Annotated in this window: 46 protein-coding genes and 1 tRNA gene; 29 read left to right on the top strand and 18 right to left on the bottom strand. The window is 53.2% G+C overall.

Features of this window, described 5'->3' with window-relative positions:
- Positions 1–161: 161 nt before the first annotated feature.
- From xylA to NNO04_RS12170, 3 genes are all read left to right on the top strand, one after another.
- Complete coding sequence (xylA, locus tag NNO04_RS12180) at positions 162–1,484, top strand: xylose isomerase (RefSeq protein ID WP_271444864.1); 1,323 nt, start codon at positions 162–164, stop codon at positions 1,482–1,484.
- 74 nt (positions 1,485–1,558) lie between these two features.
- Positions 1,559–3,013 (top strand): xylulokinase, encoded by a 1,455-nt coding sequence (gene xylB / locus NNO04_RS12175; protein ID WP_271444863.1) that lies wholly within the window; start codon positions 1,559–1,561, stop codon positions 3,011–3,013.
- A gap of 174 nt (positions 3,014–3,187) precedes the next feature.
- Positions 3,188–3,541, top strand: coding sequence for a hypothetical protein (locus NNO04_RS12170; protein ID WP_271444862.1), 354 nt, complete (start codon positions 3,188–3,190; stop codon positions 3,539–3,541).
- A 24-nt stretch (positions 3,542–3,565) separates the two neighbouring features.
- On the opposite strand, the gene NNO04_RS12165 is transcribed toward NNO04_RS12170, so the two are convergent.
- Positions 3,566–4,561: an acyltransferase gene (locus tag NNO04_RS12165; RefSeq protein ID WP_271444861.1), complete on the bottom strand. Its 996-nt coding sequence runs from the start codon at positions 4,559–4,561 to the stop codon at positions 3,566–3,568.
- 178 nt (positions 4,562–4,739) lie between these two features.
- Here NNO04_RS12165 and NNO04_RS12160 point away from each other — a divergent pair, with 178 nt between their 5' ends.
- From NNO04_RS12160 to glyS, 3 genes are all read left to right on the top strand, one after another.
- Positions 4,740–5,042, top strand: coding sequence for a YsaB family lipoprotein (locus tag NNO04_RS12160; RefSeq protein ID WP_271444860.1), 303 nt, complete (start codon positions 4,740–4,742; stop codon positions 5,040–5,042).
- 95 nt (positions 5,043–5,137) lie between these two features.
- Positions 5,138–6,049: a glycine--tRNA ligase subunit alpha gene (gene glyQ / locus NNO04_RS12155; protein ID WP_006817708.1), complete on the top strand. Its 912-nt coding sequence runs from the start codon at positions 5,138–5,140 to the stop codon at positions 6,047–6,049.
- Between the two features lie 9 nt (positions 6,050–6,058).
- Entirely contained in the window at positions 6,059–8,128 is a 2,070-nt protein-coding gene (glyS, locus tag NNO04_RS12150) for a glycine--tRNA ligase subunit beta (RefSeq protein ID WP_271444859.1), read from the top strand.
- 57 nt (positions 8,129–8,185) lie between these two features.
- Here the strand turns inward: glyS and cueP are convergent, their stop codons facing one another.
- The 3 genes from cueP to NNO04_RS12135 form a co-directional block, all read right to left on the bottom strand.
- The gene (cueP, locus tag NNO04_RS12145) at positions 8,186–8,725 is read right to left on the bottom strand and encodes a copper-binding periplasmic metallochaperone CueP (protein ID WP_271444858.1); all 540 of its coding nucleotides are present in this window, start codon (positions 8,723–8,725) and stop codon (positions 8,186–8,188) included.
- Between the two features lie 165 nt (positions 8,726–8,890).
- Positions 8,891–9,103, bottom strand: a complete 213-nt coding sequence (gene cspE, locus NNO04_RS12140) for a transcription antiterminator/RNA stability regulator CspE (protein ID WP_000014594.1) — start codon at positions 9,101–9,103, stop codon at positions 8,891–8,893.
- A gap of 277 nt (positions 9,104–9,380) precedes the next feature.
- On the bottom strand, positions 9,381–9,671 hold the full coding sequence (locus NNO04_RS12135) for an HTH-type transcriptional regulator (protein ID WP_271444857.1): 291 nt from the start codon (positions 9,669–9,671) through the stop codon (positions 9,381–9,383).
- 425 nt (positions 9,672–10,096) lie between these two features.
- Between NNO04_RS12135 and NNO04_RS12130 the strand changes: the two genes are divergently transcribed.
- On the top strand, positions 10,097–10,807 hold the full coding sequence (locus tag NNO04_RS12130; RefSeq protein ID WP_271444856.1) for a DUF3053 domain-containing protein: 711 nt from the start codon (positions 10,097–10,099) through the stop codon (positions 10,805–10,807).
- Positions 10,808–10,880: 73 nt separating this feature from the next.
- Here the strand turns inward: NNO04_RS12130 and ghrB are convergent, their stop codons facing one another.
- From ghrB to NNO04_RS12100, 6 genes are all read right to left on the bottom strand, one after another.
- Positions 10,881–11,861 carry a glyoxylate/hydroxypyruvate reductase GhrB gene (gene ghrB / locus NNO04_RS12125; RefSeq protein WP_271444855.1) on the bottom strand — a complete coding sequence of 327 codons (981 nt, stop codon included), beginning with the start codon at positions 11,859–11,861 and terminating at the stop codon, positions 10,881–10,883.
- Between the two features lie 22 nt (positions 11,862–11,883).
- Positions 11,884–13,164, bottom strand: coding sequence for an MFS transporter (locus NNO04_RS12120; protein ID WP_271444854.1), 1,281 nt, complete (start codon positions 13,162–13,164; stop codon positions 11,884–11,886).
- A 65-nt stretch (positions 13,165–13,229) separates the two neighbouring features.
- Entirely contained in the window at positions 13,230–14,168 is a 939-nt protein-coding gene (locus NNO04_RS12115) for a sugar kinase (protein ID WP_271444853.1), read from the bottom strand.
- A gap of 3 nt (positions 14,169–14,171) precedes the next feature.
- Entirely contained in the window at positions 14,172–14,921 is a 750-nt protein-coding gene (locus tag NNO04_RS12110) for a sugar phosphate isomerase/epimerase family protein (RefSeq protein WP_271444852.1), read from the bottom strand.
- A 100-nt stretch (positions 14,922–15,021) separates the two neighbouring features.
- Complete coding sequence (locus NNO04_RS12105; RefSeq protein WP_271444851.1) at positions 15,022–16,038, bottom strand: LacI family DNA-binding transcriptional regulator; 1,017 nt, start codon at positions 16,036–16,038, stop codon at positions 15,022–15,024.
- A gap of 183 nt (positions 16,039–16,221) precedes the next feature.
- A complete protein-coding gene (locus NNO04_RS12100; RefSeq protein ID WP_162382626.1) occupies positions 16,222–16,884 on the bottom strand; it encodes an OmpA family lipoprotein in 663 nt (220 codons plus the stop codon).
- Between the two features lie 157 nt (positions 16,885–17,041).
- Between NNO04_RS12100 and NNO04_RS12095 the strand changes: the two genes are divergently transcribed.
- Positions 17,042–19,375: a molybdopterin guanine dinucleotide-containing S/N-oxide reductase gene (locus NNO04_RS12095; protein WP_271444850.1), complete on the top strand. Its 2,334-nt coding sequence runs from the start codon at positions 17,042–17,044 to the stop codon at positions 19,373–19,375.
- Here NNO04_RS12095 and NNO04_RS12090 read toward each other — a convergent pair.
- Positions 19,344–19,784 carry an N-acetyltransferase gene (locus NNO04_RS12090; RefSeq protein ID WP_271444849.1) on the bottom strand — a complete coding sequence of 147 codons (441 nt, stop codon included), beginning with the start codon at positions 19,782–19,784 and terminating at the stop codon, positions 19,344–19,346. The genes NNO04_RS12095 and NNO04_RS12090 overlap by 32 nt on opposite strands.
- Entirely contained in the window at positions 19,762–20,343 is a 582-nt protein-coding gene (gene tag / locus NNO04_RS12085; RefSeq protein ID WP_271444848.1) for a DNA-3-methyladenine glycosylase I, read from the bottom strand. The genes NNO04_RS12090 and tag overlap by 23 nt, the downstream gene beginning before the upstream one ends.
- Before the next feature lie 156 nt (positions 20,344–20,499).
- Between tag and NNO04_RS12080 the strand changes: the two genes are divergently transcribed.
- The 10 genes from NNO04_RS12080 to NNO04_RS12035 all read left to right on the top strand — a co-directional run bounded on the left by NNO04_RS12080 (position 20,500) and on the right by NNO04_RS12035 (position 32,630).
- On the top strand, positions 20,500–21,204 hold the full coding sequence (locus NNO04_RS12080) for an autotransporter outer membrane beta-barrel domain-containing protein (RefSeq protein WP_271444847.1): 705 nt from the start codon (positions 20,500–20,502) through the stop codon (positions 21,202–21,204).
- Between the two features lie 252 nt (positions 21,205–21,456).
- Positions 21,457–22,659, top strand: a complete 1,203-nt coding sequence (locus NNO04_RS12075; protein ID WP_271444846.1) for an L-lactate MFS transporter — start codon at positions 21,457–21,459, stop codon at positions 22,657–22,659.
- Between the two features lie 276 nt (positions 22,660–22,935).
- Entirely contained in the window at positions 22,936–24,627 is a 1,692-nt protein-coding gene (gene eptB / locus NNO04_RS12070; protein ID WP_271444845.1) for a kdo(2)-lipid A phosphoethanolamine 7''-transferase, read from the top strand.
- Positions 24,628–24,718: 91 nt separating this feature from the next.
- Positions 24,719–24,795 (top strand) — tRNA-Pro (locus tag NNO04_RS12065).
- A 744-nt stretch (positions 24,796–25,539) separates the two neighbouring features.
- Entirely contained in the window at positions 25,540–27,147 is a 1,608-nt protein-coding gene (dppA, locus tag NNO04_RS12060) for a dipeptide ABC transporter periplasmic-binding protein DppA (RefSeq protein WP_271444844.1), read from the top strand.
- A gap of 161 nt (positions 27,148–27,308) precedes the next feature.
- Positions 27,309–28,328 (top strand): dipeptide ABC transporter permease DppB, encoded by a 1,020-nt coding sequence (dppB, locus tag NNO04_RS12055; protein ID WP_271444843.1) that lies wholly within the window; start codon positions 27,309–27,311, stop codon positions 28,326–28,328.
- A gap of 9 nt (positions 28,329–28,337) precedes the next feature.
- Positions 28,338–29,240: a dipeptide ABC transporter permease DppC gene (dppC, locus tag NNO04_RS12050; RefSeq protein ID WP_271444842.1), complete on the top strand. Its 903-nt coding sequence runs from the start codon at positions 28,338–28,340 to the stop codon at positions 29,238–29,240.
- A 10-nt stretch (positions 29,241–29,250) separates the two neighbouring features.
- Entirely contained in the window at positions 29,251–30,234 is a 984-nt protein-coding gene (gene dppD / locus NNO04_RS12045) for a dipeptide ABC transporter ATP-binding protein (protein WP_271444841.1), read from the top strand.
- Positions 30,231–31,235: a dipeptide ABC transporter ATP-binding subunit DppF gene (gene dppF, locus NNO04_RS12040; protein ID WP_271444840.1), complete on the top strand. Its 1,005-nt coding sequence runs from the start codon at positions 30,231–30,233 to the stop codon at positions 31,233–31,235. The genes dppD and dppF overlap by 4 nt, the downstream gene beginning before the upstream one ends.
- A gap of 180 nt (positions 31,236–31,415) precedes the next feature.
- Positions 31,416–32,630 (top strand): sigma-54 interaction domain-containing protein, encoded by a 1,215-nt coding sequence (locus NNO04_RS12035; protein WP_271444839.1) that lies wholly within the window; start codon positions 31,416–31,418, stop codon positions 32,628–32,630.
- Positions 32,631–32,672: 42 nt separating this feature from the next.
- Here NNO04_RS12035 and NNO04_RS12030 read toward each other — a convergent pair whose 3' ends face one another.
- Both NNO04_RS12030 and megL read right to left on the bottom strand, forming a co-directional pair.
- Positions 32,673–33,971 carry an aromatic amino acid transport family protein gene (locus NNO04_RS12030; RefSeq protein ID WP_271444838.1) on the bottom strand — a complete coding sequence of 433 codons (1,299 nt, stop codon included), beginning with the start codon at positions 33,969–33,971 and terminating at the stop codon, positions 32,673–32,675.
- A 129-nt stretch (positions 33,972–34,100) separates the two neighbouring features.
- Entirely contained in the window at positions 34,101–35,297 is a 1,197-nt protein-coding gene (megL, locus tag NNO04_RS12025) for a methionine gamma-lyase (RefSeq protein WP_271444837.1), read from the bottom strand.
- Positions 35,298–35,732: 435 nt separating this feature from the next.
- Here megL and NNO04_RS12020 point away from each other — a divergent pair, with 435 nt between their 5' ends.
- Positions 35,733–35,840 (top strand): type I toxin-antitoxin system toxin Ldr family protein, encoded by a 108-nt coding sequence (locus tag NNO04_RS12020; RefSeq protein ID WP_192614163.1) that lies wholly within the window; start codon positions 35,733–35,735, stop codon positions 35,838–35,840.
- 83 nt (positions 35,841–35,923) lie between these two features.
- On the opposite strand, the gene bcsG is transcribed toward NNO04_RS12020, so the two are convergent.
- The 3 genes from bcsG to bcsE are packed head-to-tail and all read right to left on the bottom strand — an operon-like array spanning position 35,924 to position 39,347.
- Positions 35,924–37,603, bottom strand: coding sequence for a cellulose biosynthesis protein BcsG (gene bcsG, locus NNO04_RS12015; RefSeq protein ID WP_271444836.1), 1,680 nt, complete (start codon positions 37,601–37,603; stop codon positions 35,924–35,926).
- Positions 37,600–37,791 (bottom strand): cellulose biosynthesis protein BcsF, encoded by a 192-nt coding sequence (gene bcsF, locus NNO04_RS12010; RefSeq protein WP_271444835.1) that lies wholly within the window; start codon positions 37,789–37,791, stop codon positions 37,600–37,602. Before bcsF ends, bcsG begins: the two co-directional genes overlap by 4 nt.
- A complete protein-coding gene (gene bcsE / locus NNO04_RS12005) occupies positions 37,788–39,347 on the bottom strand; it encodes a cellulose biosynthesis c-di-GMP-binding protein BcsE (RefSeq protein ID WP_271444834.1) in 1,560 nt (519 codons plus the stop codon). Before bcsE ends, bcsF begins: the two co-directional genes overlap by 4 nt.
- 290 nt (positions 39,348–39,637) lie before the next feature.
- On the opposite strand from bcsE, the gene bcsR reads away from it, so the two are divergent.
- From bcsR to NNO04_RS11960, 9 genes are all read left to right on the top strand, one after another.
- Positions 39,638–39,826 carry a cellulose biosynthesis protein BcsR gene (gene bcsR, locus NNO04_RS12000; protein ID WP_162382606.1) on the top strand — a complete coding sequence of 63 codons (189 nt, stop codon included), beginning with the start codon at positions 39,638–39,640 and terminating at the stop codon, positions 39,824–39,826.
- An 11-nt stretch (positions 39,827–39,837) separates the two neighbouring features.
- On the top strand, positions 39,838–40,590 hold the full coding sequence (gene bcsQ, locus NNO04_RS11995; protein WP_271444833.1) for a cellulose biosynthesis protein BcsQ: 753 nt from the start codon (positions 39,838–39,840) through the stop codon (positions 40,588–40,590).
- Positions 40,587–43,205 carry a UDP-forming cellulose synthase catalytic subunit gene (bcsA, locus tag NNO04_RS11990; protein WP_271444832.1) on the top strand — a complete coding sequence of 873 codons (2,619 nt, stop codon included), beginning with the start codon at positions 40,587–40,589 and terminating at the stop codon, positions 43,203–43,205. Before bcsQ ends, bcsA begins: the two co-directional genes overlap by 4 nt.
- 10 nt (positions 43,206–43,215) lie before the next feature.
- Positions 43,216–45,567 (top strand): cellulose biosynthesis cyclic di-GMP-binding regulatory protein BcsB, encoded by a 2,352-nt coding sequence (bcsB, locus tag NNO04_RS11985; protein WP_271444831.1) that lies wholly within the window; start codon positions 43,216–43,218, stop codon positions 45,565–45,567.
- A 6-nt stretch (positions 45,568–45,573) separates the two neighbouring features.
- Positions 45,574–46,680: a cellulose synthase complex periplasmic endoglucanase BcsZ gene (bcsZ, locus tag NNO04_RS11980; protein WP_271444830.1), complete on the top strand. Its 1,107-nt coding sequence runs from the start codon at positions 45,574–45,576 to the stop codon at positions 46,678–46,680.
- On the top strand, positions 46,662–50,144 hold the full coding sequence (gene bcsC, locus NNO04_RS11975) for a cellulose synthase complex outer membrane protein BcsC (protein WP_271444829.1): 3,483 nt from the start codon (positions 46,662–46,664) through the stop codon (positions 50,142–50,144). The genes bcsZ and bcsC overlap by 19 nt, the downstream gene beginning before the upstream one ends.
- 81 nt (positions 50,145–50,225) lie before the next feature.
- Positions 50,226–52,214: a biofilm formation regulator HmsP gene (hmsP, locus tag NNO04_RS11970; protein ID WP_271444828.1), complete on the top strand. Its 1,989-nt coding sequence runs from the start codon at positions 50,226–50,228 to the stop codon at positions 52,212–52,214.
- Between the two features lie 175 nt (positions 52,215–52,389).
- Positions 52,390–53,676: a dicarboxylate/amino acid:cation symporter gene (locus tag NNO04_RS11965; RefSeq protein ID WP_271444827.1), complete on the top strand. Its 1,287-nt coding sequence runs from the start codon at positions 52,390–52,392 to the stop codon at positions 53,674–53,676.
- A gap of 222 nt (positions 53,677–53,898) precedes the next feature.
- Positions 53,899–55,395, top strand: coding sequence for a M16 family metallopeptidase (locus NNO04_RS11960; RefSeq protein WP_271444826.1), 1,497 nt, complete (start codon positions 53,899–53,901; stop codon positions 55,393–55,395).
- 72 nt (positions 55,396–55,467) lie between these two features.
- Here NNO04_RS11960 and NNO04_RS11955 read toward each other — a convergent pair whose 3' ends face one another.
- Positions 55,468–56,397, bottom strand: coding sequence for a sugar kinase (locus NNO04_RS11955; RefSeq protein WP_271444825.1), 930 nt, complete (start codon positions 56,395–56,397; stop codon positions 55,468–55,470).
- A 231-nt stretch (positions 56,398–56,628) separates the two neighbouring features.
- Between NNO04_RS11955 and pdeH the strand changes: the two genes are divergently transcribed.
- Positions 56,629–57,396, top strand: coding sequence for a cyclic-guanylate-specific phosphodiesterase (pdeH, locus tag NNO04_RS11950; RefSeq protein ID WP_271444824.1), 768 nt, complete (start codon positions 56,629–56,631; stop codon positions 57,394–57,396).
- Positions 57,397–57,671 lie beyond the last annotated feature (275 nt).

The following is a 57,671-nucleotide window of genomic DNA, read 5'->3' as shown; positions in this document are numbered from 1 at the left end:
AACGTTTTTTTAATTGTTTGGATTTTATTTTGAGAAGTGGCGCACACTTGTGAATTATCTCAATGGCAGTGTGAAATAACATAATTGAGCAATGGTCAGGGAGTGCCCAATATTACGGCATTATCAATCACCTGCCGCATTACCTGATTATGGAGTTCATTATGCAAGCCTATTTTGACCAGCTTGATCGTGTTCGTTATGAAGGCACTAAATCGACTAATCCATTAGCATTTCGTCACTATAATCCGGACGAAATCGTGTTGGGCAAACGCATGGAAGATCATTTGCGTTTTGCGGCGTGCTACTGGCATACCTTCTGTTGGAATGGCGCAGATATGTTTGGCATCGGGTCGTTTAATCGCCCGTGGCAGCAACCTGGCGACGCGATTGAGCTTGCGAAACGCAAGGCTGATGTCGCATTTGAATTCTTCCACAAACTGAACGTGCCGTATTACTGTTTTCATGATGTGGATGTCTCACCTGAAGGCGCTTCATTACAAGAGTACAAAAATAACTTTGCGCAAATGGTTGATGTGTTGGCACAAAAGCAAGACCAGAGCGGCGTGAAGCTGCTATGGGGGACGGCGAACTGCTTTACCAATCCTCGCTACGGCGCGGGCGCAGCCACCAACCCCGATCCGGAAGTCTTTAGCTGGGCGGCTACTCAGGTGGTGACAGCTATGAATGCCACCCATAAATTGGGGGGAGAAAACTACGTACTGTGGGGCGGTCGTGAAGGTTATGAAACCCTGCTGAATACCGACCTGCGGCAGGAGCGCGAGCAAATTGGCCGCTTTATGCAGATGGTGGTTGAGCATAAACACAAAATTGGCTTCCAGGGGACGTTGCTGATCGAACCCAAACCGCAGGAACCCACTAAACACCAGTATGACTATGATGTTGCAACCGTCTACGGCTTCCTCAAACAGTTCGGCCTGGAAAAAGAGATCAAAGTTAACATTGAAGCGAACCATGCAACGCTGGCGGGACACTCTTTCCACCATGAAATTGCCTCTGCTATCGCGCTGGGTATTTTTGGTTCCGTTGACGCCAACCGTGGCGATGCGCAACTGGGTTGGGATACCGATCAGTTCCCGGTCAGCGTGGAAGAAAATGCACTGGTGATGTATGAGATCCTGAAGGCGGGCGGCTTTACCACTGGCGGCCTGAATTTTGACGCCAAAGTGCGTCGCCAGAGCACCGATAAATACGACCTGTTCTACGGCCATATTGGGGCAATGGACACCATGGCGCTGTCGCTGAAAGTCGCGGCGCGTATGCTTGAAGATGGTGAACTGGATAAACGTGTGGCGAAACGCTATGCCGGATGGAATGGCGAGTTGGGTCAGCAAATCCTGAAAGGTCAGTTATCACTCAGTGAGCTGTCGCAGTATGCTGAACAACGTAATCTGGCGCCGGTTCATCAGAGCGGCCATCAGGAGCTACTGGAAAATCTGGTGAATCATTATCTGTTCGACAAGTAACCGGCTTCATTAGCTGCCCGTAAGCCCGGTAAGCGAGAGCGCCGCCGGGCATTTCTTTTAAAGGAATCATCGCTATGTATATCGGGATTGATCTGGGTACCTCCGGCGTGAAGGCCATTCTGGTGAATGAGCAAGGGGAGGTCGTTGCCTCACAAACAGAGGCGCTTACCGTCTCCCGCCCTCATCCATTATGGTCGGAGCAGGATCCTGAACAGTGGTGGCAGGCGACTGACCGTGCGGTAAAAGCGTTGGGTCAGCAGCACACATTGAGCGGTGTGAAAGCCGTGGGTATTGCGGGGCAGATGCATGGCGCCACGTTACTTGATAAGCAACAGAGAGTATTACGTCCGGCGATTTTGTGGAATGACGGTCGCTGCGGCGAAGAGTGCGTATTACTTGAAAAACAGGTGCCTGCATCTCGCGCCATTACCGGCAACCTGATGATGCCCGGTTTTACCGCGCCTAAAGTATTGTGGGTTCAACGTCACGAGCCGGAGGTTTTTCGTCAGGTCGCCAGCGTGTTGCTGCCGAAAGATTATCTGCGTCTGCGGATGACCGGCGAGTTTGCCAGCGATGTGTCTGATGCTGCCGGTACGATGTGGCTGGATGTGGCGAAGCGTGACTGGAGCGACGTCATGCTTGAGGCGTGTGGGCTGACCCGTGAACATATGCCTGCTTTATACGAAGGGAGCGATATCACCGGAACGCTGTTGCCAGAAGTGGCGCAGTCATGGGGGATGTCTGCGGTGCCCGTTGTGGCAGGCGGAGGCGATAACGCAGCCGGTGCCGTTGGCGTCGGGATGATGAATGCCGATCAGGCGATGCTCTCCTTGGGGACCTCCGGCGTGTATTTTGCGGTGAGCGATGGTTTCCTCAGCAGACCCGAAAGCGCAGTACACAGCTTTTGCCACGCATTGCCCGGACGCTGGCATTTAATGTCCGTCATGCTGAGCGCCGCCTCTTGCCTGGACTGGGCGGCAAAATTAACCGGGATGGCAAATGTTCCTGCGCTGATCGCCGCCGCGCAGCAGGCGGACGACAACGTCGAACCTGTCTGGTTCCTGCCCTATCTTTCCGGTGAGCGTACACCACACAACAACCCGCAGGCGAAGGGGGTGTTCTTTGGTTTGACGCATCAGCATGGCCCGGCGGACCTGGCGCGAGCGGTGCTGGAAGGTGTCGGTTACGCGCTGGCCGATGGCATGGATGCGGTACATGCGTGTGGCGTGCAACCCAACAGTATTACGTTGATTGGCGGCGGTGCCCGCAGTGAGTACTGGCGGCAGATGCTCTCTGATATCTGTGGATTGCAATTAGATTATCGCACCGGTGGTGATGTGGGGCCGGCATTAGGGGCGGCACGTCTGGCGCAAATTGCCGTGAATCCCGAAAAACCGTTATCCGGGTTGCTGCCGCAACTCCCGTTGGAACAGGCGCATTATCCGGATGCGCAGCGCCATGCGCGCTATCAACAGCAGCGTGACACTTTCCGCCGTCTCTATCAGCAACTCTTGCCGCTGATGTCTTAATCCGCAACGCCTTCCGGTTCGCGCCGGAAGGAATTCCTGATATCAATTAATTCATTGAATACGCATAGATATTAATATGCATATTTTCTGATTTTTACGGTATGACCATGCCATCGTCTTTCTCACCTCCATTTATTGCCTTAATGTGCATCACCAAAACATAAGGAGCGTGATATGGACGATAACATTGTGCGCAGGAAGCGGGCAGTGGGGTTACTACTGCTGGTCAGTGGGGCGCTGGTCTATCTGGCAGGGTTATGGCCTGTTTGCCAAACGTTGTGTCAAAAAGGCTATTTTTTGGGCGTTATCATCATGATGGGCTTTCCCGTGCTGATTCATTATGAACAAACCGGCAGCGAACGTTTGCTCACTCGCTGCAAGTATTTGTTATTGTTTGGTACGGGAATGCTGTTCGTTGGGCTATGCAATATTGAGTTGTCATCGGTGATGAAAGTGACCTGCCTGTTGGCGGTGGGGGGCTGTCTGTACGGCACGAATATGTACGCGTCATATTGTGAAAGTGAATGATGGCCGAAGCCACCATCCGTCAGCTTAGCTGACCAGTCTGCGCGTATCGACTCGCTGCAATAGCACGGAAAGCAGCAAGCTCCCCGCCAGCGTGATACTGAAAATCCAGACGATATCCAGCGGCGGCCAATGCTTAATTTCAATCCCATTGGTGCGCAACGCATGAATAATGAGCGCGTGGAATCCATAAATACCGAGTGAGTGGCGCGAAATCAGCCCCAGTACCGGAACGGTTTGTTTATTCAGCGTATTCTTGACCAGCGTCAGTAGCGATATCGCGAAAATAAACACTGCTGGTCCGCAATAGACATACCAGGTATCGGCAAAGTTTCCTCGCCAGCGAAGTTCATATAGCGTGCCGCGAGAAATTACCACCACAGCAATAATACAAAGCAACGCGCTTATTACGGTTAGCGCTCTTTTTTGCGTGTCCATCATACCAATGGCCCGGCCGAGCATGCCGTACAGGATGTAATAGAAGGTATCGCCATTGATATATAAATTAATCGGTAGCCACTCAAATCCGCCAATTTTCTGCGTCACGGTATTGGGATTGGCGATGATGCCAATCATTACCATCAGTACCAGCAACATTTTTCCACTGACGTTTTTAACCTGTATCAGCGGTGATACCAGGTAGATGACGGCGATCGCGAAGAAAAACCACAAATGGTAGAACACAGGCTTTTGCAGCAGATTTTTCAGCGAGAGTTCTGCGTTGATAGAGGTAAACAACGCGATATATGCCAGCGCCACGCCGCTGTAGAACAACAGGCAGAGTGCAATACGTAAAAAATGACGGGGCTGGGCGCTACGCTCCCCAAAAAAGAGAAAGCCTGAAATCATAAAGAAAAGCGGAACGCTCACGCGTGAGGCGGAGTTCAGGACATTCGCAAGATCCCAATTTACCGGGCTGATGCTTTGCGCATTCGTGACATACCACGTCGTGGTATGAATCATGACCACCATTAAACACGCAATCCCGCGCAGATTATCTATCCAGTATATTTTGGGCTGCATCAGTGCCTCTGTTTTCGTTCTAAAAAAAGTCTGACTGGTCATTTGCCAGTGTATCTCACTGGAATAATCTGAGTTTATACGCTAAAGCTTGTGATGCGCTGGTGAGATTCGCAAAATGCACTGGCGACGCGAACGTTAATAATAATAAGACAGACCGGCATATAAGGCGGTAATAAAAATGATGATGAAGTTTCTCTTCCCAGCCATGCTGACTCTGGTGCTGGCGGGATGTGCTGGCGAGCAACCGCCAGTGCAAAAAGCACAGAAGCTCAAAGTGAGCCCCTCGAGAACGCTGGATATGGAAGCGTTGTGCAAAGGTCAGGCGGCAAAGCGCTACAACACAGGCCCGCAAAAAATTGATGTTACTGGCTTTGAGCAGTTTCAGGGCAGTTATGAAATGCGCGGCTATACCTTTCGCAAAGAGGGTTTTGTCTGTTCTTTTGATGCGGACGGGCAGTTTTTACACCTTTCCATGCGTTAAGCCCTGCCTTTTTCCCGTTTCGTACTGTATATCTTGCAGTCAGCGGGTATACTGATCCCTTCCTTTAAATCCACACGTATCCAGCACGAAATAATATGCAAAAGTTTGATACCAGGACCTTCCAGGGCTTGATCCTGACCTTACAGGATTACTGGGCTCGCCAGGGCTGCACCATTGTTCAACCATTGGACATGGAAGTCGGCGCGGGGACTTCTCACCCAATGACTTGCCTGCGTGCGCTGGGGCCAGAGCCGATGGCGACTGCCTATGTGCAGCCTTCCCGTCGTCCGACCGATGGCCGCTACGGCGAAAACCCGAACCGTTTACAGCACTACTATCAGTTCCAGGTGGTCATCAAGCCATCTCCGGACAACATTCAGGAGCTGTACCTCGGTTCCCTGAAAGAGCTGGGAATGGACCCGACCATCCACGACATCCGTTTCGTGGAAGATAACTGGGAAAACCCGACGCTGGGTGCCTGGGGTTTGGGCTGGGAAGTGTGGCTGAACGGGATGGAAGTGACCCAGTTCACTTACTTCCAGCAGGTAGGCGGTCTGGAGTGTAAACCGGTGACCGGCGAGATCACTTACGGTCTGGAACGTCTGGCGATGTACATTCAGGGCGTAGACAGCGTTTACGACCTGGTCTGGAGCGACGGCCCGCTGGGTAAAACGACCTACGGCGACGTGTTCCATCAAAACGAAGTGGAACAATCCACTTATAACTTCGAATACGCGGATGTGGACTTCCTGTTCTCCTGCTTCGAGCAGTATGAGAAAGAAGCTCAACAGCTGCTGGCGCTGGAAAACCCACTGCCGCTGCCTGCCTACGAGCGTATTCTGAAAGCCGCTCATAGCTTCAACCTGCTGGATGCGCGTAAAGCCATCTCCGTCACCGAGCGTCAGCGCTACATTCTGCGCATTCGCACCCTGACCAAAGCAGTGGCAGAAGCTTATTATGCTTCCCGTGAAGCCCTTGGCTTCCCGATGTGCAACAAAGACAAGTAAGAGGCGGCCATGTCTGAGAAAACTTTTCTGGTGGAAATCGGCACTGAAGAGCTGCCACCAAAAGCCCTGCGCAGCCTGGCGGAGTCCTTTGCTGCGAACTTTACCGCGGAGCTGGATAATGCCGGCCTCGCACACGGCAACGTTGAGTGGTTTGCTGCTCCGCGTCGCCTGGCGCTGAAAGTCGCGAATCTGGCTGAATCACAGGCAGACCGCGAAGTTGAAAAACGCGGCCCGGCGATCGCCCAGGCGTTCGACGCTGAAGGCCACCCGAGCAAAGCGGCAGAAGGCTGGGCGCGCGGCTGCGGGATCACCGTTGACCAGGCTGAGCGTCTGACCACCGACAAAGGCGAATGGCTGCTCTATCGCGCCCACGTGAAGGGCGAAAGCACCGAAGCGCTGGTGCCGAACATGGTGGCAACCTCGCTGGCGAAACTGCCGATCCCTAAACTGATGCGCTGGGGGGCAAGCGACGTTCACTTCGTGCGTCCGGTACATACCGTAACACTGCTGCTGGGCGATAAAGTCATTCCGGCAACTATCCTGGGCATTCAGTCCGATCGCGTGATTCGCGGCCACCGCTTTATGGGCGAGCCGGAATTCACCCTCGATAACGCCGATCAGTATCCTGAAATTCTGCGTGAGCGCGGCAAAGTCATCGCGGATTACGACGAACGTAAGGCGAAGATTAAAGCGGACGCGGAAGCCGCAGCGCGTAAGATCGGTGGTAACGCTGATCTGAGTGAAAGCCTGCTGGAAGAAGTCACCTCGCTGGTGGAATGGCCGGTTGTCCTGACCGCGAAATTTGAAGAGAAATTCCTCGCGGTGCCGTCTGAAGCGCTGGTACACACCATGAAAGGTGACCAGAAGTACTTCCCTGTTTACGCAAACGACGGCAAACTGCTGCCGAACTTTATCTTCGTCTCCAACATTGAGTCAAAAGATCCGCAGCAGATCATCTCCGGTAACGAGAAAGTGGTGCGTCCACGTCTGGCAGATGCTGAGTTCTTCTTTAACACCGACCGTAAAAAACGTCTGGAAGACAACCTGCCGCGCCTGCAAACCGTGCTGTTCCAACAGCAACTGGGTACGCTGCGTGACAAGACTGATCGTATTCAGGCGCTGGCGGGCTGGATTGCCGGACAGATTGGCGCTGACGTAAACCACGCTACCCGCGCGGGCCTGCTGTCTAAGTGCGACCTGATGACCAACATGGTCTTCGAGTTCACCGATACTCAGGGCGTGATGGGCATGCACTACGCGCGTCATGATGGCGAAGCAGAAGATGTGGCCGTGGCGCTGAACGAGCAGTATCAGCCGCGTTTCGCGGGTGATGAACTGCCGTCAAACCCAGTGGCGTGTGCCGTGGCGATTGCCGACAAGATGGACACCCTGGCGGGTATCTTCGGTATCGGCCAGCATCCGAAAGGCGACAAAGACCCGTTTGCACTGCGTCGTGCTGCACTCGGCGTGCTGCGTATCATCGTTGAGAAGAATTTGTCTCTGGATCTGCAGACCCTCACCGAAGAAGCGGTGCGTCTGTATGGTGACAAACTGACGAATGCCAACGTGGTGGATGACGTTATCGACTTTATGCTGGGCCGTTTCCGCGCCTGGTATCAGGACGAAGGCTACACTGTCGACACTATTCAGGCGGTACTGGCACGTCGCCCAACCCGTCCGGCAGATTTCGATGCGCGTATGAAGGCGGTGTCCCACTTCCGTTCACTGGAAGCGGCATCTGCACTGGCGGCGGCAAACAAGCGTGTTTCTAACATTCTGGCGAAATCCGACGAAACGCTGAACGAGCGTGTGAACGCCGCGACGCTGAAAGAGCCGGAAGAGATCGCGCTGGCCATGCAGGTTGTGGTGCTGCGTGACAAGCTGGAGCCGTTCTTCGCCGAAGGTCGTTACCAGGAAGCACTGGTTGAACTGGCTGAACTGCGTGAGCCGGTCGATGCCTTCTTCGAGAAAGTGATGGTGAACGTCGAGGATAAAGAGCTGCGTATCAACCGTCTCTCTATGCTCGAAAAACTGCGTGAACTGTTCCTGCGCGTTGCGGATATTTCGCTGCTGCAGTAAGCGTTCGCTCTTACGCAAAAAAACCTGCCCTTCGGCAGGTTTTTTTATGCCAAAAGGTTAGCGCAGCGGCAACGAGGTCAGACAGGTTTGGCTGTCATCCATGGTTGTAATGGGATGAACCGCTTTCTTGCCGTTGTAGCTCACTTCAATGGCGCCTTCCATCTTGCGTGGCAGCCACACGCCGACAAAGCCATTCTGATGGCTTTTCATCTCTTTTTGGACGATAACATCACCCTTGTTATCCGTTACTTTCACATTGAATGTCGTGTTCGGCATCTCTCCCCGACAGCCGGAAAGGCTGTGGTTAAAACAGGGGTGCGTTTGCTGTTCATACGGCGCAAAAGAGAGATAGAACTTTTCACCCAGCGGCAATGTGTATGTTTGATCGCCGTCTGATAACTTCAGCTCGGTACTGGTTATGGAAGCAGAGTAAGGCAGTGGACGATTCTGCGGAGACTGATCAATGGTTTCGACGATCTGCTCAACGGATTTACCGGCAAGACCATGCTCTGCAAGGAATGTGGATTCTGACGTTGCGGCGAATGCAGCGCTGCTGGTGAGTAATCCTAGGCATAACAAGAGTGAGGATTTCGGCATAGCTTCAATTCCATGTGAAAAACAGGGATTTCACTATAATCCTTGCCCTAAGGGAAAGGTCAAAGGTTGTGCAGGTAAAGTAATGCAAAGAGAGGGAATGGCAGGATTCAGATAAAAAAAATCCCCGCCGTTTGGCAGGGATCTTCAATTCTGAGCTTTTTAAGCTTACAGGCTGGTTACGTTGCCAGCTGCCGGGCCTTTAGCGCCGCTTTCGATGGTGAAGGAAACTTTCTGACCTTCATCCAGGGATTTGTAACCGTCGTTCTGGATAGCAGAGAAGTGTACGAACACGTCTTTAGAGCCATCGTCAGGAGTGATGAAGCCGAAGCCTTTATCAGCGTTGAACCATTTTACGATACCAGTCATTTTACCGGACATAGTGTATTACCTTTTAAAAAATAAGTTTGCCTTTCGGCGATATGGCGTGCTCTACAGATTTTTTAAGCGTTAAGGAAATGCGCACTACGAGGGGTATCAACGATAACTCTTGAAGGGGACTGCCTTACTAAACTGCTTTAATGGTCTGTACGTCAAACCGTTGAGTGCATTAACTCATGTAATGCATATTGATGCAACTTTTATTTTCTCCTTTTGGAAACTAAGCGGGAAAACGGTCCCGGTACAGGACCGTTAAATGAGGGCGTTCGCCGGTCGCTTACTCCATCAATTGCTTGCTTAATCTCGGGTTCGCCTGGATGAGACGCATCAGTTTTAACTCGGTGGCGGAAGGCTTTACGCGTTTTGACTCCCACTCTTGCACCGTGGCAACTGTCACGCCCAACGCTCTGGCGAACTCATCTGTTTGCAGCCCGCTTCCTCTTCGCAGTTGTTCAAATTCGGTGAAAGGATTGGGCTTATGCGTCAGGGAAATCTTTTGATATTCATCTTTAAAAACAATCTGTTCCAGGCTGCTCAGTAGCTCAAGCATGGGATCTTTGTATTCCATTGATAACTCCTATAAATCACACAGCGGGATCGTGAATTTCATCGAAGCTCATTAAGAATAGTCGGGAAAAATAAGGCGGGGAGAAAAGTGAAGGTTGTTATCCCGAAGTGGATTCGTTTCAGCAAAAGCCTGACACGGATCAGCCGTTTTCTAATGGCCTGATATCGGTCGAGATATGCGCGGATTCAGCAGTATTTGTAAAGATTACGAAATTCTTACTATATCGCGAAGGCGGAGGCGGGGCCTGGTTCCCGACAGCAGGATCAGGCTCTCAGCGTCTCGTTGTATTGCGGCCTTCACTTGTGTAACTTTCCGCTACAAGATTACGTGGAAAGGGTATCTTGCGAGCCTGACCTGGACTATCCTTGTCAGCGTCAGGCACGCGGGTGTCGTTGTGCGCATTTATGGGTGAAAGGAGTATTAAAATGGCGACAGGTAAGTCCTGCTCTCGCTGGTTTGCGCCTGTTGTGGCGTTATTGATGGTAGTTAGCCTGAGCGGGTGTTTTGATAAAGAAGGCGATCAGCGCAAAGCGTTTATCGATTTCCTGCAGAATACTGCAATGCGTAGCGGAGAACGTTTACCGACGCTGACCGCCGATCAGAAAAAACAGTTTGGCCCCTTTGTTTCTGATTACGCCATTCTGTATGGCTTTTCGCAGCAGGTAAATCAGGCGATGGACGCGGGTCTGCGCCCGGTCGTTGATAGCGTCAATGCAATCCGTGTTCCTCAGGATTACTTAACCCAACGTGAACCGCTGCGTCAGGCAAATGGTTCGTTAGGTGTTCTGGCCCAGCAGTTGCAAAACGCAAAATTGCAGGCAGATGCTGCGCATGGCGCGCTGAAACAGGCTGACGATCTGAAACCTGTTTTTGATAAGGTTTACAGCAAAGTTGTTTCCGCCCCGGCAGATGCGTTACAGCCGCTGATCCCAGCCGCGCAAATTTTTACGCAGCAACTGGTACAGGTCGGCGATTTTGTGGCGCAGCAAGAAGCGCAGGTGAGCTTTGTGGCGAACGGCATTCAGTTCCCTACATCTCAACAAGCCAGCCAGTACAACACGCTGATTGGCCCGCTGGCATCCCAGCATCAGGCATTTACTCAGGCCTGGACGGCTGCGGTGAACGCGACCGAATAAACGATCAATGCCCGAAGGGATCGGGCATTGGAACCGTTGATTTGAAAAAGAGGCGAGCGATTCGCCTCTTTTTTTATGACTCACTTGCAACTTGCGGGTTAACGCAATTCTTATCTACCTTGCCTTGCAGCGCATCGATTAAATTGTCCACGGCGCAGGCAGCCATGTTATAGCGCGTTTCATGGGTCGCCGATCCGATGTGTGGCAGCGCCACCACGTTCGACATAGACAGTAACGGTGAGTCTACCGATAACGGTTCTTGCTCAAACACATCCAGACCCGCAGCGTGAATTACGCCGTTTTGCAGGGCGCTGATCAGTGCGTTTTCATCGACAACCGGGCCACGCCCTGCGTTGATGAAAATGGCGGAAGACTTCATTTTGGCAAATTGTTGTGCACCAAACAGATGATGCGTTTCTTCCGTTAGCGGTAGGATCAGGCACACAAAATCAGATTCCTGTAACAGTGTGTCGAGGTCGCAATAGCGCGCGTTAAAACGATCCTCCGCCTCCTGATGGCGGCGGCGCGCGTTATAGAGAACCGGCATGTTAAAGCCGAAATGGGCACGTTGCGCCAGTGCCAGACCAATGCGACCCATACCAACGATCCCCACTGTTTTGTGGTGAACATCGGTACCAAACCAATCTGGTCCAATACTTTTCGTCCATTCGCCCGCCTTCACGCGCTCTGCGACGTCCACCACACGGCGTGCCGTGCTGAGGATCAGCGCCATCACCGTATCGGCAACGGTTTCTGTCAGCACCGTGGGTGTGTGCATCAGCAGTACATTGCGCGCATTCAGGGCATCCACATCAAAATTGTCATAGCCTACTGAAATGGTTGATGTTGCGCGCAATTGCGGCATCTTCTCAAGCAATGTGCTATCGACGACTTCGCTGGAGCCCAGCAGGCCTTCTGCTGTGGCAAAGGCTTTGGCGTGTAGTTCTACCGTCTCTGGGCGCAGGTTCGGCACATGCGTAACGGTGAAGTGTGCTTCCAGGCGATGCAGTAAATCGTCAGGCAACGCTTTGTAGAGAATAATGGACGGCTTCATGCAAATCTCCGTGAGTTAAAATTTACGCGTGGCGTGCGCCAACCGGCAGCGGATGATTATTTTCGGGTTTAACAATTAAAGTTAGCCATACCGAGGTAAAAAGCGCTACCCCCATAAAAACGTAAGAGGCGGAAGGACTGCCGGTTGCGCCATTGAGATAACCAACAAACCACGAACCGAAGAACGACCCCAGCGCCCCCATGCTGTTGATCAGCGCCATTGCGCCACCGGCAACGTTACGTGGCAGCATTTCGGGAATGATGGCGAAGAAAGGACCATACGGCGCGTACATCGCTGCGCCCGCAATCACCAGCAAGGTATAAGAAACCCAGAAATGATTTGCACCTACGGCCCAGGAGCCGATAAAGGCAAAGGCGGCAATCAGCAGCAGCGGCCAGACAAACAGCTTACGGTTCTGTAGTTTATCGGATGCCCAGGAGGCAAGGATCATGGCGGCGGTAGCGGCCAGATATGGCACTGACGAGAGCCAGCCGACTTCCACCATCCCGAGATTAGCGCCGCCGCTGCGGATAATTGACGGTAGCCACAGCACGAAGCCGTAAACCCCAATACTCCAGGTGAAATATTGCATACACAGCAGGATGACATTGCGTGAACGGAAGGCCTCACTGTAGTTACGCACAGCTTTAATGCCCTGTTGCTCTTTTTCCAACTGTGCCTGAAGCGCGGCTTTCTCTGATTCTGTTAACCAGCCCACCTGGGAAGGTTTGTCTTTCACCAGCACCCACCAACAAAACGCCCAAATAACAGCGGGGAAACCTTCAATAATGAACATTTCGCGCCAGCCGAGCGCCTGGATCAGGTAGCCGGAAACCACGGACATCCACAGCACGGTGACCGGATTGCCGAGGATCAGGAAGGTGTTGGCGCGTGAGCGCTCGGATTTGGTAAACCAGTTGCTGATATAAATCAGCATGGCGGGCATGACGGCGGCTTCCACCACACCCAGAATAAAACGAATGGCGGCAAGCATTGGAATATTACTGACCATCCCGGTAAGCGATGCGCATCCACCCCATAAAATGAGGCAGACAAAAATCAGTTTGCGTACGCTGCGACGTTCAGCGTAGACCGCGCCAGGGATCTGGAAAAAGAAATAGCCGAGGAAGAAAAGGGCGCCCAGCAGAGAGGAGATCCCTTTCGTGATACCAAGATCTTCGTTAATCCCTGCGGCGGATGCGAAACTAAAATTCGCACGATCAAGGTACGCCAGGCTGTACGTGATAAACACGATGGGCATGATGTACCACCAACGTTTTGCTGCATTTGTAGAGCTGTTCATAGGCCTGCCTCTTTGGTTCAGGTTCTGACGCCTCTGCGATGTAGGGTGCAGAGAAGGGTCTGGGGTTATTCCCCTAGTTGTTCACGTGTGGGTAATCCTTCGCTGTCGCCCTGAACCTGAATGGCCAGTGCGCCAATCTTATTGCCCCGGGTAACTGCCTGATGCAGTGTGCGTCCTTCCAGCAGAGCGCTGATGACGCCTACCGCAAAGCCATCACCGGCACCCACCGTATCGACAACGTTGTCGACTTTTACCGGGGCAACGCAGCCTTGTTCGCCATCGGCTGTTTTATACCAGGCACCGTCAGCGCCAGTTTTCACCACCACGGCTTTCACGCCGCGGCAAAGGTAGAAATCGGCAATGCCTTCCGGTGTCTGTTCTCCGGTTAAGATCATTCCTTCTTTTAGTCCCGGTAACACCCAGTCCGCCTGGAAAGCGAGATGGTTGAGTTTTTCCACCATCTCCGCCTCGCTGTTCCACAGCACCGGACGCAGGTTCGGGTCAAAAGAGAGTGTTTTGCCTTGGGCTTTCATAGTGCGAGCGGTATGGGCCAACAGCGCGTAGGAGCTCGTGGACAGCGCCGCCGCAACACCGCTTAAATGAAGATGGCGGGCGCTGGAGAAGTACGCGTCGTGATAGTCTTCGGGGCTGAGGTGGCTGGCAGCCGATCCTTTGCGGAAATATTCCACAATGGGATCGGTTCCATTTTCGGTTTTAGATTTGAGCTGAAAACCGGTCGCGTGATGCTCATCAAGGGTGACGCATTGCGCATTGATCCCTTCTTTTTTCAGCGAGTTCAGAATAAAACGGCCAAAACTGTCATTGCCGACGCGACTCACCCAGCCTACGTTTAACCCCAGTCGTGCAAGACCGGTTGCCACGTTAAGCTCGGCACCTGCGACACGTTTAATAAAGCAATCGACGTCCGCCAAATCACCCGGCTGGATCGCGACAAACATGGCCATCGCTTCGCCAATGGTGATGACATCCAGAGCATTTTTCATGCGTTACTCCTTGCGTAACAAATCGACATAGCGGCGGGTCACGGCCGTTAAATCTTGTCCTTGTAGCGGAAACTCAATACCGCGCGGCACATCTGCGGGCAGTGCGCTCAACAGCGCCAGCCAGCGGGGATCGCCCATATCAGGTGCGATGGCGCGAAAACTGTCCCGACAAGGCTCGGCGGCTTTGACATGGATATAGCTAACGGCGGGCGACAGCAGGCGTGCAGCCTCTTCCGGTGAATCGCCCACCCATAACCAGTTACCCATATCGAAGGTGAGCGAGATCGGCAGGTTCAGCGCCTGACATGCCGCGTTAAAGTGTTGCATTGGACGAAGTTGCCCGCAGACGGTTTGGTCGTTTTCCACCACCAGGGCCATCCCGCTGTTTTCCAGCCATTCCTGCAGGCGGCCCAGTTCTTCCTGGCGGGTAAAATGACCCAGTGAAACTTTTAACCACAGTGCTTGCAGGTGTTGAGCTTCGTTGAGCAGGGCGGGCAGCAGGGGATTGAGCGTTCCATCCTCAAGAAACAATGGTTCCGGTGCGGAGTAACAGGCCAGCAGACCAAAAATTTCAATGGCGGAAGCCAGCGTTGGCAGTGCTTTCAGTTCGGTCGGGGTCAACATTTCACGACGGATCTCGACGCCGTCCGCTCCGGCTTCCGCAATCACGGGCAGAATAGCGGCTTGTCCGCCTGCCGCATGAACATGGTCATAACCGTAGGCGGCTGTGACCACCATAATTTTTCTCTGCATGGTAACTCCAAAACTAACGCTCTTTTTAATACGCTAGATGGAACCGGTTCCAAAGAAAAGTTCAGGATTGCGAAATTATGATCGGCATCACGAAGGTTAATTAACGGGCGGTGGAGCCGCGGACGATCAGCTCGCCAGAGAACACTTGCTCGTGGATAGCTCCCGTCCCGCCTTCAATCCGGCGCACCACCTGTTCAACAGCGGCAAAACCAATTTGCCAGGTCGGTTGTTTCAGGGTGGTGATGCCTACGCCTGCCAGCTCCGCCCACTCCAGCTCGTCAAAGCCGAGCAGACCGATGTCGCTGCCCCAGTTAAGGCCAATACGTTTGAGCGATCGGGCCACCTGCAACGTTAGCGCGCCATTGGCAGAGATAACGGCTTTACGCATACCCCGATGCTGCTGATGAAACTGGCGCAGGGTATTATCCAGTTGGCTATTTTCCGCCAACGGTACCTCGGCGTTTTCGGCAACCACGCCGGGATAGCGCGCCAGCGTCGCGTGGAAGGCGCTCAGACGTTCGCGGCGAGTGTTGACCATACCCAACGGTTCGCTGAGGAAGAGCAGCGCTTCAAAGCCCTGTTCTATGAGATGTTCGGTGGCGGTGGTCGCCGCTTGCGTGTTATCCAGTCCCACGACATCACAGGCGAAGTCGGGGATTTTTCGGTCGATGAGCACCATCGGGAGCGCGGATTGTTGCAGACGATTCAGCCCTTCTTCACGCATGCCGACCGCATTAACCACAATCCCTTCCACCTGATAGCTACGCAGAAGGTCAAGATAGTGCAATTCCTGATCCACTTCGTTATTGGTATTGCAGACCAGCGGGGTAAAGCCTTTTTCGCGGCATGCCGCTTCAATGCCGCTCAATACGTTCACAGAATAGGGGTTGGTAATGTCGGCGATGATCAGGCCAATCAGACGGGTACGGCCATGCTTCAGACCTCTGGCCATCAGGCTGGGGCGATAGTCGAGTTCAGCAATTGCTTCTTCAATGCGAGCCAGCAGCGCGTCGGACAGCAGATGCTTTTCGCCATTAAGATAACGCGAAATGCTGGTCTTACCCGTTTTTGCGGCTTTTGCTACGTCGCTGATGGTGGCCCGTGTTGATTTGCTCATCGCTGATTTCCCTGAATTTGGTGACAACACCTTATCGCGAAAATCAATGATGGCAAGTGCTTCATGCCGGATAAGAAGGTAGGCCGGATAAGGCGAAGCCGCCATCCGGCGATGTGCCCGGTGGCGCTGTCGCTTACCGGGCCTACGGGATGGATGCGGCCTGCCTCCATCCGGCAATAAGAATTACTGAATCGGGCTTAAGGTGATTTCGACGCGGCGGTTCTGCGCCTTGCCTTCTGCGGTGCTGTTGCTGGCAATTGGATTTGCCGGACCCATACCGCTGGTGCGGATGCGGTTCGCTTCAACACCCTGGGTGATCAGCGAACTGGCCACAGAGTCTGCGCGCTGTTGCGACAGACGCATGTTCAGATCCTGACTACCGGTGCTGTCGGTATAGCCAATGACGTTGACTGCCGTTTTATTGTACTCTTTCAGTACCATCGCGACGCCTGTCAGGGTATTTGCACCCGCAGGTTTCAGGGTGGCGCTGCTGCTGTCAAAGGTCACGTTGTTTGGCATGTTCAGAATGATGTTATCGCCACTACGCGTCACACTCACGCCTGTTCCTTGCATTTTCTCGCGCAGTTTTGCTTCTTGCGCGTCCATGTAGTAGCCAATACCGCCACCTAATGCAGCTCCCGCCGCTGCGCCAATCAGTGCGCCTTTACCGCGATCTTTCTTGGATGAGGAGAGTGCGCCGACGCCAGCGCCAACCAGCGTACCAATACCTGCGCCAATACCGGCTTTACCCGCTTCGCGCTCACCGGTGTAAGGGTTGGTTGTGCAGCCAGATACCGCCAGGGCGCCGCTCACGATGGCAGCAATCACAAATACACGTTTCTTCATCTTAATTCCTTAATGACTTTTTATTCTTTACCACAGCGACCGTGGCGATTGATTATGACGCGTGAACATGAAGAAAATTCCAGGGAAGACTCTGAAATTTGTAAGTAACATTGAACGTAATAATAAAAAAGCCGCCACACCTGCAGGAGCGCTTCACTTGTCCAACGCATCATCACGCTATTCAGTACTCACCGCTGCTCACTGGGGACCTCTTCTGGTCGAGACGGATGGTAACACCGTCTTTTCGTCCCGTGGAGCGTTACCTACGTCGCATCCTAACTCGCTGCAAACCGTTGTGCACGATCAGGTACACAGTAAAACCCGGGTCCGTTTCCCGATGGTGCGTAAAGGATTCCTCGCCTCGCCAGATTGCCCGCAGGGCGTGCGTGGACAGGATGAATTTGTCCGCGTGAGCTGGGATGAGGCGCTGGATCTGATTCACGCGCAGCACAAACGCATTCGCGAAAACTATGGCCCGGCGTCGATTTTCGCCGGTTCGTACGGTTGGCGCTCGAACGGTGTACTCCACAAAGCGGCGACGTTGTTGCAGCGGTATATGGCGCTTGCTGGCGGGTATACGGGGCACCTGGGCGATTATTCTACCGGCGCGGCGCAGGCCATTATGCCGTATGTGGTCGGTGGAAATGAGGTCTATCAGCAGCAAACCAGTTGGCCGATGGTTCTGGAGCACAGCGATGTGGTGGTGTTGTGGAGCGCTAACCCGCTAAATACGCTAAAAATTGCGTGGAATGCGTCAGATGAGCAGGGCATCGCCTATTTTGATGCGCTGCGTAAAAGCGGTAAGCGACTGATCTGTATCGATCCCATGCGATCGGAAAGTGTCGATTTCTTTGGCGAAAAAATGGAGTGGATCGCCCCGCATATGGGCACGGATGTCGCACTGATGCTGGGTATTGCGCATACGCTGGTCGAAAACGGCTGGCATGATGACGATTTTCTGGCGCGCTGCACGACCGGATATGAGAGGTTCGCTGATTACCTGCTGGGTGTGAGCGACGGTACCGCAAAGACGGCAGAGTGGGCTGCAGAAATTTGTGGCGTATCGGCAGCGAAAATTCGCGAACTGGCAGAAGTTTTTCATCAAAACACCACTATGTTGATGGCCGGATGGGGCATGCAGCGTCAGCAATTTGGCGAGCAAAAACACTGGATGATCGTCACGCTTGCCGCCATGCTTGGGCAGATTGGCACTCCCGGCGGCGGTTTTGGTCTTTCTTATCACTTTGCCAATGGCGGTAATCCGACGCGACGCGCTGCGGTACTGGCCTCCATGCAAGGGAGCCTCAAAGGCGGTACCGATGCGGTGGATAAAATTCCGGTCGCGCGCATCGTGGAAGCGCTCGAGAACCCCGGCGGGTTTTACCAGCATAACGGCATGGACCGTCACTTCCCGGACATCCGCTTTGTCTGGTGGGCGGGCGGGGCGAACTTTACCCATCACCAGGACACGAATCGCCTGATTCAGGCGTGGCAAAAACCGGAATTGGTGGTTATCTCGGAATGTTTCTGGACGGCGGCGGCAAAGCACGCGGATATTGTGTTGCCTGCCACCACCTCCTTTGAACGCAACGATTTAACCATGACCGGGGATTACAGCAACCAGCACCTGGTGCCCATGAAGCAGGTTGTGCCGCCGCGTGATGAAGCACGCAATGATTTTGATGTGTTTGCCGCGCTATGCGAACGCTGGGAAGCGGGCGGCTATGCGCGTTTCACTGAAGGGAAAAGCGAGCTGGAGTGGCTGGAGACGTTTTACAACATTGCCGGGAAACGCGGCGCCAGCCAGCAGGTGACGTTGCCCCCGTTTGCATCGTTCTGGGCGGAGAATTCCCTCATTGAAATGGCGGAACACCCGGCCAATGCGCAGTTTGTTCGCTTCGCCGATTTTCGTCGTGATCCACAGGCTTATCCACTAAAAACAGACAGCGGCAAAATCGAGATCTACTGTCAACGAATTGCCAATTACGGTTATGCCGATTGCCCAGGGCATCCGACGTGGCTGGCGCCAGACGAATGGCACGGCAACGCCGAAGCGGATCAGCTGCAGGTTTTGTCTGCGCATCCAGCGCATCGCTTACACAGCCAGCTCAACTACAGCTCATTGCGCGAGCAGTATGCGGTGGCCGGGCGTGAGCCGATCATCCTGCATCCACGGGATGCTCAGGCGCGGGGAATCGCCAATGGCGACACGGTGCGGGTCTGGAATCAGCGTGGACAAATTCTGGCGGGCGCAGTGGTGACGGAGGGAATTAAGCCTGGCGTTATGTGTATTCACGAGGGTGCGTGGCCAGACCTGGATTATACAGTGGGGGGGATGTGCAAAAACGGCGCGGTAAACGTGTTAACCAAAGATCTCCCCAGCTCGCGGCTGGGGAATGGTTGTGCAGGAAACACCGCACTGGCACGGGTGGAGAAGTACACCGGTCCGGCGTTAACGCTTACGGCGTTTGATCCGCCCGCCAACTCATAATCCAGGTCGGATGCTGGGTATCTTCCTGCCATGCGCTGTCTTCAATACGAAAACCCATCGCATGGTAGAAATTCACGGCAGACTGATTTTTCTGGTAGACCTCCAGACTGAGAACCGGAAAGCGCTGTTGAACGAACTGGACCAGCGCTTTACCGATCCCGCTTCTGATGGCTTCTGGCGCGACAAACAGCGCGCCCAGAAATCTCGCCTCCATGACGCTGACGAAACCTTTCAGAATGCCGTCTTCTTCCCATACCCAGGTTTGCGCAGCAGGCAAATAGACATCCCGCACAATCTGCTCGCTCTCATGCCAGTAGCGCTCCTCAATGAACGGGTGGGCGTAGAGGGTGCTCTTCATCCATAGCGCCAGTAGCGACGCCATATCGTTACTCTGAGATTCGCGAATCATGAGATTCTCCCGGATGGCAAAAACAGCCTGTCACATGGTCATTGACCAGTCCGCACGCCTGCATAAAGGAGTAGCAGATAGTGGTTCCGACAAACTTAAACCCACGTTTTTTTAACGCTTTAGAGAGCGCATCGGACGCGGGGGTAGATGTGGGGATCTCACTCAGCTCAGCGGCGCGCGTTACCTGTGGCGGGTTATCAACAAACGACCAGACAAAATCAGCAAACGGTTCACCGTTCTGCTCCATGGCAAGGTAAGCCCGGGCATTGCCGATAATGGCCTGAATTTTTCCACGATGGCGAATGATGCCAGCATCCTGGAGCAGGCGTTCGACGTCCTCTTCCTGCATGGCCGCTACGCGAACAGGGTCAAACTGATAAAAATTCGCGCGATAGTTCTCACGCTTTTTCAACACGGTTATCCAGGACAATCCGGCCTGTTGTCCTTCCAGGCAGATCATTTCGAACAGTTTTTTACCATTGGTTTCGGGGACGCCCCATTCCTTGTCGTGATAAGCAATGTAAAGGGGATCCTGACTGACCCAGCCGCAACGCTGCATATTCTTCCTCGCTTTTGACTACCGTAAATATTTCATTCGGCTCGCCTTGACGCGCCAGCTAAACAGGCAATATTTAATACAGGGCTACGTTGCCCGATACCCTTCGCACAATGACAATAATATCGCCGAATTCGGCTCTTCTCTGGAGTCGCGTTGATGATTATAAAAAAATGCAGTGGTCGCCGGGCGTTATGCGTGACGGCGAGCGTAATAGTCTGTTCGCTTTACATCAACACAGCTTATGCCTGGCAACAAGAATATATCGTTGATACCGTGTCGGGTCATACGACAGAACGCTATACATGGGATAGCGATCACCAACCAAGTTATAACGATATTCTGGCAGAACGTATTAGTGCTGCTCAGCATTCGCCTGGGCTGGAGGTCAGTCTGGCGGATGAATCTCCGATAGAGTCGACCAGCGGTATGAGCATGGGCTGGAATATTCCCGTCACGGAGCGGGTCACCACAGGGCCAGTTGCCGCCCTGCATTACGACGGTTCGACCACTACGGCGTACAACGAATTTGGCGACAGCGTGTCGACGCAAACGCTGACTGATCCCTTGTGGCACGCCAGTGTCAGTACGCTAGGCTGGCGAGTGAATTCGCAGTTTGGCGACGTGAGGCCCTGGGCGCAAATTAGCTACAACCAGCAATTTGGGGAAAATATCTGGAAAGCGCAATCGGGGTTAAGCCGTATGACAGCCGCAAGCCAGGAGAATAACTGGCTGGATGTGACCGTGGGTGCAGATATGTTACTGAACCCCCATATGGCGGCATATGCAGCGCTCTCGCAGGCGGAAAATAGCGCGAATACCAGTGACTATCTTTATACCATGGGGGTAAGCGCCAGATTTTGATCAATATAGATACGTAATTAAAACAATTTATTTACGTGCTGTATTCAATATTTACACCGTTCTCAGCGATAGTGTGTACTAACTGACTCAAAAAAATCAGCACATCGCTTATTTGTCTCGTCATTCATTCCGCAATCCAGGCATTTCATTCCGTTCTGATGGCATTTCATGCCGTTTTTTCCCTGCATAAAAAGCACTTCGTTATTGTGGTCAGCAGTGAATGACTCCATTTGTTTATGCAGGAAGACGGCCATGAAAAATTCTGATTATCAGCGCACCCGTTGGTTAACGCTTATCGGCACCATCATTACGCAATTTGCGTTAGGTTCTGTTTACACCTGGAGCCTGTTTAATGGCGCACTCTCTGAAAAACTGAATGCGCCTGTCAGCCAGGTTGCGTTTTCATTCGGTCTGCTGAGCCTGGGCCTGGCGATCTCTTCTTCCGTTGCCGGGAAGCTTCAGGAACGCTTCGGCGTGAAACGCGTCACGATGGCGTCCGGGATTATGCTGGGCGTGGGGTTCTTCCTGACCGCCCACTCTGACAACCTGATCATGCTGTGGCTGAGTGCCGGTGTGTTGGTTGGTCTGGCGGATGGCGCAGGGTACCTGTTAACCCTCTCCAACTGCGTGAAGTGGTTCCCGGAGCGTAAAGGTCTGATTTCTGCTTTTGCGATTGGTTCTTATGGTCTGGGCAGCCTGGGCTTCAAATTTATCGATAGCCATCTTCTGGCAAGCGTCGGTCTGGAAAAAACGTTCATGATTTGGGGCGCTATTGCGCTGGTGATGATTGTGTTTGGTGCTACGCTGATGAAAGACGCGCCGAATCAGGAAGTTAAAGCGAAAAATGGCGTAATGGAGAACGACTACACGCTGGCGGAATCCATGCGTAAACCTCAGTACTGGATGCTGGCAGTGATGTTCCTGACGGCGTGCATGAGCGGTTTGTATGTCATTGGTGTGGCGAAAGATATTGCTCAGGGTCTGGTGCATATGGACGTTGCGACGGCGGCAAATGCAGTGACCGTCATCTCTATCGCCAACCTGTCTGGTCGTCTGGTGCTGGGTATCCTGTCTGACAAAATGTCCCGTATCCGGGTGATCACGATCGGTCAGGTCATTTCACTGGTGGGTATGGCGGCCCTGCTTTTCGCCCCGCTGAATGAGGTGACGTTCTTTGCGGCCATCGCCTGTGTTGCTTTCAACTTTGGCGGCACGATCACCGTGTACCCATCGCTGGTCAGCGAGTTCTTCGGCCTGAACAATCTGGCGAAAAACTACGGTGTCATTTACCTTGGCTTTGGTATCGGCAGTATTTGCGGTTCGCTGATTGCGTCCCTGTTCGGTGGGTTCTACATCACCTTCTGCGTTATCTTCGCATTGTTGATTATCTCTCTGGCGCTCTCCACGACGATTCGCCAGCCGAAACAAGAAAGACTCGAAGCGGTGCATGCGTAACTCTCACACCTGATAAACATGTTGAAAAAGGCCAGTGTAATCGCTGGCCTTTTCGTATTTCCTGTCTGTTGTCACTGATAATTTGTGCATTGATTCTTGCATTTTTGTAAATCTATGCTCTGATCACACACTTTGTAGACACTTTTTCCGCTTCTTGTGGTCTACTTAGCCGCGCTTGTAGAATTCCCTTAAACGACTACTTCCGCATGTTCACCTGTCCGGTCTGTTTGACTGTTGCGCAGGAAGTTTTAATCCCGACTCCCAGGGTTTGTTTGCATGAGATACATTAAGTCGATAACGCAGCAAAGGCTCAGTTTCTTGCTCGCGCTATATATCGGTCTGTTTATGAATTGTGCCGTATTTTACCGTCGCTTCGGTAGCTACGCCCAAGAATTTACCGTCTGGAAAGGACTCTCTGCGGCTGTCGAGTTGGCGGGTACTGTTCTCATCACGTTCTTTTTGTTACGCCTTCTCTCGCTGTTTGGCCGACGAGCCTGGCGTGTACTCACCACGTTGATCGTGCTCTTTTCCGCCGGCGCCAGTTATTACATGACCTTCCTGAATGTGGTCATCGGCTACGGCATTGTGGCTTCTGTCATGACCACCGATATTGATTTATCGAAAGAGGTTGTGGGGCTGCATTTCATTTTGTGGTTAGTGGCGGTGAGCATCCTGCCGCTGTTTTTTATCTGGAGCAACCGCTGCCGCTACACGCTACTGCGCCAGTTGCGCACGCCAGGTCTGCGCGTTCGCAGCGTGGCCGTTGTTGTGCTTTCCGGGCTGATGGTCTGGGCGCCAATTCGTTTGCTTGATGTACAGCAGAAGAAAGTTGAGCGGGCGACGGGGGTCGATTTACCCAGCTATGGCGGCGTGGTGGCAAACTCTTACCTGCCCTCCAACTGGCTATCCGCGTTGGGTTTGTACGCCTGGGCGCAGGTGGATGAATCTTCCGATAATAAGTCGTTAATGAACCCAGCCAGGAAATTCACCTATGTTGCGCCAAAAGACATTGATGACACGTATGTGGTGTTCATCATTGGCGAAACGACGCGCTGGGATCACATGGGTATTTTCGGCTATGAGCGAAATACCACGCCGAAGCTGGCTCAGGAGAAAAACCTGGCGGCATTCCGTGGTTACTCATGCGACACCGCGACGAAACTCTCCCTGCGTTGTATGTTCGTGCGTCAGGGTGGGGCGGAAGAAAACCCGCAACGTACGCTGAAAGAGCAGAACGTTTTTGCGGTGCTTAAGCAGTTAGGATTCAGCTCAGATCTGTATGCGATGCAGAGCGAGATGTGGTTCTACAGCAACACGATGGCCGATAATATCGCCTATCGTGAGCAGATTGGCGCCGAGCCGCGCAACCGTGGCAAGACGGTCGATGACATGCTGTTGGTGGAGGAAATGCAGCAGTCATTAAAGCGTAATACTGACGGCAAGCATTTGATTATTCTGCATACCAAAGGGTCGCACTTTAACTACACCCAGCGCTATCCGCGTAGCTATGCGCAATGGACTCCGGAGTGTGTTGGGGTGGATAACGGCTGTACCCGAGCCCAGATGATCAACTCTTACGATAACTCGGTGACTTACGTCGACCATTTTATTACCAGCGTTTTTGACCAGTTGCGCGATAAGAAAGCCATTGTGTTCTACGCTGCGGATCATGGCGAGTCGATAAATGAGCGTGAGCATCTGCACGGTACGCCGCGTAATATGGCGCCGCCAGAGCAGTTCCGCGTACCCATGTTGGTCTGGATGTCTGACAAGTATCTTGAGAATCCGCAACATGCGCAGATGTTTGCTCAACTGAAGCAGGAAGCCGAAATGAAGGTGCCGCGTCGTCATGTTGAACTCTACGACACCATTATGGGTTGCCTCGGTTTTACCTCGCCAGATGGCGGAATTAATGAGAACAGTAACTGGTGCCGTATTCCTGAAGCGGGGAAAGCTGCAGCTAACTAATCGCGCTGCTGACTTTCTCGCCGATTAGAAGACATTTTAATACTAAGGGATTGACGGGCGCGCACCCCAGCAGTAATATGCGCCCCGCATTCGGTGATTGGCGCAGCCTGGTAGCGCACTTCGTTCGGGACGAAGGGGTCGGAGGTTCGAATCCTCTATCACCGACCAAATTCGAAAAGCCTGCTCTTGAGCAGGCTTTTTTGCATCTGTAGGCCTGATAAGCGAAGCGCCATCAGGCAAAAACACCACACCATGCCCGGCATTGCCGGATGGCGGCGCAAGCGCCTTATCCGGCCTACGGGCGAAGCGCCATCAGGCAATTTAGTGCATCGAATCCTACCAGTGACTGATCCGCACTATTGCGGCAAAAATGCGCCCCACTTCTCTCTGTGTGTTAACGATTTTGTGACATATTCCATTGCCTTTTTTGATATTTGTTTGAATCTTTTTTTGCGTTACTTATGGTTGAACCCAGCATTTTCCGCTGTGCGCTTTAACGTTCATGATATTAATCGCTCAGATATGCAGCATCTCGTCAGAAATTTTTCATAATATGCACAAACGTTAACCACCAAATGTTGCTAACTATGAAGAGATTAATTCTGGTGTTGTACGCGTAGCACAAATTTCTCTGCTGAAAATAGTGGTCTGAAGTTTTTTTAATCTTTGTTTGTGAATTCTCACCGTTGCTGTAAATCGCGGTTACCTGTATTGACGTTTTCACATTCTGTTGACAGATTGTAGGGCATGAGGGGCATTTCATGGAGAATCCGCACTGCAACTCAGTCGTTTATGTGAACGGAATCCCCATCCTCTTAACGCCGACCCGGCCGGGTAAAAAACAAAAAAGGCCAGGCGGTGCAGCCCACTGCAAAGGGTAAAACAACAAAACATCACAATTGGAGCAGAAGAATGAGTATTTCCTTGAAGAAGTCAGGGATGCTGAAGCTTGGTCTGAGCCTTGTGGCTATGACTGTCGCAGCAAGTGTACAGGCTAAAACTCTGGTTTATTGTTCAGAAGGTTCTCCTGAAGGGTTCAACCCACAGTTGTTCACCTCTGGTACAACCTATGACGCCAGCTCAGTACCTATCTATAACCGTCTGGTGGAATTTAAAACCGGTACTACCGAAGTCATTCCTGGCCTCGCTGAGAAGTGGGAAATCAGTGAAGACGGTAAAACCTATACTTTCCATTTACGCAAAGGCGTGAAGTGGCAGGACAACAAAGAATTTAAACCGACGCGTGATTTTAATGCAGACGACGTCGTGTTCTCCTTCGATCGCCAGAAAAATGCGCAAAACCCGTACCACAAAGTCTCTGGCGGCAGCTATGAATACTTTGAAGGGATGGGGCTGCCTGACCTGATTAGCGAAGTGAAGAAAGTCGACGACAGCACCGTTCAGTTCGTGCTGACGCGTCCGGAAGCGCCGTTCCTTGCTGACCTGGCAATGGACTTCGCCTCTATTCTTTCCAAAGAATATGCAGACAACATGCTGAAAGCCGGTTCGCCGGAAAAAGTCGACCTGAACCCAATCGGTACCGGTCCGTTCCAGCTGCTGCAGTACCAGAAAGACTCCCGTATTCTCTATAAAGCGTTCCCGGGCTACTGGGGCACCAAGCCGCAGATCGATCGTCTGGTCTTCTCCATTACGCCTGATGCCTCTGTGCGTTACGCCAAACTGCAGAAGAACGAGTGCCAGGTGATGCCGTACCCGAATCCGGCAGACATCGCGCGCATGAAGCAGGACAAAAACATCAACCTGATGGAGCAGGCAGGTTTGAACGTCGGTTATCTCTCCTTCAACACCGAGAAGAAACCGTTTGATGACGTGAAAGTGCGTCAGGCGCTGACTTACGCGGTGAACAAAGAAGCGATTATCAAAGCGGTTTACCAGGGCGCTGGCGTGGCGGCAAAGAACCTGATCCCGCCAACCATGTGGGGCTATAACGACGACGTTAAAGACTACACCTACGATCCTGAGAAAGCGAAAGCGCTGCTGAAAGAAGCAGGCCAGGATAAAGGCTTTACCGTTGAGCTGTGGGCGATGCCAGTACAGCGTCCGTACAACCCGAATGCACGCCGTATGGCGGAAATGGTTCAGGCTGACTGGGCTAAGATCGGCGTTCAGGCCAAGATTGTGACCTACGAGTGGGGCGAGTATCTGAAACGCGCCAAAGCGGGTGAGCATCAGGCTGTGATGATGGGCTGGACCGGCGACAACGGGGATCCGGATAACTTCTTCGCCACCCTGTTCAGCTGCGCTGCGGCGAAAGACGGTTCTAACTACTCTCGCTGGTGCTACAAGCCGTTTGAAGACCTGATTCAGCCGGCACGCGCGACTGACGACCATAACAAGCGTATTGAGCTCTACAAACAAGCTCAGGTAGTGATGCACGATCAAGCCCCGGCTCTGATTGTTGCTCACTCCACCGTGTACGAGCCAGTGCGTAAAGAAGTCAAAGGCTATGTGGTTGATCCATTAGGCAAACACCACTTCGAAAACGTCTCTGTCGAATAATTAAAAGCAACGCCGGGAGGCGCTACGCACCGTTAAGTCGGTCCGCGTACCGCCCCTGGCAGTAATGCTTTATCTCCTTCTCGCGTGAGGGGGAGATAAGATTTGTGAGCAATACAGACGCACTGTCACCAGGCGGCGCGTCATTAGAGAGAATCCGGGTTATGTTGCAGTTCATTCTCCGACGTTTGGGACTCGTCATCCCCACGTTTATCGGTATCACTCTTCTCACCTTTGCCTTCGTTCATATGATCCCTGGCGATCCGGTGATGATCATGGCGGGTGAGCGTGGTATCTCCCCTGAGCGTCACGCTCAATTGCTGGCAGAACTCGGTCTGGATAAACCGATGTGGCAGCAGTACCTCCATTACATCTGGGGGGTTATGCATGGTGATTTAGGCATCTCGCTGAAAAGCCGCTTACCGGTGTGGGAGGAGTTCGTCCCTCGCTTTAAAGCGACGCTGGAACTGGGTGTTTGCGCCATGATTTTCGCTACCGCGGTCGGGATTCCGGTCGGGGTGCTCGCCGCCGTCAAGCGCGGTTCCATTTTCGATCACACCGCCGTTGGCCTGGCGCTGACCGGTTACTCCATGCCTATCTTCTGGTGGGGCATGATGTTGATTATGTTGGTCTCCGTTCAACTGAACCTGACCCCGGTTTCCGGGCGGGTGAGCGATATGGTGTTCCTTGATGACACCAACCCGCTAACGGGCTTTATGCTAATCGATACCGCTATCTGGGGTGAAGAGGGCAATTTTATTGATGCGCTGGCGCATATGATCCTGCCTGCCATGGTGCTCGGCACCATCCCGCTGGCGGTGATTGTGCGTATGACGCGTTCCTCGATGCTGGAAGTGCTGGGTGAGGATTACATCCGTACCGCTCGCGCCAAGGGGCTCACCAGGATGCGTGTGATCATTATTCACGCCCTGCGTAACGCAATGCTGCCTGTCGTGACGGTGATTGGTTTACAGGTGGGGACGCTGCTGGCAGGGGCGATTCTGACTGAAACCATCTTCTCGTGGCCTGGACTTGGGCGCTGGCTGATTGATGCGCTGCAACGTCGCGATTATCCGGTAGTCCAGGGCGGAGTATTGCTGGTGGCGACGATGATTATTCTCGTCAACCTGCTGGTCGATCTGCTGTACGGCGTGGTGAACCCGCGTATTCGTCATAAGAAGTAAGGGGCCATCATGTCACAGGTTACTGAAAATAAAGTTATGACTGCACCGGTGCCAATGACCCCGATGCAGGAGTTCTGGCACTATTTTAAACGCAACAAGGGTGCCGTTGTGGGTCTGGTGTATGTCGTCATCATGATCCTGATTGCGGCCTTTGCAAACTTTATCTCCCCCTATAATCCGGCAGATCAGTTCCGTGATGTGCTGCTGGCGCCGCCGGCATGGCAGGAAGGCGGCACGATGGCGCACCTGCTGGGGACCGACGATGTGGGCCGTGATGTACTGTCGCGTCTGATGTACGGCGCGCGTTTATCGCTGCTGGTCGGCTGTCTGGTGGTGGTGCTGTCGCTGATCATGGGCGTGGTGCTGGGACTGGTGGCCGGTTACTTCGGCGGTATCGTCGATAACATCATTATGCGTGTGGTCGATATCATGCTGGCGCTCCCGAGCCTGCTGCTCGCGTTGGTGCTGGTGGCGGTATTCGGTCCTTCGATTGGCAACGCCGCACTGGCGCTGACATTCGTGGCGCTACCGCACTACGTTCGTTTAACGCGCGCTGCGGTGCTGGTCGAGGTAAACCGCGATTATGTTACCGCTTCCCGTGTGGCGGGCGCTGGCGCGATGCGTCAGATGTTCGTCAATATTTTCCCTAACTGCCTTGCGCCGCTGATTGTTCAGGCGTCGCTCGGTTTTTCTAACGCCATTCTCGATATGGCCGCCCTTGGCTTCCTGGGTATGGGCGCGCAGCCGCCGACGCCGGAGTGGGGCACCATGCTCTCCGACGTGTTGCAGTTTGCGCAAAGTGCCTGGTGGGTCGTGACCTTCCCGGGTCTGGCGATCCTGCTGACGGTGCTGGCATTTAACCTGATGGGTGACGGTCTGCGTGACGCGCTCGATCCCAAACTGAAGCAGTAAGAGGTTCGAGATGGCGTTATTAAATGTAGACAAATTATCGGTGCACTTCGGTGATGAAGGTACCCCGTTTCGCGCCGTAGACCGTATCAGCTATAGCGTAAATCAGGGGGAAGTGGTCGGTATTGTGGGCGAGTCCGGTTCGGGTAAATCGGTCAGTTCGCTGGCGATCATGGGGCTGATTGATTATCCCGGTCGCGTGATGGCGGAAAAGCTGGAGTTTAACGGTCAGGATCTGAAGCGTATCTCCGAAAAAGAGCGACGCAACCTGGTCGGCGCCGAAGTGGCGATGATTTTCCAGGACCCGATGACCAGCCTTAACCCTTGTTATACCGTGGGTTTCCAGATAATGGAAGCCATCAAGGTGCATCAGGGCGGCAACAAGAAAACCCGCCTTCAGCGGGCGATCGATCTGTTAAACCTGGTCGGTATTCCCGACGCGGCCTCGCGCCTGGACGTCTATCCGCACCAGTTGTCCGGTGGGATGAGCCAGCGAGTGATGATTGCGATGGCCATTGCCTGTCGGCCGAAGCTGCTGATTGCCGATGAACCGACCACCGCGCTGGATGTGACTATCCAGGCGCAAATCATCGAATTGCTGCTGGAATTGCAGCAGAAAGAGAATATGGCGCTGGTGCTGATTACCCATGACCTCGCGCTGGTGGCGGAAGCTGCGCACAAAATCATTGTGATGTATGCCGGTCAGGTGGTGGAAACGGGGAATGCGCATGATATCTTCCACGCCCCGCGTCATCCGTATACTCAGGCGTTGCTTCGCGCACTGCCTGAATTTGCGCAGGACAAGGCGCGCCTGGCCTCACTGCCTGGCGTGGTGCCGGGGAAATATGACCGCCCGAACGGCTGTCTGCTGAATCCTCGCTGCCCGTATGCGACGGACAAATGCCGTGGCGAAGAGCCGGAACTGATGCAACTGGGTGAAGGTCGCCAGTCGAAATGCCACTACCCACTCGATGATGCCGGGAGGCCAACACTATGAGTACGCACGAGGCCACCTCGCAACAACCGCTGTTGCAGGCTATCGATCTGAAGAAATACTATCCGGTGAAGAAGGGGCTGTTTGCCCCTGAACGACTGGTAAAAGCGCTGGATGGCGTTTCGTTTACCCTGGAGCGCGGTAAAACTCTGGCAGTGGTGGGGGAATCAGGTTGTGGGAAATCCACGCTCGGTCGTCTGTTGACGATGATTGAAACCCCGACCGGTGGTGAGCTGTACTATCAGGGGCAAGATCTGCTTAAACACGATCCGCAGGCGCAGAAACTGCGTCGGCAGAAAATCCAGATTGTGTTCCAGAACCCGTACGGTTCTCTGAACCCGCGTAAAAAGGTGGGACAGATTCTGGAAGAGCCGCTGCTGATCAACACCTCGCTCAGCAAAGAGCAGCGCCGCGAAAAAGCGCTGGCGATGATGGCGAAAGTCGGTCTAAAAACCGAACATTATGATCGCTATCCGCACATGTTTTCCGGCGGTCAGCGTCAGCGTATCGCTATCGCCCGTGGTCTGATGCTCGACCCGGATGTGGTGATTGCCGACGAACCCGTCTCGGCGCTGGACGTTTCCGTGCGCGCGCAGGTGCTGAACCTGATGATGGATTTGCAGCAGGATTTGGGGCTCTCTTACGTCTTTATCTCGCACGACCTGTCGGTGGTGGAACACATTGCTGATGAAGTGATGGTGATGTATTTAGGCCGCTGCGTGGAGAAAGGGACGAAAGACCAGATCTTCAGTAATCCACGCCATCCGTATACGCAGGCTCTGCTTTCAGCCACGCCGCGTCTGAACCCGGACGATCGCCGCGAGCGCATCAAACTGACCGGCGAGCTGCCAAGCCCGCTGAATCCGCCGCCGGGGTGCGCCTTTAATGCGCGTTGCCGTCGCCGCTTTGGTCCCTGCACTCAGTTGCAGCCGCAGCTTAAAGACTACCGTGGCCAGCTGGTGGCCTGCTTCGCTGTTGATCAGGATGAAAATCCACAGCAATAACTGCCGGTAATCCCCTCATAACCGGAGCCTTGTGCTCCGGTTTTTTTATATTTTATTTTTGAGTCCGCAATGTGAGTCCATTGGCAGAAGATTATTCCGCATAGGTTAGAATGTATGCAGATGTCGTAACGTCACAGAATTATCGGTTAAATCGCAGTTGCTAAATGAAATGGAGCAAACGTGGTCACGATACGCTGGGATATCAGAACAATTGATCGCCTGTCCATGGTTGAGGATGTCCTCAAGGAGTTTTCCTGCTGCGACATTAATATTATTTCGATGAAAGTCACGCCCGGCAGGATCCTGATTAAATCCTGGAGTCGCCACGTGCAGGATATTTCCAGTGTGCAGAACCGGTTATGCCAGCGCCCCGATATTGTTAATGTTGCCTGGCTTTCCGAAGATATGACCGGGCAATCTTCGTCAGAACTGGCCCGCCCGCGTTATTTTTCCGATATTATTTGCAGCAGCCCGGGCATGCAGTCGCTGATTGAAAAAGCGATAAAAATTGCCGACAGCAAATATACGGTGTTGATCCGTGGTGAAACCGGAACCGGTAAGGAACTTCTGGCGCGCGCCATTCATAATTCCGGGCAACGTCGTTTTTATCCTTTTATCCCCGTGAACTGCTCCGCACTTCCTGAAACGTTGATGGAGAGTGAATTTTTCGGCTATGAAAAAGGGGCGTTCAGCGGTGCAGACAGCAAAGGGAAAAAAGGGCTCTTTGAGATAGCGGATCACGGTACGCTTTTTCTGGATGAGTTTGGCGAAATGCCGCTGAATCTCCAGGCTAAATTACTGCGTGTGTTGCAGGATGGTGGCATTCGGCGGGTCGGTGGTTCACACATTATCCCGGTTAATGCACGTATTATTGTCGCCACCAACGCTAACCTGGAAGAGATGGTCGAACGGTGTCAACTGCGCGCCGATCTTTACTATCGCATTAATGTCCTTTCGCTGACTATCCCTCCGCTTCGTGAGCGGCCGGAGGATATCGCCTTGCTGATCCGCCACTTTGTCCATAAATACGCTAAGGAATTTCAGCGGAGGATTATTCTGGATAGAGCCTGTTTTTCATTTTTACTTCGTCATCGCTGGCCGGGTAATGTCAGAGAGGTGGAAAATGCCATCATCCGGCTAATGCTAATGTCTGAGTGTGATGTGATAACGATGGAAGATTTACGCTTAGTGAACCTACCCGTTGAAGAAAGCCCAAATATAACGCAGGGAACGGCATTCCCGTTTAAAGAACAGGTTCAGCATGCAGAGCGCAAAATCATTGAGCAGATGGTCGGTGAGAACGTATCGTCACGGGATATTGCAAAAGCGCTTGGCGTCTCGCATACCACGGTGCTGAATAAGATCCGGAGTTATCAACTCGAGGATGTCAATTAAGCGCCGCCGCTTGCAGGAGCCACTGACGGCGCTTACCTTGCATTATTCAATCAGCTTCAATAGCGGTGAAAAGCACAGCAGGATCCCGTACAGCAAAATCAGCCAGGTTCGCAGACCGCGCAGTTTTTCCAGTTGTTTGACTTTATAGATCAGGAAGAAAGGAATGATACAGGAAACAATACCATAGAGCGGACTACCCAACTGGAAGAAAATAAGTACGGAGACGCGGAAAGAGACCCAAATAACCAGCGTAATGACGATAAAGGTACAAATTCCGAGGGTAAGCGCCAGCGGGCTAATTTTCTCAACATTAATTACGCGACTAAGTAAATTAAGAATAATACCTTTGATCGCTTCATGGAAACCGAGATAAATACCGAAAAAGGCCGTCAGCACCGCGAAGATATTTAATATCGTCGATGTGATGTGAATAATTTGCCCCGGAATTACCTGCGCCGCTAATGCCAGAGCGGAGATATTTTGTTCAAAAGCGGAAACGGCTTCTTCATGGCTAATCGAAAACGTAAACGAGAAGGAGAAGAATAAAATAACCGCAATCAGAGTGATGTAGCTAATACGGTGGGTACGGATCGCCATTCGGGTTGCCAGTACCCTGTCGGTTTCTCGTTTTCGGTAGGCGATATTCATTGGGTTTAGCACCTGAATAAACACCGCAGAGAAAAAGCAAAAAGGGACCGTCAGCAAAACATCGCGGAAGAAGACTGACGCCTGTGGAAATGCCGTTATGTTACTGAAATTCCAGTGTGGGATCATGGCGAAACCAAACACGATAATGATGCCAACTTTCACTACCACCATCGGTCCTGAGATTTTAAACAGTAACTTTTCACCGCCAGATGCAATGGCGACAAGGAGGGAAAAAATTGCCACTTTGTAGAGGATGGATTGCGAGAGGTCTGCATCTGTCAGACCAAATGTTTTAATATACGATGCACTGTCAAATACAACGGATAACGAGTAAATAAAGATACCGTGGATAATCATCAGGAAGTAAATTACCCCCAGAAACACTCCCCAGTTTTTACCCAGATAGTGGCTAATTATATCGGTATAATCGTTACAGGTTTCACTTTCAGATAATGTCTTTAAATAAATATCCTGAACAATATAGGTTGCAGGATAGGCAATAATAAAAGCGACGATAAATACCCATATTCCGGTCAGACCGATTTGTACGGGCATTAATACGGTTCCTGCGCCAATCGCCATACCGATGCATAATAACACCCAGCCAAAATCATATTTTGTAAACGGTAATTTTTTTGAGGATGACGTAGTGGTTATTTTATTGTTACTTAATTGTATTGTGTTGTCCTGCATAGAGCCCCCTGCCCAAAATACACATCATCCTCCGGGGTGCTTAATGGCGAAGGATGAGGCGTATAGCCAGGCTGTTTGTGCCTTGATTTCATCCCCCTGGACCGGTGATGTCGGCCCAGGGCGTCATGGTCAGAAGGTTGCCTTTCTGATAGCGTTTTCAAGGTCGTTAATAATATCTTCTGGATCTTCAAGACCCACAGAAAGACGGATAAGTCCGTCGGTAATACCTGCTTTTAGCCGCTCCTCTGGTGCAACAGGCGAATGTGTCATAGACGCAGGATGCTGAATGAGGGTTTCGGTATCACCGAGACTGACCGCGAGGAGGCACAATTCTACAGAATTGATCATTCGTCTGCCAGCCTCGAGTCCGCCTGCAATTTCAAAGCTGATAATGCCGCCTGGCAGGCGCATTTGCCGTTTGCCAAGCTCGTACTGCGGGTGTGATGGTAACCCAGGGTAGTAAACACGGGTAATTGCCGGGTGATTTTCCAGAAAACGGGCGATTTTCAGCGCGTTTTCACAGTGGCGTTCCATGCGGATGCCCAACGTTTTAATACCGCGTAGCGTCAGCCAGGCGTTGAAGGGACTCATACAGCCGCCGGTGATGTCTTTAAGACCCACAAAACGGGCCTGATCGATAAACTCCTGCTTGCCGACAATGACACCGCCAATCACGTCTCCGTGACCGTTAATGTATTTCGTGACGCTGTGTACCACGATGTCCGCGCCCAATTGCAACGGTTGCTGGCAATACGGTGACATGAATGTATTGTCGACGACCAGCAGCGCGCCATGCTGATGCGCAATCCCGGCTGCCGTTTCAATATCAACCAGCGAGAGTGTCGGGTTCGCGGGTGTTTCGATATAGATAACCCGGGTTTCCGGGCGTATCGCCGCACGAATTTCTTCAGGCCTGGCGGCATCGACAAAACTCACATTGATGCCAAACTTCGGCATGCTGTGTGACAAAAAGGCGTGGGTACAGCCATAAATCGCGCTGGCGGAAACGATATGGTCACCTTGCTGGCACAGTGTAAGCAGCGTGGTGGTGATGGCTGAAATACCCGAGGCCGTCGCCAACGCCGCTTCGCCTCTTTCGAGCACCGCCAGTTTTTGCTCCAGCGCATCGGTTGTGGGGTTGCCAAGGCGGGTGTAAATGTACCCGGACTCTTCGAGAGCAAAGCGGGCGGCGCCTTGCTCGGCACTGTCAAAAACAAATGTTGAGGTCTGGAAAATAGGTGTACTGAGCGCACCTGTGGAAGGATCGGGTTGTTGCCCCGCGTGAACGATCTGGGTGTTGAATCCGTAAGTACGACAGTCAGTCATGATATCTCCTTTGATTCGAAACAGAACAGCTCATACTCATATAGCAATCGCTGTGCCATGAAAGGAGTTCTTTAATATCAGTGCATTAGTCTGTTTTATATCGGGGCGGGTGTCAGGAAAGTTGCCAACTGGCAAGAATCTTTCCAGCGGCGGAGTGGCCGATCGGCATGAACATTCTGTATATGCGAAGCGTCACGCAGTGTGGGGAGTGCGGGATGATAAGCGCTGAGGGTTGCCGTAGAATCCGCGATAAGCCGGGTTTCCCCGGTGAGGCGCAATGTTGCGGGGGCTTGATCCCCGGCGGCATCGGTTGCTGGAAAGAGAAAACCCCCGCACGTTGTTCGGTATAAACCTGGCAACAAAACGGGGGCTGACTTGAACCTGAACAACTCAAGGATAGCCGTGAACAGTTGCCATTGCAACACAGGCGGCTCTATGACGCTCATGCAGCTGGGCACTGCCTTCTGGCACGATCTGGCGGCTCCGATCATTGCTGGCATTATTGTCAGCCTGATTGTGAACTGGCTACGTCACCGGAAGTAATGTGCCTTGTGGGCGTCTGCCTGCTGTGATGGCAACATGCGCCCGAACCAGGCCGCAGAGGAGACTCTGCGGCCTTTTTCGGTTTACTGCGGATAAGGTACCCAGTCGCCGCCGTTCAGGCGTACATAAGGTTTACCCTGATACTGAATCACCACTGCGTTGGCATTCTCGGAGACCGGTGCAGTCTGCGGCAGTCCACCCGTCAGTTGGTTCCAGTTAACGTTGTCTTCTGTAAACAGCTTCCCGTCAAGGGCGCGCACTACCAGTTCGGAGATCGCCAGGTAGCTGCTCGGCTGATTGATATCGATTGGCGCGCCCTGGTGAGGGGCTTTCATTCCGAAGAATTTCACCGCAGCCGGTACATTGGTAATAGCAGGGCTGGGGATATCACGCAGACCGGAGACCTGCATTCTGTCTCCTTTCAGCGCGCCGCCGTGTTCCGGCACCATCACTACCATCACTTTACGGCCAGATTTCTCCAGCTCGGTGAAGAAGGCATCCAGCTCATCGAACAGTTTTTGGGCGCGAACTTTGTAATCCGCCGTTTTGCTGACACCAGGGAAGTGGTTCCCGTCGTGTAGCGGCAGGGTGTTGTAGAACGTCGCACTCCGCGAGTTTTGATCTTTCTCGGTGGTTTCCAGCCAACGATCAAGAACGGCGGTATCGTCATAAACCGGGGAGCCATCAAAGCCCAACAGCGTGACAGGCAGACCTTTCTGGTCCATAAGCTCGCTTTGCATGCCGCCATTCTCACGAACTTCTTTCAGGAAGCCGCCAAACTCGCCGTTATGTCCCATCATCAGATGCTGGGTGAAGCCCAGCTTCGACAAATTATCAAACAGGTAGCAGTCATTACCCGCCGGTTGATACAGGTTCGTATGCGAAGGCTGACCACAGCTGGCGCGCAGCAGGCGAATTGCCGCCGGGCCGCTGTAAGAGGTTGCGGAGTTAAAGTGTTTGAACAGGATGTCGAAATGCGCCCACAGTGGGTGCGACGCCAGACCTGCGGCTTCGACATCAGACCAGGAGAGTGAACAGATGTTGATCACCAACAGTTCGAACGGTTGAGCATCTGCAGGAAGTGAACCCGGGAACGGTGTTTTCCGCTTCGCTTCGGCATTGTAGAAGGTACTCAGCCAGGCTGTCAGATTCGCGGTGGTTGGCGGTGCCGTCTGGGCCGGAATATCCCCCACGACGGGCGTATCGCCCGCAGTTGCTACGGTCGCTGCCGCAGAACCGCCGGTGGTCGTGACCGTACTGGTAGGCTGGCCTGCTGGCCACAGAGAGAAACTCGGCCCCGCCAGCGTCAGCACGTTAAGCCAAACGAGGATCGCAACGACGAAAACCGTCACCCGAACCCATTGCGACAGGAACAACCAGGCGATCAACAGGACGAATATCGCGCCAATCATCTGCCAGTTGATAAAACGGGTCACCAGATCGAGCATATAGTCGGCGCTAAATCCGGCAACCTGCGAACCCTGGCTAATGATGCTTTCCGGGCCTGGTAGCCAGGTATCATGCCAGAAAAGCGCAAAACCAATCGGAATAGCAATCCAGTGGCGAAGGCGATGCAAACTGTACTTTGGTATTGGCATGAGCAAAAAGGCCATGAATACCAGGTTTTGTAATGGGTGGAAATTGAGATAGCCGGCCCAAAGCAGACCGAATTTCACCAGAAAGTAAAAATTCCAGCCTGAAAGCCCACGCCAGTATTGCCATAACGGTGAAGGCATTGATGAGGATTGAGTATACTGAGTCATTTGTTGTCTGCCTTGACTTTCGAAGCGCGGCGCAAGGTTCCGGCTGGTTTTACATAGCGAGGTTTGGCAAATAAAAGCCGGGTCGTGTTCCGGATACGGCTAAACGAATGGCGTGCCAGATAGCCCAGCGGGAAGAAAATCAGTGCGCAGAAGACAATGATTTGAATGATATCATTGATATTCATCATGATGTTCGCTCCATAGCATCATCCTGCAGTCGCAATGGTTTTGGAATTCGACGCCAGACCCGCCCATCGTGTTCAGCATTCAAAACGGGGTTCGGCCCTTGTGCCAGCGGCAGCGGTTTGCCCCACATTTCTGGCGACAGTAAACGCATTTGCACCAGTTCGGCACTGATCAGGTTGTCTTCGAACCAGACCATACGGTTGGAGAAAATATCACCTGTCGGCAGCGGGAAAATATGGTTCAGCGCGGTGTCCAAATCATTAACCCGGCAGAATGACAGAAACAGCACCAGACGATTGCCGCCAATGGTCATGATGTCGCCGGTGCGGTTAGGACGGCATAATGTGAGCGCCTGCTCCACACGTATGCCAGGTACCGGTCGTAACGCCACCATAACGCCTTTCCCATCCGCAGGAAGCAGTGTATTGGCCATCATGTTGTGCACCGCTTCGCAGAAAACATCCCATTTTTGAAAACCGCGCAGTTTCAGCGGCTGCGTCATGGAGAGAAGCGTGGTGATGTCTTCCGGTACGTAACGGCTAAATTGTTGCCCCTGAACGCTTTCAATTAACGTCAGACAGCGAGAGAGAGGCGCGTTCCACGGAACGACCATGTTGGCGCCGCAGCCTAATAACAGGCGTTCGTCGGTGGCGCGTAAACTGGCGGTGTTTTCCCGCACAATGATTTTCAGCGCGCTGCCTCGCTGGCGACGCAGGGTATGGATGTTTCGCGCTATCGGTTCGATTTGGTTATTCTGAGCCAGAGAGAAAATAATTGTCGCCGCCTGAGCGGTACGCGCTTCATTGAATAAGGTTTCGTTATTGTCGAAAAGCATCCAGTGCTCAGAGAGCGGGGGAGCGCCTTCGAGTACGGCAACATTGCCGAGGATCCGTTTTTCATCGCTACGAGGCTGGATCTCCGCTTCTTCCTGTTGCGCCAGTTCCCAGCGATTATCCTGATGGCGCAAGGTGAGTTGCTGACGTGCGCTGACCCCTTTTTCATTGCACCAGAATGCAATATCAAACAGATGTTGATCGCCCTGAAAACGTAAACTGGCGAGACCGAAAAGTGAGCGATATTCTCCCATCAACAATGATGACTGCTTATCATTATTGTTCCCAGGGTTAATGACCAGCAGTGAACAGTGATGGCGTTGGGTCCATTTATTCATTTTTGCCAGCCACTGACGTAGTCGCTCTGAAGATATATTTTGCCACGCGTTATTTGCGCAAATAAGAATAAAAAGATAATGAGTGGGCTGGAGGGAACAAAGCAAATCGCGGGGCAAGGAGTATAGTCCCTTTTCCGAGTTCGGCATGGAAAATAACTGAATTTTTTCCGGGCCGTGAGCCTCATCTAATTTAACCGATTTTTCCAGATCGTTCCCCATGCAAATGACCGCGACTTTCGCGTTGCCTGTTTGAGACGCAATCGTTTGATTCACCATGCTGATGGCGTCTTCATTGCGATCAGCGTTAAGCCACCAGACACCGCCAGCTGGCATATGGCGCAGTTCATCCCATAATGATGAGATACCGATAGAAAATACGGGGTCCACAGTGTCCCTCTTGTCACTATTTTATCTGCTTATCAGTTTACTAGCGAAAGCACAGAAATAAACCTAACATTGAAATTAAAACGCATCAGATTTAGCATGTGAATCCATCCGTCAGGCAGGAAGCCTTGCGACATCGTTCTCTGAGTTTTCATTATCATTATAAATTGTGCACCAGGAAGTTCAAAAAGCGAACAGATTCTCTGTGCTGAAGATTAACGATGGGAAGGGATGGAATGCAGCCAGAAAAATGTCTGAAGCATGGTGAGTATATTCAAAAGGGATAAATCAGAATGTATAACAATGAACCAGGTACTCAGTCTGATTCAGCTTTGGGCTATACCTTCCAAAATGATTTTCTGGCCTTAAGTCAGGCATTTTCGCTGCCTGAAATAGATTACACCGATATTTCCCAACGCGAGCAGCTCTCTGCGGCGATTAAACGCTGGCCGTTGCTGGCTGAATTTGCGCAACAACAATAAGGGAGCCGTGGATGGCTATTCTGGGATTGCAGGGCGTGCGCGGTGGTGTGGGTACCACGTCGATCACTTCGGCACTCGCCTGGGCGTTGCAGATATTAGGGGAAAACGTGCTGGTCGTGGATGCCAGTCCCGATAATTTGTTGCGCCTGTCATTCAACGTGGACTTTGTTCACCGTGAAGGCTGGGCGAGGGCGATACTGGATAACCGTGACTGGCGTGATGCCGGAATGCGCTACACCTCGCAACTCGACCTGCTGCCATTTGGTCAACTGAGTGCGCAAGAGCGTGAAAACCCTCAGGAGTGGCAGGATCGCCTGGGCGGTATCTTCGAGGGGATCTCCGCGCTGAAAGAGAGCGGGCATTATTCATGGATCCTGCTGGATCTTCCCTCTGACACTTCACCGATCACCCGTCAGTGGGTGAATATTTGCGATCACACGCTGGCTGTGGTGAAAGCAGACACGAACTGCCATATCCGTCTTCACCAGCAGGCGCTGCCTACTGGTGCGCATATTCTGATTAATGACTTACGCATCGGCAGCCAGTTGCAGGATGACCTGTACCAGATTTGGCTGCAAAGCCAGCGTCGTCTGTTACCGATGATCATTCACCGGGATGAAGCGATGGCGGAGTGCATGGCGTCGAAACAGCCGCTGGGAGAGTATCGCAGCGATTCACTGGCGGCAGAAGAGATACTGACGCTGGCAAACTGGTGTCTGTTGCATTATGCCAGTCATAAAACGCCTGTCGGGAGCCCATCATGAGTATCCTGTCCCGGTGGTTACTCATTCCGCCGGTTAGCGCGCGCCTGAGCGAGCGTTATCAGGGTTATCGTCGTCATGGCGCGTCATGTTTCAGCGCCGCGATGGGCTGTTTTTGGGTGATTCTGGCATGGATGTTTATCCCGCTTGAACATCCGCGCTGGCAGCGTGTTCGTGGCCAGCATAAGGCGCTGTATCCGCATATTAACGCCGCCCGCCCGCGTCCTCTGGATCCTGTCCGCTACGCCATTCAAACGCTTTGGTTGATGGCGACTTCCCGGCGAAAAGAAAATAGCGAACCGCGCTGGCGGTCGTTTGCCCGTTTGCAGGGCGTGCGTGGTCGCTACCATCAATGGATGGACGCGTTGCCTGAGCGCGTAAGCCAGCGCACTCTCCACCTGGACACGAAAAAAGAGTTGGGGCATCTCAGCACTGGGGCGCGTCGATTTATTCTGGGCATTATCGTAACGTTTTCGCTGATTTTAGCGGTGATTTGTATTACCCAGCCGTTTAACCCACTGTCACAGTTTATCTTCCTTATTCTGTTGTGGGGGGTGGCGTTATTGGTGCGCCGACTGCCGGGACGTTTCTCCGCTCTGATGCTGATCGTGCTGTCGCTGACGGTATCCTGCCGTTATATCTGGTGGCGCTACACGTCGACGCTGAACTGGGATGACCCGGTGAGTCTGGTGTGTGGTCTCGTTTTACTGTTTGCCGAAACCTATGCCTGGATCGTTCTGGTGCTGGGTTATTTCCAGGTCATTTGGCCGCTTAATCGTCAGCCTGTTCCGTTGCCAAAAGATATGGCGCAATGGCCGACCGTCGATATTTTTGTGCCCACGTACAACGAAGATCTCAGTGTGGTGAAAAACACCATTTATGCGTCGTTGGGTATCGACTGGCCAAAAGATAAGGTGAAGATCTGGATTCTGGATGATGGCGGGCGAGAAGAGTTCCGCCAGTTTGCTCAGACCGTAGGGGTGGAATACATCGCTCGCCCCACCCATGAACACGCGAAAGCCGGGAACATTAACAACGCACTGAAGTATGCGAAAGGCGAGTTTGTGTCGATATTTGACTGCGACCACGTGCCGACGCGCTCGTTCCTGCAAATGACGATGGGCTGGTTCCTCAAAGAGAAACAGCTCGCGATGATGCAGACGCCACACCATTTCTTCTCGCCGGACCCATTTGAACGCAACCTGGGGCGTTTTCGCAAAACGCCGAACGAAGGGACACTGTTCTATGGGCTGGTGCAGGATGGCAACGATATGTGGGATGCCACCTTCTTCTGCGGTTCGTGCGCGGTGATCCGTCGTAAACCGTTAGATGAGATTGGTGGCATTGCCGTAGAAACCGTGACCGAAGACGCCCATACCTCGCTGCGTTTACACCGCCGTGGTTATACCTCTGCCTATATGCGTATTCCGCAGGCGGCAGGGCTGGCGACAGAAAGTCTGTCAGCGCATATCGGGCAACGTATTCGTTGGGCGCGTGGGATGGTGCAAATCTTCCGTCTGGACAACCCGCTCACCGGCAAAGGCTTAAAGCTGGCGCAGCGATTGTGTTACGTGAACGCCATGTTCCACTTTTTGTCGGGTATCCCCCGGCTAATCTTCCTCACAGCGCCTTTGGCCTTCTTGCTGTTACACGCCTATATCATCTATGCCCCTGCGCTGATGATTGCGCTGTTCGTGTTGCCGCACATGATCCACGCCAGCCTGACTAACTCGAAGATCCAGGGGAAATACCGCCACTCGTTCTGGAGTGAGATCTACGAAACGGTGCTGGCATGGTATATCGCCCCGCCGACGATGGTGGCGCTGATCAACCCGCACAAAGGGAAGTTTAACGTGACGGCAAAAGGCGGGCTGGTCGAAGAGGAGTACGTGGACTGGGTTATCTCGCGACCCTATATCTTCCTGGTTTTGCTCAACCTGCTGGGCGTGGCTGTGGGCGTTTGGCGCTTCTATTACGGTCCTGAAAACGAAATCCTCACCGTGATCGTCAGCCTGGTATGGGTTTTATACAACCTGATTATTCTCGGCGGCGCGGTGGCCGTTTCTGTGGAGAGCAAACAGGTCAGACGGGCGCATCGTGTTGAGATCTCAATGCCTGCCGCGATTGCCCGTGAAGATGGTCATCTGTTCTCGTGCACCGTGCATGACTTCTCCGACGGCGGTCTGGGGATCAAGATCAACGGCAAGGCGCAGGTGCTGGAAGGGCAGAAGGTGAATTTGTTGCTCAAGCGCGGCCAGCAGGAATATGTCTTCCCGACGCAAGTTGTGCGCGTGATGGGCAATGAAGTGGGGCTGCAACTGATGCCATTGACCACGAAGCAACATATTGATTTTGTACAGTGCACGTTCGCCCGGGCAGATACCTGGGCGCTTTGGCAGGACAGCTTCCCGGAAGATAAACCTCTGGAAAGTCTGCTGGATATTCTGAAGCTGGGCTTCCGTGGTTATCGGCACCTCGCGGAGTTTGCCCCGTCTTCCGTCAAAGTAATTTTCCGGTCTCTGACGACGCTGGTTTCCTGGATTGTGTCGTTTATTCCACGTCGCCCAGAGCGGGACGTGGCGGTACAACAGCCGGATCAGGTTATGGCTCAACAATGATGATAACGCGATGAAAAGAAAACTTTCCTGGATTTGTGCAGTGGCAATAGGGATGAGCACGTTCCCTTCTTTCATGACGCATGCGACGCCTGCAATGCAACCACTGGTAAATGATGAGCCAACAGAGGCGCCAGCTGTGCCTGCGCCGGCAGATGAAAATCAGCCCGTTGGTCAGGTGATGCCGGGTGTGGCGGGGGCAAATGCGCCCATTGTCGAGCAGAAGGCGCCTTCCCGCGACGTGAAGCTCACCTTTGCGCAAATCGCGCCGCCGCCGGGCAGCATGGTTCTGCGTGGCGTCAACCCGAACGGTGGTATTGAGTTCGGGATGCGCAGCGATGAAGTGGTTTCGAAAGCGGTGTTGAACCTCGAATACACCCCTTCGCCGTCGCTGTTGCCGATACAGTCTCAGCTCAAGGTTTACCTGAACGATGAATTGATGGGCGTATTGCCGGTCACTAAAGAGCAACTGGGTAAAAAAACGCTGGCCCAGATGCCGATCAACCCTTTGTTTATTACCGATTTTAACCGGGTGCGTCTGGAGTTCGTCGGGCACTACCGTGATGTCTGTGAAAATCCAGCCAGCAGCACGCTGTGGGTGGATGTCGGCCGCAGTAGCGTACTGGATCTGACTTACCAGACGCTGCCGGTAAACAACGATCTTTCTCACTTCCCGATCCCGTTCTTTGACTCGCGAGATAATCGTCCTGTTACCTTGCCTATGGTATTTGCGCAATCACCGGATCGGGAACTGCAACAGGCGGCATCGATCGTCTCTTCCTGGTTTGGTTCGCGTTCGGGCTGGCGCGGTCAGCACTTCCCGGTGATGTATAACAAACTGCCGGATCGTAATGCGATAGTCTTTGCCACTAACGACAAACGCCCTGACTTCCTGCGCGATTATCCGGCGGTGAAAGCTCCGGTTGTCGAGATGATGAACCATCCGGATAACCCGTATGTGAAACTGCTGGTGGTCTTTGGTCGTGATGACAAAGACCTGTTACAGGCCGCGAAGGGGATCGCTCAGGGAAATATTCTGTTCCGTGGCAATAGCGTGGTGGTGAATGAAGTGAAGCCGCTGCTGGCCCGTCAGCCCTATGATGCGCCGAACTGGGTGCGTACTGACCGCGCGGTGACCTTTGGCGAGCTGAAAACCTATGAAGAGCAGTTACAGTCAACAGGGCTGGAACCTGCGCCGATCAACATGTCGCTGAACCTGCCGCCGGATCTGTATCTGTTACGCAGTACCGGTATTGATATGAACCTCAACTACCGTTACACCACGCCGCCGCAGAAAGACAGTTCGCGGATGGATATCAGTCTGAATAACCAGTTCCTGCAAGCGTTTAATCTGAACAGCACACAGGAAAGCAATCGCCTGTTGCTGCGCCTGCCGGTCCTGCAAGGGCTTCTGGACGGTAAAACGGATGTCGCGATCCCGGCGTTGAAACTGGGGGCAATGAACCAGCTGCGCTTTGACTTCCAGTATATGAACCCGATGCCAGGGGGATCTGTTGATAACTGCGTGACTTTCCAACCGGTACAGAATCATGTCGTGATCAGCGACGATTCCACTATCGACTTCTCGAAGTATTACCACTTTATCGCGATGCCGGATCTGCGTGCTTTCGCGAATGCGGGTTTCCCGTTCAGCCGTATGGCTGACTTGTCCGAAACCATCATGGTTATGCCGAAAACCCCGAACGAAGCACAGATGGAAACGCTGCTGGATGTGACCGGGACGATAGGGGCGCAAACCGGCTTCCCGTCAATTAACCTGAACATCGTCGACGATAGCAGCCAGATTCAGGGTAAAGACGCCGACATCATGTTAATCGGCACCATCCCCGATAAGCTGAAAGATGATAAGCGAATCGATCTGCTGGTACAGGCGACGCAGAGCTGGGTAAACACCCCGACACGCCAGACCGCATTCCCGAGCATTATGCCGGATATGGCCGATCGTGCGCCGGATGTGCGTACGACTCTGACCTCCTCTGGCCCAATGGCGGCGGTGGTGGGCTTCCAGTCACCGTTTAACGATCAGCGAAGTGTGATTGCGTTGTTGGCCGATAGCCCGCGCGGTTATACCTTACTGAATGAAGCAATGAACGACAGCGGAAAACGAGCGGCGATGTTTGGTTCTGTTTCGGTCATTCGTGAGTCTGGTGTTAACAGCCTTCGGGTAGGGGATGTTTACTACGTCGGCCATTTACCGTGGTTTGAACGTCTGTGGTATGCCCTGTCGAATCACCCGGTCCTGCTGGCCATTCTGGCGGCGGTGAGCGTCGTGCTTCTGGCCTGGGTGCTGTGGCGTCTGCTGCGTATCATTAGCCGCCGTCGTCTTGATCCGGACAATGAGTAATTAACGATGAACGCGCTTCGTGGATGGACGTTAACGGTGTTAATGGTCGCCGCCGTGAATGTCCAGGCCGCCTGCACATGGCCTGCCTGGACACAGTTCAAAAAAGAGTACATCAGCCAGCAAGGGCGGGTAATCGATCCCAGCGATGCGCGTAAAATCAGCACCTCTGAAGGGCAAAGCTACGCGATGTTCTTTGCCCTCGCCGCGAATGACCGCCCGGCGTTTGATCTCCTGCTGGACTGGACGCAAAACAACCTGGCGCAAGGCTCTTTGCAGGAGCACCTGCCGGCCTGGCTCTGGGGGCAAAAAGACCCGAAAACGTGGAGCGTGCTGGACGGTAACTCGGCGTCCGACAGCGATATCTGGATTGCCTGGTCTTTGCTGGAAGCCGGCAGGCTGTGGAAAACGCCGCGTTATACCGAAATCGGCACCGCGCTGTTAAAACGCATTGCCCGCGAGGAAGTGGTCACCGTGCCGGGGCTGGGTTCCATGTTGTTACCGGGGAAAGTCGGCTTCGCGGAAACGACAAGCTGGCGCTTTAATCCCAGCTATTTACCACCGCAACTGGCGCAGTACTTTACCCGTTTTGGCGCGCCGTGGACCACCCTGCGTGAAACCAATCTTCGCCTGCTGCTGGAAACGGCCCCGAAAGGTTTTTCGCCGGACTGGGTGCGTTATGAGAAAAACAAAGGCTGGCAGTTGAAGCCGGAAAAAACGCTGGTCAGCAGCTACGATGCCATTCGCGTCTATATGTGGGCGGGCATGCTGCATGATGGCGATCCGCAAAAAGCGCGTCTGCTCGCGCGATTTAAACCAATGGCTACCCTGACAACAAAAAACGGCATTCCACCGGAGAAAGTGGACGTCGCCAGCGGCAAAGCGCAGGGCAATGGCCCGGTCGGCTTTTCTGCCGCTCTGCTGCCTTTCCTGCAAAACCGCGATGCGACAGCGGTGCAGCGGCAGCGTGTGACCGACAACTTTCCTGGCAGCGATGCCTATTACAGCTACGTGCTGACCCTTTTTGGACAAGGCTGGGATCAGCATCGTTTTCGCTTCACCCTTCGCGGTGAGTTACTACCTGACTGGGGCCAGGAATGCGCAAGTTCACACTAAGTTTACTCAGTTTATCGCTCGGTCTGACGTTAATGCCGATGGTTCATGCTGCGCCTTCCGCGCAACAGCAATTGCTGGAGCAGGTGCGACTCGGCGAAGCTTCGCACCGTGAAGATCTGGTGCGCCAGTCTTTGTACCGTCTGGAACTGATGAATCCGAATAATCCGGACGTGATTGCCGCCCGTTTTCGCTATTTACTGCGTCAGGGCGATATCGCAGGGGCACAGAAACAGCTCGACCGACTCTCTCAGTTAGCGCCGAGCTCTACCGCGTATAAATCCTCCCGCACGACCATGCTGCTCTCTACGCCGGAGGGAAGACAGTCCTTGCAAGAAGCGCGTCTGCAGGCCACCACCGGGCATCCGGAAGAAGCGATTGCCGCTTACGATAAGCTGTTCAAGGGAAATCCGCCGGAAGGTGAGCTGGCGGTCGAATATTGGACGACGGTGGCGAAATTACCCGCGCGGCGCAACGACGCCATTAATCAGCTCAAAAAAATCAACGCCAGCAACCCGGGCAACAACGGTTTACAAAATACACTGGCTCAGTTGCTATTTGATGACGGACGGCGCGAAGAAGGTTTTGCGGTACTCCAACAGATGGCGAAATCCAGCAGCGGACGCAACGCGGCGTCGGATATCTGGTATAAGCAGATCAAAGACTTGCCGGTAAGTGAATCCAGCGTGCAGGCACTGCAAAAGTATCTGACGGTGTTCAGCGAAGGCGACAGCGTCAATGCGGCGCGTGGCAAGCTGAATGAACAACAACAGCAGCTGGCCGATCCGGCTTTCAGAGCGAGAGCTCAGGGGATGGCTGCGGTTGACGCCGGACAAGGCGGCAAAGCCGTCACGGAATTACAGCAGGCCGTCAGCGCCAATCATAACGACAGCGAAGCCGTTGGCGCGCTGGGACAGGCGTATTCACAGCGTGGCGATCGCGCGCGTGCCGTGGTGCAATTTCAGAAAGCCCTTGCGATGGACCCGCAAAGCAGCAGCCGTGACAAGTGGGAAAGTCTGCTCAAAGTGAACCGCTACTGGTTGGCGATTCAGCAGGGCGATGCCGCTCTGAAAGCCAATAATCCGGACCAGGCAGAACGTCTTTATCAGCAGGCGAGAAGCATTGATAACACCGACAGCTATGCGGTGCTGGGGCTGGGCGATGTGGCGATGGCGCGTAAAGATTACGCCGCTGCTGAACGGTACTATCAACAAACGCTGCGCATGGACAGCAGCAACAGTAACGCGGTGCGCGGGTTAGCGAATATTTATCGGCAGCAATCCCCGGAGAAAGCCTCGGCATTTATCGCCTCGCTCTCCGCCAGCCAGCGTCGCAGCATTGATGACATTGAGCGCAGTCTGGAAAACGATCGCCTGGCGCAGCAGGCAGAAGCGCTGGAAAACCAGGGGAACTGGGCGCAAGCCGCTGAACTACACCGTCGCCGACTGGCAATGGATCCGGGCAGCGTTTGGGTCACTTATCGTTTGTCACGCGATCTCTGGAATGCCGGGCAGCGCAGCCAGGCTGACGCGCAAATGAGCGCGCTGGCGCGCCAGAAACCCAATGACCCGGAACAGGTCTATGCCTACGGACTTTACCTCTCCGGTAATAATCAGGATCGTGCGGCAATGGCGCATATTAACAGCCTACCGCGCAGTCAGTGGAACAGCAACATTCAGGAACTGGCAGACCGGTTGCAAAGCAATCAGGTGCTGGAAACCGCTAACCGTCTGCGTGACAGCGGCAAAGAACGGGAAGCGGAAGAGTTACTCCGACAGCAACCCGCCTCGACGCGTATTGATTTAACGCTTGCCGACTGGGCGCAGCAGCGCCGTGAGTATGCGACGGCACGCGCTTCCTATGAGGCGGTTCTGGCGCGTGAGCCGAATAACGTTGATGCCCATCTTGGTTTGACGGAAGTCTATATCGCTCAAGGGGATAAAGAAGCGGCACGCGCCGAACTGGCAAAATTGCCTGCGACAGAGGCCGGAGAAACGCCGTCTATCAACATGCAGCGTCGTATTGCGCTGGCGCAGATGCAGTTAGGCGACACCGCGAGTGCGCAGCAAACGTTCAATAAAATTGTGCCGCAGGCGAAATCGCAGCCGCCGTCGATGGAAAATGCGATGGTTCTGCGAGACGCCGCAGCTATTCAGGCGCAGGCAGGCGAACCAGAGCAGGCGCTTGAGACTTACAAAGATGCGATGGTGGCTGCGGGTATCACACCAACGCGTCCAGAAGATAACGATACTTTTACCCGTTTGACGCGCAATGACGAGAAGGACGACTGGCTGAAACGCGGCGTACGTAGCGATGCAGCGGATTTATATCGTCAGCAGGATCTCAACGTCACCCTTGAACATGATTATTGGGGATCGAGCGGTACCGGTGGGTATTCTGACCTGAAAGCTCACACCACCATGCTGCATGTGGATGCGCCGTATTCCGACGGGCGTATGTTCTTTCGTACCGACATGGTTAACGTGAACGTTGGCAGCTTCTCTGATGATGCCAACGGGAAATACGATGACAACTGGGGTACGTGTACTTTGTCCGACTGTAGCGGCAGCCGCAGCCAGTCGGATCGTGGCGCCAGCGTCGCTGTTGGCTGGGCGAATGACACCTGGAGCTGGGATATTGGCACTACGCCAATGGGCTTCAATGTCGTTGATGTCGTCGGTGGCGTGAGTTACAGCAACGACATCGGTCCGTTGGGCTACACCCTGAACGCGCACCGTCGTCCTATCTCCAGTTCCCTGCTGGCATTTGGCGGGCAGAAAGATGCGCCAAGTAATACCAACAAAACATGGGGCGGCGTTCGTGCAGACGGCGGCGGAGTCAGCCTCAGCTATGACAAAGGCGAAGCGAACGGCGTCTGGGCATCGCTGACCGGCGATCAGCTCACCGGGCAGAATGTGGAAGACAACTGGCGCGTGCGCTGGATGACCGGTTACTACTACAAGATCATTAACGAGAATAATCGTCGTGTCACCATCGGTCTGAACAACATGATTTGGCACTACGACAAAGACCTGAGTGGATACTCGCTGGGTCAGGGCGGTTATTACAGCCCGCAAGAGTATCTCTCCTTCGCCGTACCGGTGATGTGGCGTCAACGCACAGAACACTGGTCATGGGAGCTGGGCGGTTCCGTCTCATGGTCGCATTCGCGCACCAAGACGATGCCGCGTTATCCGCTGATGAATCTCATCCCAACAGAATGGCAGGAAGAGGCCGCTAATCAGACCAACGATGGGGGTAGCAGTCAGGGCTTTGGCTACACGGCGCGGGCTCTGATCGAGCGTCGCGTTACCTCGAACTGGTTTATCGGAACGGCGATAGATATTCAGGAGGCGAAGGACTACACCCCAAGCCATTTCTTGTTGTATGCGCGTTATTCTGCTGCAGGCTGGCAGGGTGATATGGATTTACCGCCACAGCCGCTGGTGCCTTACGCCGACTGGTAAGTTTTCAGATACCGCCTCTCTTAATGCCGCCACGATCAGGTATACTCTGGCGGCTTTTAAAGATTTCCAGGGAGAGTCAATTTGCGCGTCAGTCGCTCGTTAACAATTAAGCAGATGGCAATGGTTGCAGCCGTTGTCATGGTGTTCGTTTTTATATTTTGCACCGTTTTGCTGTTTCATCTGGTACAGCAGAACCGCTATAACACGGCTACGCAACTGGAAAGCATCGCTCGCTCTGTTCGGGAACCTTTGTCTGCGGCAATTCTCAAGGCCGATATCCCCGGGGCGGAATCTATTCTTGTCAGTATTAAACCTGCCGGGGTGGTCAGCCGCGCCGATGTCGTGTTGCCTAATCAGTTCCAGGCACTGCGCATCAGCTTTATTCCCGAGCGCCCGGTACCGGTCATGGTCACTCGCCTGTTTGAGCTGCCGGTACAGATCTCGCTGCCGGTTTACTCGCTTGAACGCCCGGCCAACCCGCAGCCGCTGGCGTATCTGGTGCTACAGGCCGACTCGTTCCGCATGTATAAGTTTGTCATCAGCACTATCTCCACGTTAGTGACCATTTACTTACTTTTGTCGCTGGTGCTCACCGTGGCCATCTCCTGGTGTGTGAACCGCCTGATTTTGCATCCGTTGCGCAATATTGCTCGTGAGCTCAATGACGTTTCGCAACAAGATCTGATTGGACATCAGTTGACTATGCCGCGTCTGCATCAGGATGATGAAATCGGCATGCTGGTGCGCAGTTACAACCTGAACCAGCAGATTTTGCTGCGTTACAACGAAGAACAAACGGACAACGCGATGCGTTTTCCGGTTTCAGAGTTGCCGAATAAAGCGTTCCTGATGGGGATGCTGGAGCAGGTGGTGGCGCGCCAACTGACGACGGCACTGATGATAGTGACGTGCGAAACACTGCGGGATACTGCTGGCGTTCTGAAAGAGACGCAGCGGGAAATCCTGCTGCTGACGCTGGTGGAAAAGATGAAATCCGTGCTGGCACCAAGAATGGTGCTCACTCAGGTGAGCGGTTACGACTTTGCCATCATCGGGCATGGCATCAAAGAGCCGTGGCATGCGATAACATTAGGTCAGCAAGTGCTCACTATCATTAACGAGCGACTGCCGATCGAAAGCATACAACTGCGCCCCAGTTGTAGTATTGGCATCGCGATGTTTTATGGCGATTTGACCGCGGAACAGCTGTATGGTCGCGCGGTGTCTGCCGCCTTTACCGCGCGGCGCAAAGGCAAAAATCAAATTCAGTTCTTTGATCCGAAACAGATGGAACTGGCGCAGCAACGCCTGACAGAAGAGAGCGACATTCTTAGCGCGCTGGATAATCGCCAGTTCGCCATTTGGTTGCAGCCGCAGGTGGAGATGTCCAGTGGCAAGGTGCTGAGCGCGGAAGCGTTGTTGCGTATGCAGCAGCCGGATGGAAGCTGGGAACTGCCTGAAGGGTTGATTGAGCGCATTGAATCCTGTGGCCTGATGGTGACGGTTGGCCATTGGGTGCTGGAAGAGTCCTGCCGCCAGCTTTCGGCCTGGCAAGAGCGCGGTCTGATGATGCCACTTTCCGTGAATCTCTCTGCGTTGCAACTCATGCACCCAAGTATGGTGTCGGATCTGCTGGAGTTATTAAACCGTTACCGCATTGAGCCGGGCACATTGATTCTGGAGGTGACGGAAAGTCGCCGGATTGACGACCCTCATGCGGCGGTGGCGATCTTACGCCCATTGCGTAATGCGGGCGTCCGTATTGCGCTGGACGATTTTGGCATGGGGTACGCGGGGTTACGCCAGCTACAACACATGAAGTCGCTACCGGTCGATGTGCTCAAAATCGATAAAATGTTTGTTGATGGGCTACCGGAAGATAACAGCATGGTCACTGCAATTATCCTGATGGCGCGTAGCCTCAATTTACAGATGATCGCCGAAGGTGTAGAGACGCAAGCGCAGCGTGACTGGCTGGCAAAAGCGGGTGTCGAAGTGGCGCAGGGGTTCTTATTTGCCCGCCCTGTACCTGCTGAAGTGTTTGAAGAGCGGTACTTGAAAGACGTATAGCCTGATTACAAAAGTTTAAAAAGGCCGGGCTTGTGCGAGCCAGTTCAAACTTTTTAACATTTTTGTTTCAATTATGATCCAGGTACATTTCTGTCATGTTGTCGGGGTGTTATTTTAAGGCCGCAGGTCAATCATAACCTCACAAGGCCTGTGGTTTTTACTTCAAGGACACCCTATGAAAACCTCTTTATTTAAAAGCCTTTACTTTCAGGTCCTGACAGCAATTGCCATTGGTATCCTCCTTGGCCATTACTACCCTGAATTAGGCGCTCAAATGAAACCGCTTGGCGACGCGTTCGTTAAGCTCATTAAGATGGTCATCGCTCCTGTCATCTTCTGTACTGTCGTGACCGGCATTGCAGGTATGGAAAGCATGAAAGCCGTTGGCCGCACAGGTGCGGTTGCGCTGCTGTACTTTGAAGTCGTCAGTACTATTGCGCTGATCATCGGCCTCGTTATTGTTAACGTGGTGCAACCTGGCGCCGGGATGAACGTCGATCCGGCAACTCTGGATGCCAAAGCCGTCGCGATTTACGCCGAGCAGGCGAAGGACCAGGGGATCGTGGGCTTCCTGATGGATATCATTCCGGGCAGCGTCATTGGTGCGTTCGCCAGCGGTAACATCCTGCAGGTATTGCTGTTTGCCGTGATGTTCGGTTTTGCCCTTCATCGTCTGGGCAGCAAAGGACAGATGATTTTCAACGTGATTGAAAGCTTCTCACAGGTCATCTTCGGCATCATCAATATGATCATGCGTCTGGCGCCTATCGGTGCGTTTGGCGCGATGGCCTTTACCATCGGTAAATATGGCGTGGGGACGCTGGTGCAGTTAGGGCAGTTGATCATCTGCTTCTATATCACCTGTATCCTGTTCGTGGTGGTGGTACTTGGTGGGATTGCCCGAGCAACCGGCTTCAGCATTTTCAAATTTATTCGCTACATCCGTGAAGAGCTGCTGATTGTACTGGGAACCTCTTCTTCTGAGTCTGCGTTGCCGCGTATGCTCGACAAGATGGAAAAACTGGGCTGTCGGAAGTCGGTCGTCGGGTTGGTTATTCCAACCGGCTATTCATTCAACCTGGATGGTACCTCCATCTATCTGACTATGGCGGCGGTGTTTATCGCGCAGGCGACGAACAGCCATATGGATATTTTCCATCAGATAACGCTACTGGTAGTGTTGCTGCTCTCCTCGAAAGGGGCTGCCGGGGTTACCGGAAGTGGCTTTATCGTTCTGGCTGCCACCATCTCCGCCGTCGGGCATTTGCCGGTTGCGGGTCTGGCGCTGATCCTCGGTATCGACCGCTTTATGTCTGAAGCCCGTGCGTTGACCAACCTGGTCGGTAACGGCGTGGCAACCGTCGTGGTTGCTAAATGGGTGAAAGAGCTGGACCACAAAAAACTCGACGATGTGCTGAATAATCGTGCGTCGGATGGCAAATCGCACGAAATATCCTCTTAATCTCACCTCTAATGCCCGCAGTCCCTTCCAGGACTGCGGGTGTTTGCGCATAATTGACCCCTGCACCAGAATCGTCTTACCGGGCGGCTTCGGTTTTTTTACACTTCATCCGTGACATTTCCATGTTCTTGCGGTCTAACACGAAGTGTTTTTAACGTCATATTCAGATAAGCCTTTTCAGGATTGTCTTTTTATTACCAGGATTGTTGATCAGGGGTTCACATGCAGGGCACAAAAATTCGACTTTTAGCAGGCGGTTTGCTGATGATGGCCGCTGCCGGCTATGTGCAGGCTGATGCGCTCCAGCCCGATCCAGCATGGCAACAAGGGACGCTGGCAAATGGCTTACAGTGGCAAGTCTTAGCTACTCCGCAGCGCCCCAGCGACCGAATTGAAGTTCGCCTGCTGGTCAATACCGGTTCTCTCGCTGAGAGCACACAGCAGAGCGGTTTCAGCCATGCTATCCCGCGCATTGCGCTGACGCAAAGCGGCGGCCTGGAGGCAGCGCAAGCACGTTCACTTTGGCAGCAAGGGTTTGATCCTAAACGCCCGATGCCGCCGGTTATCGTTTCCTACGATTCCACGCTGTATAACCTCAGCTTGCCAAATAGCCGTAACGATCTGCTTAAAGAAGCACTCTCTTACCTGGCCACCGTCTCAGGTAATCTGTCGATCACGCCGGAAACGGTAAATTACGCGCTGAGCAGCGAAGATATGGTCGCGACCTGGCCGATGGACACCAAAGAAGGTTGGTGGCGCTATCGGTTGAAAGGGTCGGCATTGTTAGGCCATGACCCCGCAGACCCGCTGAAACAGCCGGTCGATGCGGAAAAAATTAAAGATTTCTACCAGAAATGGTACACCCCGGACGCAATGACGCTGATTATTGTCGGCAATGTTGATGCGCGTTCGGTTGCGGAGCAAATCAACAAAACCTTTGGCGAATTAAAAGGTAAGCGTGAAACACCTGCGCCAGTACCGACTCTTTCGCCGCTACGTGCAGAAGCGGTCAGTATTATGACGGATGCCGTACGCCAGGATCGTCTTTCTATTATGTGGGACACGCCGTGGCAACCGATCCGCGAATCTGCCGCATTGCTGCGTTACTGGCGTGCCGATTTAGCCCGTGAAGCGCTGTTCTGGCATGTCCAGCAAGCGCTGAGCAAGAACAACGCTAAAATTGGCCTTGGCTTCGACTGCCGGGTACTGTTCCTGCGCGCCCAGTGCGCAATCAACATCGAGTCAACCAACGACAGGCTGAATGCGAATCTGGGAATGGTGGCGCGTGAGCTGGCGGAAGTTCGCAACGATGGCTTGCCGGAAGAGGAATTTAACGCGCTGGTGGCGCAAAAGAGTCTGGAATTGCAGAAGTTGTTTGCAACCTACGCGCGTACTGATACTGACATCCTGATTAGCCAACGCATGCGTTCGCTGCAAAATCAGGTGGTGGATATCGCCCCTGAGCAATATCAGAAACTGCGCCAGGACTTCCTCAACAGCCTCACTGTTGAAATGCTGAATCAGGATCTTCGCCAGCAGTTATCGCAGGATATGGCACTGACCCTGCTACAACCGAAAGGCGAACCTGAGTTCAATATGAAGGACCTGCAGGCGACGTGGGATAAAATCATGGCGCCTGTCACCTCAGCGGCCGCCACGAGCAGCGTAGAAATGGATGAGTCGCATCCGGAAGTGACCGATATTCCGGCGGCTCAATAGACTGGTGATGGTGTGATGCCTGATGGCGCTACACTTATCAGGCCTACGGTCTTGTAGGCCTGATAATGAGCATTACTGAGGCATAGCGTCGCGTGGGATGATTGCCCCGCGATGCTGGATGACGGTGCTGGCGGTCAGATGTCCGCGTTTTGCCGCCTCAGTCGCAGTACCGCCGGTCAAGCGCACCGCCAGATAACCTGCGCTGAAGGAGTCGCCTGCTGCGGTAGTGTCAATCACCTTCTCTTTCGGCAGTTTCACGGCCGCGACGTCGATAAGATTTTCACCCTGAATCGAGACCAGGCAGGAGTCCGCACCGCGTTTCACGACCACTTCCTGTACGCCCGCCGCATGGGTGCGTGCAAAAACATCCTCAACCGGTTTTTCGCCCCACAGCGCGTCTTCATCATCCAGCGTCAGGAAGGCGATATCAGTGCATTCCAGCATTTGCTGGTACACCTGCTGCGTTTCTTCAATGCCTGACCACAGGCGAGGGCGGTAGTTGTTGTCAAAAATGACTTTTCCGCCGTTGGCGCGACACTCGCGCAGCAGGCTCAGTAGCTTCTCACGGCTGGTTGGGCTCAGGATCGCAAGACTGATGCCGCTCAGATACAGGTAATCGAATGTCGCCAGGGCTTCGCAGATCGCGGCAGATTGCTCGCTCTCCAGCCAGAATTTCGCCGCGGCTTCATTACGCCAGTAGTAGAACGTGCGCTCGCCGGTGCTGTCGGTCTCAATGTAGTAGAGGCCCGGCAGGCGATTGTCCATGCGTTGCGTCAGGGAGGTGTCGACGTTTTCACCCTGCCAGCATTCCAGCATTTGCTGGCTGAAGTTGTCAGTACCCAGTGCGGTGACATAGTGAACGGATAATGCTGCAGAATCGACCTGACGGGCGATATAAACGGATGTATTCAACGTGTCGCCACCGAATCCGCGCTGAACGTCTGCGCCTTTCTGTGACAGCTCAATCATGCATTCGCCAATCACGGCAATCTTTTTGGACATAGTCGTGGACCTGCTCTGAAAATAGTAGCGGTAGTGTGCGCTGTGGGTGTTTAGTGGTCAACTATATTAAAACAACGTTCCATTATTTTTTTGAGCCAGCACGTGTTCTGTGCTGATTTTTTGGCGATCTGTTTTTATTTTGCGAAGGACTGAACATAAAGTTCTCCGCTTAAGCGCCGATAACCTTTGACGAGTCCGGGCAGTCACACTCTCACACACAGGACATCTGAGATGATAAAGCAGGTTATCCAGCAGCTAAGCATTCCTGATGCAAGCATCGAAAGCTTGCAGGAGCGGCGCTTTTGGCTGCAGTGCGAGCGGGCTTATACCTACCAACCGATCTATCAGACCAGTGGGCGATTGATGGCTGTCGAATTGCTGACAGTGGTAACACATCCTGATAATCCCGCTCAACGCCTGGCACCGGATCGTTATTTTGCCGAAGTGACGGTGCGACACCGTATCGATGTTGTCAAAGAGCAACTCTCCCTGCTGGAAAAGAATGAGCGATTTTTCAGGCACCATGATCTGCTGGCCTCGGTGAATGTCGACGGCCCGACGCTTATTGCCCTACACCAACAGAGCGAGATCCTGAAAACGATTGAACGTCTGCCCTGGCTGCGTTTCGAGCTGGTAGAGCATATCCGTCTGCCAAAAGATTCATCGTTCGCCTCAATGTGCGAGTTTGGCCCGCTCTGGCTGGATGATTTTGGGACCGGAATGGCAAACTTCTCCGCGCTCAGTGAAGTGCGTTACGACTACATCAAAGTCGCCAGGGATCTGTTTGTCATGCTGCGACAAACCGCAGAGGGGCGAAATCTGTTCACGTTACTGCTGCAACTCATGAACCGTTATTGCCGTGGCGTCATTGTCGAAGGCGTTGAAACACTGGAAGAGTGGCGCGATGTGCAGAACTCGCCAGCGTTTGCCGCGCAAGGTTATTTCTTGTCACGCCCGGTCGCGCTGGAAACGCTCGAAGAGGTGATTTTGACGCTGTAATGATGGGGGCTACCGTAATGTCGCGTGGTTGACGCGATATTTCTGGCGCTGGGCCAAAATCAATGTATTGCTAAATCAGTGATCTTCGTCTTTCTGAACACTTCGGATGAATTCAGCAGCAGTCGTGTTATTTAATGATGAATGCGTCCTTCGCATGCGTATATCCCGCAGACGGCGGTTAATGACATTTTAAAATACTGGGAGTCTGGCTGTCTTATATATAATAATGTGTTTGATAAGAAATTATTAACACGTAAAAACGCACAGTTGTGCTT

Origin of the sequence: Citrobacter sp. Awk 4, from assembly GCF_028069725.1 — a bacterium.
Classification (GTDB): Bacteria; Pseudomonadota; Gammaproteobacteria; order Enterobacterales; family Enterobacteriaceae; genus Citrobacter_D.
This window is presented reverse-complemented; position numbering and strand designations above follow the sequence as displayed.

Excerpts from the sequence above, each read along its gene's own strand:
- xylA (WP_271444864.1), top strand. The coding sequence starts at position 162 with ATGCAAGCCTATTTTGACCAGCTTGATCGTGTTCGTTATGAAGGCACT.
- xylB (WP_271444863.1), top strand. The coding sequence starts at position 1,559 with ATGTATATCGGGATTGATCTGGGTACCTCCGGCGTGAAGGCCATTCTG.
- NNO04_RS12170 (WP_271444862.1), top strand. The coding sequence starts at position 3,188 with ATGGACGATAACATTGTGCGCAGGAAGCGGGCAGTGGGGTTACTACTG.
- NNO04_RS12165 (WP_271444861.1), bottom strand. The coding sequence starts at position 4,561 with ATGCAGCCCAAAATATACTGGATAGATAATCTGCGCGGGATTGCGTGT.
- NNO04_RS12160 (WP_271444860.1), top strand. The coding sequence starts at position 4,740 with ATGATGATGAAGTTTCTCTTCCCAGCCATGCTGACTCTGGTGCTGGCG.
- glyQ (WP_006817708.1), top strand. The coding sequence starts at position 5,138 with ATGCAAAAGTTTGATACCAGGACCTTCCAGGGCTTGATCCTGACCTTA.
- glyS (WP_271444859.1), top strand. The coding sequence starts at position 6,059 with ATGTCTGAGAAAACTTTTCTGGTGGAAATCGGCACTGAAGAGCTGCCA.
- cueP (WP_271444858.1), bottom strand. The coding sequence starts at position 8,725 with ATGCCGAAATCCTCACTCTTGTTATGCCTAGGATTACTCACCAGCAGC.
- cspE (WP_000014594.1), bottom strand. The coding sequence starts at position 9,103 with ATGTCCGGTAAAATGACTGGTATCGTAAAATGGTTCAACGCTGATAAA.
- NNO04_RS12135 (WP_271444857.1), bottom strand. The coding sequence starts at position 9,671 with ATGGAATACAAAGATCCCATGCTTGAGCTACTGAGCAGCCTGGAACAG.
- NNO04_RS12130 (WP_271444856.1), top strand. The coding sequence starts at position 10,097 with ATGGCGACAGGTAAGTCCTGCTCTCGCTGGTTTGCGCCTGTTGTGGCG.
- ghrB (WP_271444855.1), bottom strand. The coding sequence starts at position 11,861 with ATGAAGCCGTCCATTATTCTCTACAAAGCGTTGCCTGACGATTTACTG.
- NNO04_RS12120 (WP_271444854.1), bottom strand. The coding sequence starts at position 13,164 with ATGAACAGCTCTACAAATGCAGCAAAACGTTGGTGGTACATCATGCCC.
- NNO04_RS12115 (WP_271444853.1), bottom strand. The coding sequence starts at position 14,168 with ATGAAAAATGCTCTGGATGTCATCACCATTGGCGAAGCGATGGCCATG.
- NNO04_RS12110 (WP_271444852.1), bottom strand. The coding sequence starts at position 14,921 with ATGCAGAGAAAAATTATGGTGGTCACAGCCGCCTACGGTTATGACCAT.
- NNO04_RS12105 (WP_271444851.1), bottom strand. The coding sequence starts at position 16,038 with ATGAGCAAATCAACACGGGCCACCATCAGCGACGTAGCAAAAGCCGCA.
- NNO04_RS12100 (WP_162382626.1), bottom strand. The coding sequence starts at position 16,884 with ATGAAGAAACGTGTATTTGTGATTGCTGCCATCGTGAGCGGCGCCCTG.
- NNO04_RS12090 (WP_271444849.1), bottom strand. The coding sequence starts at position 19,784 with ATGATTCGCGAATCTCAGAGTAACGATATGGCGTCGCTACTGGCGCTA.
- tag (WP_271444848.1), bottom strand. The coding sequence starts at position 20,343 with ATGCAGCGTTGCGGCTGGGTCAGTCAGGATCCCCTTTACATTGCTTAT.
- NNO04_RS12080 (WP_271444847.1), top strand. The coding sequence starts at position 20,500 with ATGATTATAAAAAAATGCAGTGGTCGCCGGGCGTTATGCGTGACGGCG.
- NNO04_RS12075 (WP_271444846.1), top strand. The coding sequence starts at position 21,457 with ATGAAAAATTCTGATTATCAGCGCACCCGTTGGTTAACGCTTATCGGC.
- eptB (WP_271444845.1), top strand. The coding sequence starts at position 22,936 with ATGAGATACATTAAGTCGATAACGCAGCAAAGGCTCAGTTTCTTGCTC.
- dppA (WP_271444844.1), top strand. The coding sequence starts at position 25,540 with ATGAGTATTTCCTTGAAGAAGTCAGGGATGCTGAAGCTTGGTCTGAGC.
- dppB (WP_271444843.1), top strand. The coding sequence starts at position 27,309 with ATGTTGCAGTTCATTCTCCGACGTTTGGGACTCGTCATCCCCACGTTT.
- dppC (WP_271444842.1), top strand. The coding sequence starts at position 28,338 with ATGTCACAGGTTACTGAAAATAAAGTTATGACTGCACCGGTGCCAATG.
- dppD (WP_271444841.1), top strand. The coding sequence starts at position 29,251 with ATGGCGTTATTAAATGTAGACAAATTATCGGTGCACTTCGGTGATGAA.
- dppF (WP_271444840.1), top strand. The coding sequence starts at position 30,231 with ATGAGTACGCACGAGGCCACCTCGCAACAACCGCTGTTGCAGGCTATC.
- NNO04_RS12030 (WP_271444838.1), bottom strand. The coding sequence starts at position 33,971 with ATGCAGGACAACACAATACAATTAAGTAACAATAAAATAACCACTACG.
- megL (WP_271444837.1), bottom strand. The coding sequence starts at position 35,297 with ATGACTGACTGTCGTACTTACGGATTCAACACCCAGATCGTTCACGCG.
- NNO04_RS12020 (WP_192614163.1), top strand. The coding sequence starts at position 35,733 with ATGACGCTCATGCAGCTGGGCACTGCCTTCTGGCACGATCTGGCGGCT.
- bcsG (WP_271444836.1), bottom strand. The coding sequence starts at position 37,603 with ATGACTCAGTATACTCAATCCTCATCAATGCCTTCACCGTTATGGCAA.
- bcsF (WP_271444835.1), bottom strand. The coding sequence starts at position 37,791 with ATGATGAATATCAATGATATCATTCAAATCATTGTCTTCTGCGCACTG.
- bcsR (WP_162382606.1), top strand. The coding sequence starts at position 39,638 with ATGTATAACAATGAACCAGGTACTCAGTCTGATTCAGCTTTGGGCTAT.
- bcsQ (WP_271444833.1), top strand. The coding sequence starts at position 39,838 with ATGGCTATTCTGGGATTGCAGGGCGTGCGCGGTGGTGTGGGTACCACG.
- bcsA (WP_271444832.1), top strand. The coding sequence starts at position 40,587 with ATGAGTATCCTGTCCCGGTGGTTACTCATTCCGCCGGTTAGCGCGCGC.
- bcsB (WP_271444831.1), top strand. The coding sequence starts at position 43,216 with ATGAAAAGAAAACTTTCCTGGATTTGTGCAGTGGCAATAGGGATGAGC.
- bcsZ (WP_271444830.1), top strand. The coding sequence starts at position 45,574 with ATGAACGCGCTTCGTGGATGGACGTTAACGGTGTTAATGGTCGCCGCC.
- bcsC (WP_271444829.1), top strand. The coding sequence starts at position 46,662 with ATGCGCAAGTTCACACTAAGTTTACTCAGTTTATCGCTCGGTCTGACG.
- NNO04_RS11965 (WP_271444827.1), top strand. The coding sequence starts at position 52,390 with ATGAAAACCTCTTTATTTAAAAGCCTTTACTTTCAGGTCCTGACAGCA.
- NNO04_RS11960 (WP_271444826.1), top strand. The coding sequence starts at position 53,899 with ATGCAGGGCACAAAAATTCGACTTTTAGCAGGCGGTTTGCTGATGATG.
- NNO04_RS11955 (WP_271444825.1), bottom strand. The coding sequence starts at position 56,397 with ATGTCCAAAAAGATTGCCGTGATTGGCGAATGCATGATTGAGCTGTCA.
- pdeH (WP_271444824.1), top strand. The coding sequence starts at position 56,629 with ATGATAAAGCAGGTTATCCAGCAGCTAAGCATTCCTGATGCAAGCATC.